This is a genomic window from Actinomadura luzonensis (genome assembly GCF_022664455.2).
Taxonomy (GTDB): domain Bacteria; phylum Actinomycetota; class Actinomycetes; order Streptosporangiales; family Streptosporangiaceae; genus Nonomuraea; species Nonomuraea luzonensis.
In genome coordinates, this window is the sequence record NZ_JAKRKC020000001.1 from 2006673 (window position 1) to 2064343 (window position 57671).

At 65.4% G+C, this 57671-nt stretch carries 48 protein-coding genes and 1 pseudogene (2 of these 49 cut by a window edge); 31 read left to right on the forward strand and 18 right to left on the reverse strand.

The annotated features are described in order from the left end of the window. Together MF672_RS09490 and MF672_RS09495 are read right to left on the reverse strand one after the other, a co-directional pair. Positions 1-449 (reverse strand): annotated as a pseudogene (locus tag MF672_RS09490) (IS5 family transposase); its annotated part reaches 15 nt to the left of the window's first position; the annotation flags it as partial. Positions 450-623: 174 nt separating this feature from the next. Then, complete coding sequence (locus tag MF672_RS09495; protein WP_242373354.1) at positions 624-863, reverse strand: hypothetical protein; 240 nt, start codon at positions 861-863, stop codon at positions 624-626. Positions 864-958: 95 nt separating this feature from the next. Between MF672_RS09495 and MF672_RS09500 the strand changes: the two genes are divergently transcribed. The 9 genes from MF672_RS09500 to MF672_RS09540 all read left to right on the forward strand — a co-directional run bounded on the left by MF672_RS09500 (position 959) and on the right by MF672_RS09540 (position 11795). Beyond that, on the forward strand, positions 959-1336 hold the full coding sequence (locus MF672_RS09500; protein ID WP_242373355.1) for a hypothetical protein: 378 nt from the start codon (positions 959-961) through the stop codon (positions 1334-1336). Between the two features lie 590 nt (positions 1337-1926). After that, on the forward strand, positions 1927-2706 hold the full coding sequence (locus tag MF672_RS09505) for a sigma-70 RNA polymerase sigma factor region 4 domain-containing protein (protein ID WP_242373356.1): 780 nt from the start codon (positions 1927-1929) through the stop codon (positions 2704-2706). A 265-nt stretch (positions 2707-2971) separates the two neighbouring features. Beyond that, on the forward strand, positions 2972-3280 hold the full coding sequence (locus MF672_RS09510; RefSeq protein WP_242373357.1) for a pilin: 309 nt from the start codon (positions 2972-2974) through the stop codon (positions 3278-3280). A 1-nt stretch (position 3281) separates the two neighbouring features. Next, the gene (locus MF672_RS09515) at positions 3282-4868 is read left to right on the forward strand and encodes a TrbL/VirB6 family protein (protein WP_242373358.1); all 1587 of its coding nucleotides are present in this window, start codon (positions 3282-3284) and stop codon (positions 4866-4868) included. Then, positions 4852-5829 carry a PrgI family protein gene (locus MF672_RS09520; RefSeq protein WP_242373359.1) on the forward strand — a complete coding sequence of 326 codons (978 nt, stop codon included), beginning with the start codon at positions 4852-4854 and terminating at the stop codon, positions 5827-5829. The genes MF672_RS09515 and MF672_RS09520 overlap by 17 nt, the downstream gene beginning before the upstream one ends. Further along, entirely contained in the window at positions 5826-7547 is a 1722-nt protein-coding gene (locus MF672_RS09525) for a VirB4 family type IV secretion system protein (protein ID WP_242373360.1), read from the forward strand. The genes MF672_RS09520 and MF672_RS09525 overlap by 4 nt, the downstream gene beginning before the upstream one ends. Positions 7548-7582: 35 nt before the next feature. Beyond that, positions 7583-9898, forward strand: a complete 2316-nt coding sequence (locus MF672_RS09530; RefSeq protein WP_242373361.1) for a type IV secretory system conjugative DNA transfer family protein — start codon at positions 7583-7585, stop codon at positions 9896-9898. Further along, positions 9895-10812 (forward strand): replication-relaxation family protein, encoded by a 918-nt coding sequence (locus MF672_RS09535; protein WP_242373362.1) that lies wholly within the window; start codon positions 9895-9897, stop codon positions 10810-10812. Before MF672_RS09530 ends, MF672_RS09535 begins: the two co-directional genes overlap by 4 nt. Further along, positions 10812-11795 (forward strand): C40 family peptidase, encoded by a 984-nt coding sequence (locus MF672_RS09540; protein WP_242373363.1) that lies wholly within the window; start codon positions 10812-10814, stop codon positions 11793-11795. Before MF672_RS09535 ends, MF672_RS09540 begins: the two co-directional genes overlap by 1 nt. 54 nt (positions 11796-11849) lie before the next feature. Here MF672_RS09540 and MF672_RS09545 read toward each other — a convergent pair whose 3' ends face one another. The 3 genes from MF672_RS09545 to MF672_RS09555 all read right to left on the reverse strand — a co-directional run bounded on the left by MF672_RS09545 (position 11850) and on the right by MF672_RS09555 (position 15191). Further along, on the reverse strand, positions 11850-12188 hold the full coding sequence (locus MF672_RS09545; RefSeq protein ID WP_242373364.1) for a hypothetical protein: 339 nt from the start codon (positions 12186-12188) through the stop codon (positions 11850-11852). A gap of 36 nt (positions 12189-12224) precedes the next feature. Next, a complete protein-coding gene (locus MF672_RS09550) occupies positions 12225-13190 on the reverse strand; it encodes a hypothetical protein (protein ID WP_242373365.1) in 966 nt (321 codons plus the stop codon). 975 nt (positions 13191-14165) lie between these two features. Further along, positions 14166-15191 (reverse strand): AfsR/SARP family transcriptional regulator, encoded by a 1026-nt coding sequence (locus tag MF672_RS09555; RefSeq protein WP_242373366.1) that lies wholly within the window; start codon positions 15189-15191, stop codon positions 14166-14168. A 224-nt stretch (positions 15192-15415) separates the two neighbouring features. Here MF672_RS09555 and MF672_RS09560 point away from each other — a divergent pair, with 224 nt between their 5' ends. After that, on the forward strand, positions 15416-16456 hold the full coding sequence (locus MF672_RS09560) for a helix-turn-helix transcriptional regulator (protein ID WP_242373367.1): 1041 nt from the start codon (positions 15416-15418) through the stop codon (positions 16454-16456). Between the two features lie 16 nt (positions 16457-16472). Next, complete coding sequence (locus MF672_RS09565; RefSeq protein ID WP_242373368.1) at positions 16473-18305, forward strand: alpha/beta hydrolase family protein; 1833 nt, start codon at positions 16473-16475, stop codon at positions 18303-18305. Positions 18306-18460: 155 nt separating this feature from the next. Here MF672_RS09565 and MF672_RS09570 read toward each other — a convergent pair whose 3' ends face one another. Then, entirely contained in the window at positions 18461-18946 is a 486-nt protein-coding gene (locus tag MF672_RS09570) for an ATP-binding protein (RefSeq protein WP_242373369.1), read from the reverse strand. Between the two features lie 341 nt (positions 18947-19287). On the opposite strand from MF672_RS09570, the gene MF672_RS09575 reads away from it, so the two are divergent. Next, positions 19288-20586, forward strand: coding sequence for an NsdA family TPR-like regulatory protein (locus MF672_RS09575; RefSeq protein WP_242373370.1), 1299 nt, complete (start codon positions 19288-19290; stop codon positions 20584-20586). Here MF672_RS09575 and cutA read toward each other — a convergent pair. From cutA to MF672_RS09595, 4 genes are read right to left on the reverse strand one after another with little or no spacing between them, the layout of a single operon-like run. Further along, complete coding sequence (gene cutA, locus MF672_RS09580; protein ID WP_242373371.1) at positions 20549-20884, reverse strand: divalent-cation tolerance protein CutA; 336 nt, start codon at positions 20882-20884, stop codon at positions 20549-20551. The genes MF672_RS09575 and cutA overlap by 38 nt on opposite strands. Further along, positions 20881-21699, reverse strand: a complete 819-nt coding sequence (locus MF672_RS09585) for a WbqC family protein (RefSeq protein ID WP_242373372.1) — start codon at positions 21697-21699, stop codon at positions 20881-20883. Before MF672_RS09585 ends, cutA begins: the two co-directional genes overlap by 4 nt. Further along, positions 21641-22309, reverse strand: coding sequence for a YdcF family protein (locus MF672_RS09590; protein WP_242373373.1), 669 nt, complete (start codon positions 22307-22309; stop codon positions 21641-21643). The genes MF672_RS09585 and MF672_RS09590 overlap by 59 nt, the downstream gene beginning before the upstream one ends. Next, positions 22306-23427 carry a helix-turn-helix domain-containing protein gene (locus tag MF672_RS09595; protein ID WP_242373374.1) on the reverse strand — a complete coding sequence of 374 codons (1122 nt, stop codon included), beginning with the start codon at positions 23425-23427 and terminating at the stop codon, positions 22306-22308. The genes MF672_RS09590 and MF672_RS09595 overlap by 4 nt, the downstream gene beginning before the upstream one ends. Before the next feature lie 157 nt (positions 23428-23584). On the opposite strand from MF672_RS09595, the gene MF672_RS09600 reads away from it, so the two are divergent. The 9 genes from MF672_RS09600 (at position 23585) to MF672_RS09640 (ending at position 31014) form a co-directional block, all read left to right on the forward strand. Next, positions 23585-24040, forward strand: coding sequence for a hypothetical protein (locus MF672_RS09600; RefSeq protein WP_242373375.1), 456 nt, complete (start codon positions 23585-23587; stop codon positions 24038-24040). 635 nt (positions 24041-24675) lie between these two features. Continuing rightward, positions 24676-25185, forward strand: a complete 510-nt coding sequence (locus MF672_RS09605; RefSeq protein WP_242373376.1) for a 6-pyruvoyl trahydropterin synthase family protein — start codon at positions 24676-24678, stop codon at positions 25183-25185. Further along, positions 25182-25919 (forward strand): 7-carboxy-7-deazaguanine synthase QueE, encoded by a 738-nt coding sequence (locus MF672_RS09610; protein WP_242373377.1) that lies wholly within the window; start codon positions 25182-25184, stop codon positions 25917-25919. Before MF672_RS09605 ends, MF672_RS09610 begins: the two co-directional genes overlap by 4 nt. Before the next feature lie 38 nt (positions 25920-25957). After that, entirely contained in the window at positions 25958-26593 is a 636-nt protein-coding gene (gene folE / locus MF672_RS09615; RefSeq protein WP_242373378.1) for a GTP cyclohydrolase I, read from the forward strand. Then, a complete protein-coding gene (locus MF672_RS09620) occupies positions 26593-27411 on the forward strand; it encodes a hypothetical protein (protein WP_242373379.1) in 819 nt (272 codons plus the stop codon). The genes folE and MF672_RS09620 overlap by 1 nt, the downstream gene beginning before the upstream one ends. After that, positions 27408-28493 (forward strand): hypothetical protein, encoded by a 1086-nt coding sequence (locus tag MF672_RS09625; protein ID WP_242373380.1) that lies wholly within the window; start codon positions 27408-27410, stop codon positions 28491-28493. Before MF672_RS09620 ends, MF672_RS09625 begins: the two co-directional genes overlap by 4 nt. Then, positions 28490-29185: a dTMP kinase gene (locus tag MF672_RS09630; RefSeq protein WP_242373381.1), complete on the forward strand. Its 696-nt coding sequence runs from the start codon at positions 28490-28492 to the stop codon at positions 29183-29185. The genes MF672_RS09625 and MF672_RS09630 overlap by 4 nt, the downstream gene beginning before the upstream one ends. Continuing rightward, complete coding sequence (locus tag MF672_RS09635; RefSeq protein WP_242373382.1) at positions 29151-30125, forward strand: DUF2797 domain-containing protein; 975 nt, start codon at positions 29151-29153, stop codon at positions 30123-30125. Before MF672_RS09630 ends, MF672_RS09635 begins: the two co-directional genes overlap by 35 nt. A 52-nt stretch (positions 30126-30177) precedes the next feature. After that, the gene (locus tag MF672_RS09640; RefSeq protein ID WP_242373383.1) at positions 30178-31014 is read left to right on the forward strand and encodes a class I SAM-dependent methyltransferase; all 837 of its coding nucleotides are present in this window, start codon (positions 30178-30180) and stop codon (positions 31012-31014) included. Between the two features lie 106 nt (positions 31015-31120). Here MF672_RS09640 and MF672_RS09645 read toward each other — a convergent pair whose 3' ends face one another. Continuing rightward, entirely contained in the window at positions 31121-31651 is a 531-nt protein-coding gene (locus tag MF672_RS09645) for an NUDIX domain-containing protein (RefSeq protein ID WP_302893183.1), read from the reverse strand. A gap of 411 nt (positions 31652-32062) precedes the next feature. On the opposite strand from MF672_RS09645, the gene MF672_RS09650 reads away from it, so the two are divergent. Together MF672_RS09650 and MF672_RS09655 are read left to right on the forward strand one after the other, a co-directional pair. After that, complete coding sequence (locus MF672_RS09650; RefSeq protein WP_507161375.1) at positions 32063-32578, forward strand: STAS-like domain-containing protein; 516 nt, start codon at positions 32063-32065, stop codon at positions 32576-32578. Between the two features lie 522 nt (positions 32579-33100). After that, complete coding sequence (locus MF672_RS09655) at positions 33101-34756, forward strand: hypothetical protein (protein ID WP_242373385.1); 1656 nt, start codon at positions 33101-33103, stop codon at positions 34754-34756. A gap of 1 nt (position 34757) precedes the next feature. Here the strand turns inward: MF672_RS09655 and MF672_RS09660 are convergent, their stop codons facing one another. From MF672_RS09660 to MF672_RS09690, 7 genes are all read right to left on the reverse strand, one after another. Beyond that, on the reverse strand, positions 34758-36197 hold the full coding sequence (locus tag MF672_RS09660) for a serine/threonine-protein kinase (RefSeq protein WP_242373386.1): 1440 nt from the start codon (positions 36195-36197) through the stop codon (positions 34758-34760). A gap of 15 nt (positions 36198-36212) precedes the next feature. Continuing rightward, positions 36213-38021, reverse strand: a complete 1809-nt coding sequence (locus MF672_RS09665) for an N-6 DNA methylase (RefSeq protein ID WP_242373387.1) — start codon at positions 38019-38021, stop codon at positions 36213-36215. Further along, on the reverse strand, positions 38021-38737 hold the full coding sequence (locus MF672_RS09670) for a M48 family metallopeptidase (RefSeq protein ID WP_242373388.1): 717 nt from the start codon (positions 38735-38737) through the stop codon (positions 38021-38023). The genes MF672_RS09665 and MF672_RS09670 overlap by 1 nt, the downstream gene beginning before the upstream one ends. Before the next feature lie 7 nt (positions 38738-38744). Further along, positions 38745-41900, reverse strand: coding sequence for a type I restriction endonuclease subunit R (locus tag MF672_RS09675; protein ID WP_242373389.1), 3156 nt, complete (start codon positions 41898-41900; stop codon positions 38745-38747). A 91-nt stretch (positions 41901-41991) separates the two neighbouring features. Further along, positions 41992-43215, reverse strand: a complete 1224-nt coding sequence (locus MF672_RS09680; protein WP_242373390.1) for a restriction endonuclease subunit S — start codon at positions 43213-43215, stop codon at positions 41992-41994. Further along, entirely contained in the window at positions 43208-45652 is a 2445-nt protein-coding gene (locus MF672_RS09685) for a type I restriction-modification system subunit M (RefSeq protein ID WP_242373391.1), read from the reverse strand. The genes MF672_RS09680 and MF672_RS09685 overlap by 8 nt, the downstream gene beginning before the upstream one ends. 850 nt (positions 45653-46502) lie before the next feature. Next, the gene (locus MF672_RS09690; RefSeq protein ID WP_242373392.1) at positions 46503-46655 is read right to left on the reverse strand and encodes a hypothetical protein; all 153 of its coding nucleotides are present in this window, start codon (positions 46653-46655) and stop codon (positions 46503-46505) included. Positions 46656-47054: 399 nt separating this feature from the next. Between MF672_RS09690 and MF672_RS51780 the strand changes: the two genes are divergently transcribed. From MF672_RS51780 to MF672_RS09730, 8 genes are all read left to right on the forward strand, one after another. Then, positions 47055-47522: a protein kinase domain-containing protein gene (locus tag MF672_RS51780; RefSeq protein WP_308210472.1), complete on the forward strand. Its 468-nt coding sequence runs from the start codon at positions 47055-47057 to the stop codon at positions 47520-47522. Positions 47523-47584: 62 nt separating this feature from the next. Continuing rightward, positions 47585-48037: an NYN domain-containing protein gene (locus MF672_RS09700; protein WP_242373393.1), complete on the forward strand. Its 453-nt coding sequence runs from the start codon at positions 47585-47587 to the stop codon at positions 48035-48037. Between the two features lie 16 nt (positions 48038-48053). After that, positions 48054-48503: a PASTA domain-containing protein gene (locus MF672_RS09705; protein WP_242373394.1), complete on the forward strand. Its 450-nt coding sequence runs from the start codon at positions 48054-48056 to the stop codon at positions 48501-48503. Continuing rightward, complete coding sequence (locus MF672_RS09710) at positions 48503-48940, forward strand: hypothetical protein (RefSeq protein WP_242373395.1); 438 nt, start codon at positions 48503-48505, stop codon at positions 48938-48940. The genes MF672_RS09705 and MF672_RS09710 overlap by 1 nt, the downstream gene beginning before the upstream one ends. Before the next feature lie 478 nt (positions 48941-49418). Beyond that, the gene (locus MF672_RS09715) at positions 49419-50654 is read left to right on the forward strand and encodes a metallophosphoesterase family protein (protein ID WP_242373396.1); all 1236 of its coding nucleotides are present in this window, start codon (positions 49419-49421) and stop codon (positions 50652-50654) included. Beyond that, the gene (locus tag MF672_RS09720) at positions 50651-54145 is read left to right on the forward strand and encodes an ATP-binding protein (RefSeq protein WP_242373397.1); all 3495 of its coding nucleotides are present in this window, start codon (positions 50651-50653) and stop codon (positions 54143-54145) included. The genes MF672_RS09715 and MF672_RS09720 overlap by 4 nt, the downstream gene beginning before the upstream one ends. Positions 54146-54306: 161 nt before the next feature. Continuing rightward, positions 54307-56172, forward strand: coding sequence for an ATP-dependent nuclease (locus tag MF672_RS09725; RefSeq protein WP_242373398.1), 1866 nt, complete (start codon positions 54307-54309; stop codon positions 56170-56172). Positions 56173-56491: 319 nt separating this feature from the next. Then, positions 56492-57671, forward strand: the 5' portion of a protein-coding gene (locus MF672_RS09730; RefSeq protein WP_242373399.1) for a GmrSD restriction endonuclease domain-containing protein. 674 nt of this gene lie beyond the right edge of the window; the window shows 1180 of its 1854 coding nt (coding positions 1-1180); its start codon is at positions 56492-56494; its stop codon lies off the right edge, out of view.

A 57671-nucleotide genomic window follows, 5' to 3' on the forward strand; every position in this document is an offset into this window, starting at 1 on the left:
GCGGGAGCAAATGAGGGCCGCAGCGATGGCGACGAAGGAGGCGAAGTGATCTGCCCGGCTTCGTAGCGGCGGTGTAGGCGTCCGCAGCCGGCTAGCCAGGAGACCGTCCGCTCAACGACCCAGCGATGGCGGCCCAACCGTTGGCTGGACTCGACCCCTCGGCGTGCGATACGCGGGACGATGCCGCGGCTGCGCAGGAAAGCGCGCAGGTGCGGGTAGTCGTAGCCCTTGTCGCCATGGAGCTTGGCAGGCCGGCGGCGTCGGGGTCCGCGGTGAGAGCGGATCGGCGGGACGCTCCGGATCGGCGGTTCCAACGCCAGGCTGCCGTGCGTGTTGGCGGCACTGATCGCGATGGAGATGGACAGGCCGGTTCGTTCGGCGATGAGGTGGATTTTCGACCCGTTCTTGCCGCGATCGACAGGATTTGAACCTAATGAGTTCCCCCCTTGGCTGCCCGGACGCTGAACCGGCTCCTACCCTGCGCTCGGAAGGACAATTCTGGCGAACATCCCTGGAAGCAGGGTGCGCTCTCGTACCCTTCTTGAGTGAGCTCCGTAGCAGGCCCCACACCGTCATGCCAGGGCGCTTCCGGCAACTGCCGCCTCTTGACCGACCTCCATGAGCTACACCGCGATCGGTGTGAGGAGGCCGGGATCGTCGGAGCCGATGCCATCCTCAACGCCATGGCGGTCGGGTTGGTGATCGAGGTGTGGCGCAACAGTCCCGTCGAGGACATGCATGCCAGCCGACGGGGCCCGGACGATGCTGCGATGTTCGCCGAGTCGACCGCACTCCACGATCGGGCTGTCGCAACTCTGCAGGAAGAGGAGCGAGCGTTCGCTCTCATCGATTTCGAGCGGCACCTGCTGGATCGCACGCGGCCCTGGGCGGGGACACCATCGAGGCAAAGACGCTCAAGGAACTCGGCCACGGTCACCTGGGGGCCTACGCGCGGCATGTGAAGGATCGCACCAATGCGCTGATGGGTCTCGTCCGTCACACGTGTGTGGACGACCCGCTTGAGGCGTACCTGGTGAACCGAGCTCTCGGATTCGGCTTGGAGCACAAGGGTATGCCCGGCTGGCGCGTCATCGTCGAGCGCATCGGGATCCTGCTGGCCGATCCGAGCCATCCAGCGTGGCATGGGAGTGAAAGGAGCGAACGAGCTCTTGCTGAGATGCCGCCGAGCACTCCGCCCGTCGACCACCTCGCCAAGGTCCTCCTATCGGCCCCGTACAAGCTTCCGCTTGAGGTGCTCGATTGGCTGAGCGACCATCTACTCTTCTGTGCCGGGCCACCGTACAGCATCTTCCGGTGGGAACCCCGTGAGAAGTAGCCGGCCACGGCTTCAGATCATGCTGCGAATCTGATGAGCGCGACCACAGGAAAGTGTGACTCCGGCTCCATCGTGTCCGTAATTGTGGATCATCTTGCGGTCTGCAACTGGGTCAGCCTCAACTCGAATTTGATCACGTGTGGGCCACGACCCCCGGCTTCGCCGAACCGGTGCTGGAGACAGTGGGGGTAGATCGGCATGTCGACGAGCAGCACCGTGAACCGGTAGCCCCTCGTAAACCTCTCAGGAAGCTCGGCTTCGGTACAGAGTTGAAAGCCTGGCAGGCCATGGTGCATGGCGAGCGATAGACCGCTCGTTCGCCCGCTCCGTCAAGGGCGCGACGGCTTGACCCGATCTTCCATGAGCCTCCTCAGGAGAGCGGATACCAGCAGGTCAGATACGACTTGGCCAGCTTGGCGAGACCCATGAGCGCATTCTCGATGCCTTGCCATTTCCGCTGTTCAGAAGCCTGATAGGAGCTCCCGCGGCGGTTCATGGTGTCCGCGCTTCTGCTCCTGGCGCTTCGGGTTCTTCCCATCCGGTTGTCGAGACCTGGATCGACCAATCCGACCCAACCCACGGGGGACACCATGACGGTCGATCTGCAGGACACAACAGCCTCGAAGAGCTTCAGTCAGAACGCTCTCAGCGCGGCGGACAGGGCGTTCCGCTTCCTGGTCACCGATCCGAATCCGCTCTCGGTAGATGGCCGTTCCATCGGTCGTGGGCTACCTCGGCGGCCAATCCATCTCGGTGAACTGAAGAACCTTCTGCTCACGCCTCAGGCCGACGACGAGCTGAAGGACGCCGTCTGGGCGCATCTTGTACGGCGTTCACGATCCGACGGTCCGGCGTGGGTCATCGGGTGCGTGGGGATGGCGATGCCAGGGCTGAAGAACCTTGCCGCGAGGACCACGCAGGGCTGCCCTGCCCATGTGGTCGACGACATCGTCTCGGAGATGGTGACGAACTTCGTCGCGCAGCTTTGCCGGATCGATCTCGATCGGCCGAACATACTGCCTCGGCTGCTGATGTGGGCGCGGAAGGGCGCGCTCCAGGTTCGGGCGCGTGAGCTCGCCTCCGTCGAGGTCTGCGCCGAGACGCCCGAGCAGGTGGTCCTGGACACGGAGCCGTTCATGGTGCTCGCCGAGGCTGTCCGGTGTCGTGTCATCACCGCGGACGAAGCGAAGCTGATCAACGCGACACGGTTGGAGGGCCAGGCGTTGCGGGCGTGCGCAGGGCGCTTGGGGGTGCCGGCGGATCGGCTGTACAAGCGGCGGCGAGCAGCGGAGACACGGCTGGCAAGGGCGATCGAGGAGGGTCAAGTCTCGGTCAGCTACGACGGGCAGGGCTCCAATTCCGGGGGCTGAGTCGGTGGTTCATCAATGTCAGCCGTGATCACGGCTCGGGGCGGAGATCTGGGGGGCGGTTGCCCGTTCCCATCGAGTTCATCGTCCCTCGTCCTTTGAAGGAGGACACCCATCCCGGCCCGCTCCGGGCTCGTGATCACGGCTGGCTATCCGTTCAGGACCTCTCGTCTGGGGGAGCCATTTTATGAAGTCGTCTCAGCCATGTCCATTGTTCGTTATCCGGGTTCCAGCAGGTACGAGCTGGATCCGGCGAGGTGCCGCGTCGTTGGTCTGGACAGCCGGTTGCCTGGGCGCCGCGCTGACCGTGCCGGGAGGCGCCGAGGCGATGACCAAGCTGGCCTCCGCCTCGCTCGATCAGGTCATCACCAACCTGCGCAACGTGGTGATCGGCCTGCTCGTCGGCCTGGCCACACTGTTCTTCACCATCGGCGGAGTCCGCTACATCCTGGCCGGCGGAGATCCCGCAGAGGTCGAGGCGGCTAAGAAGACGCTGCGCTACGGGGCGCTCGGGTTCGGGGTGGCGATGCTCGCCCCGGTCATGGTGGAAATCCTTCAGCGGATTGTGGGCTCCTGACGTGGCGGCCCTCACCCGCCTCAGAGCGTTCGGGCTAATCGCCCTGCTGGCGGTCGGCGCGGCACTCAGCTCGGCGCTGCTCAGCGGGCCCGCGGTCGCCGCGCCTCCCACACCCGCGCCGACTCCCACTCCTTCTGCCACGCTCAGCCCGGCGCCTTCTACGGTCAGCCCACCGGAGTCGGACTGCGGCTTCATCGATGTGGCGTGCAAGACGCGTCAGGCGGTGGACGAGTGGTTCACACATCTCGTGGAGTCGGCGACCAAACCGGTGTTCGAGATGCTCGGATCGACCGTGCTGGCGACGCCGGAGCTGGACTCCCCTCAGATGGCGCGAGCCAAGCAGCTCTGGGAGCTGTCGCGGACGATAGCGAACACGTGCTTCGTGCTGCTCGTGACGATCGCGGGCGTGATGCTCATGGTCGGGCAGGCACTGCCTGGTGGGATCTCGGCGCGGGAACTACTGCCACGGCTCGTGTGGGCGTTCCTGGCCGCGAACCTGAGCCTGATCGCGATCAAGTACGCGATCACTCTGGCGAACGGGCTGAGTCAGGCGTTCCTGGCCGACGGGGCCGATCGAATCGATCCGGAGCTCGTGTTCGATGCGATCAAAAAGGCGGTTCTCACGGGGATCATCCTCAAAGGCGTCTTCTTCGCGATCGTGGCGCTCGTGGTGGTCGTCCTGGCGGTAGGTGTGCTGTCCACCTACATCGTCCGCCTCGCGCTCACGATGGTCGTGATCGTGGCCGCGCCCCTTGCGTTGATCTTGCATGCACTGCCGATGACGGAGGGGCTCGCCCGGCTGTGGTGGCGGGCGTTCACGGGACTGCTGGCGATTCAGATGTGCCAGTCGCTCGTGCTGGTCGCCGCGCTGCAACTGATGTTCTCCGCCAACCCGGCTGACGACGACTCGTTCTGGATCCCGAGCACGGCGGACATGACCGATCTGCTCATGGCCATATGCCTGCTGTTCGTCCTGCTCAAGATCCCGGGATGGGTGGCGCGGACCATCTGGCAGGCGAGCAAGCCCCGAACGCTCTCGCGTCTGGTCAAGTCCCTGATCGTCTATCGCGGGCTGGGCATGCTGCTCGGCAAGGGGTTCAGTGCCGCTCGCGCGGCGCGTCGTCCCAAGCCCCCGAAGCCCCCTTCTCCTCCCAACGGCGGCGGAGGTGGGCCCAGTGGTCCCCCTGGTGGGGGTCCGGGTGGTGGTCCCGGTAGGCGGGGGCCGAACGCGGGTGGGCCCCGTACGGGGAGGCCGCGCGCCCCGCGTCGGCCGCCGGGGATGGCCGCCAGCGGCCGCCCTGGCGGCGGTAGCACGGGGGTTCATCGTTCGTCCCCGGGTGGACGCCCAGCGCGTCCCCACGGGCCAGGAAACGGCGTGGGAAACCCCCTGGCCCCCGTCGATCCCCCACAGCCGCAGCCGGTACGGCTTCACCGGCCTGTCGTCCGTCGCGATCGGCCGCCGAACGGTGCCGTCCCGTTCGAGTCGCCCACGGTTCGTCGTTCATCGCGCCGCCCTGCACAAGTCGCGCTGCGGCTCCTAACGCCTCGTTCACAGGGAAAGGCAGCACGTCGTGCGCCACGCAAGTAGAGAACAGCTGGTAGCCAAGATTCCGGCCGATGTGGAGATGCCGGACAAGCTCTTCGCGAATCTGACAGTTCGGCAAGTGGCGATTCTGGCCGGTACCGGGGTGCTGGCTGCCTGGGTGTACCTCATGGCCGGTGACCGGTTGCCCGTCCCGGTGCTCGTCGCGATCGTCCTGCCGATGATCGCCTGCGGATGCGCACTGGCGCTCGGCAGGCGAGACGGGCTCAGTCTCGATCGGCTCGTCTTCCACGCCTTCACCCACCTACGGCGGGATCGCAAGCTCGTCTCAGCAGAGGAAGGGGTTCTCCCGCCTCCGGCCTGGTGCCGAGTTCGAGGTCGGCTGCCGGGTGCGCTACGGCTCCCTGTCCGGGCGATTCGTGAGGACGGAGTCCTGGAACTGGCCGAAGGTGGAACCGCGGCGGTCGTCCGTGCCGGGACCGTGGCGTTCGGGCTGCGGACCAGCGAGGAGCAGGCGGCGTTGGTCGGGGTGTTCGCCGGGTGGCTGAACTCGCTGGACTCGCCCGTGCAGATCCTTTTGCAGGCCCGCCCGGTCGACCTGTCCGCCCTCGCCGGAGTGATCGACGACGAGGCCGGGAATCTGGCCGATCCAGCGCTGGAGCAGGCGGCACGCCGGCACGCCGAGTTCCTCACCGATTTGAGCGCCACCCGAGATCTGCTGACCCGCGATGTCCTGATCGTCGTTCGCCACCAAGACGCCGAGCAACCACCCGGGTGGGCGCGAAGGGCCCGGCGTACGGCTCGTCGGGACAGTTCGGCGGCCATCGTGACTCGCCGCGCGGAGGAGACCGTGCGTTTCCTGCTCGGTCTCGGTGTTCACGCCTCGATCGTGGATGCCGATCAGGCTCGCGACTTGCTCGTGCGGTCGCTGTCGCCTCGTCATCCGGAACCGGTCGGAGTCGCCCGCCCCGAGGAGCCGATCACGCTTGGAGAAGAGACTCGATGAGATTCGCTCGACTCGCCAAGGCAACCGCGGACCTGGCCAAGGCCACCGCCGCTCTGCCCGGTCCGTCATCGTTGAAGATCAATGCCCGCTCGGTCGAGTTTCCCGACGGAGTCTGCGCGTCGTTCGCGATCGCCGGGTACCCCCGCGAGGTCGGCGCGGGCTGGCTCGAACCGCTGATCGGCTATCCAGGTCACCTCGACGTGTCTCTGCACATCGAGCCCGTACCTCCGCTGATCGCGGCTCAGCGTCTGCGCCGCCAGCTCGCACGTCTGGAGTCCGCCTCCGCGGGTGCCCGGACACCGGACTTCGCGGCCGAGGCGGCGGCCGACGACGCCGCAGAGCTGGCCGCATCCCTCGCCCGGGGACACGGGCGTCTGTTCCGGGTCGGCCTCTATCTCACCGTACACGCCGCAGACTCCGAAGAGCTGGACGCGGAGGTCCAGCACGTCAAGGCGCTGGCGGCCTCGCTGCTGCTCGACGCGCACCCGACGACGTTCCGGGCGATGCAGGGCTGGACGGCAACGCTTCCGCTCGGAACCGACACGCTGAAGACGCGCCGGACCTTCGATACATGGGCGCTCGCTGCGGCCTTCCCGTTCGCCTCACCGGATCTGCGACCCCGGCTCGGCGATGCGCCGGTGCTGTTCGGGCTGAACGCCTACTCCTCCGGTGTCGTGCTGTGGGACCGGTTCGCCCACGACAACTACAACTCCGTGACGATCGCCCGGTCGGGGGCGGGCAAGTCGTACTTCACCAAGTTGGAGGTGCTGCGGCTGCTGTTTCACCAGGTCGAGGTATGCGTCGTCGACCCCGAAGACGAATACCGCCGCCTGTCGGAGGCCGTCGGAGGAACCATCCTCGGTCTCGGTACGCCGGGTGTCTGCTTCAACCCCTTCGATCTGCCCGCCTCCGCCGAGGACGACGCGCTCGACCGGCGCGCGATGTTTCTCCAAACCCTTGTCGGAACCATGCTGGGCGAACCACTCACCGCCGCGACGAAGGCCATCCTGGACAAGGCGGTGATCGCCACTTACGCCGCCAACGGCATCACCTCCGACCAGCACACATGGAAGCGTCCTGCGCCACTGCTCGCCGATCTGGCCACGATGCTGGACGCCACCGACGCGCCCGAAGCGTCCGAGTTGGCCGCACGGCTCGCCCCGTACGTGTCCGGTTCCTACCGGAGCTTGTTCGCCGGTCCGACAACCACCCGCCCGGACGGCCACCTGATCGTGTTCTCCCTGCGGGACCTGCCTGAGGAGACCCGACCGGTCGGCATGCTCCTGGCACTCGACGCGATCTGGCGGCGTGTCTCCAATCCCGCTGACCGGCGACGCCGCCTGGTCGTGGTCGACGAGGCATGGACCCTCATGCGCGAGAACGAGGGCGCGAGGTTCCTCTACCGGCTCGCCAAGTCCGCCCGCAAGCACTGGGCTGGCCTCGCCGTCGTCACCCAGGACGCTTCTGACCTGCTCGGCTCCGACCTCGGCAAGGCCGTCGTCTCCAATGCCAGTACGCAGGTCCTGCTGCGGCAGGCTCCGCAGGCCATCGAGGAGATCGCCGAGGCTTTCGATCTCACCGAAGGAGAACGGCGCTTCCTGCTGTCGGCCGGCCAGGGAGAGGGCCTGGTCTGCGGGGGCGTTGGAGATCGTGCCGCCTTCGTCGCTGTCGCCAGTGCGTCTGAGCACGCGCTCGCCACCACGGACCCGGCCGAGTGATTCCCTACCTTCCGGATCCGTCCCTCTGCGGAGCCGTGATCGGTGGTGTCGTCGCTCTCGTCGTGGCCGAAGCCATCGTCTGGCGGTGGCGCAACGCGCGCTTCGCCCGTAACGCTCGGTTGGTCGAGATCGCAGTGCCGCCGCACGTCGAGCCCGGCAGCGCTGCTGCCTGGTGGTCGCAGGTGATGGGGCTGACCGCGCCACGCTGGAAGCGCGTCCTGTTCGGCCAGCCTCACCTCGCCTGGGAGTACGTGGCCGATGCTGCCGGCGTTCGAGTGCAGTTGTGGGTGCCAGGTCTCGTACCGCCTGGGCTGGTGGAGAAGGCAATCCGGTCGGCCTGGCCCGGCGCGGCGGTGACCACCAGCCCCGCCGGACCTCCTACACCGCGAGGTGTCACGACTTCGCGTGGTCGGATGATCCTGGCTCGGCCGGATCACTACCCGCTCACGGCGACGCATGGCAACGACCCGTTGCGTGCGCTTCTCGGGGCTTTGTCGGGGCTGCGCCAAGGTGAGCACGCTGCAGTCCAAATATTGGTCCGTCCTGTGACAGGGCGGCGGCTGTCGGCCGCTCACCGCGCCGCCTCCGCGCTGAGGAACGGCAGGTCCAGCAGCCTTCGCGCCGACTTGTTCGACGTCATCACGCCGGGCGGCCTCAATCGCGCCCGGCCCGGCGAACTGTCCCGCATGTTTCCCGAGCGCGCCGAGGAGATCCACGCCATCCTCGCCAAGGCGAGCCAGTCACGCTTCGCCGTCCAGATCTCCTACATCGTCACGAGTGACCGACCCGACGCCCGGGAGCGTCTACGTGGTCGCGCCCATGAGATCGCAGCCACCTTCGCGCTGTACGCCTCCGGCCACCAATACCTCCGGCGCCTACGTGGACCAGATCTCCCTGGCCGCATGAGACGTCGGCGTATGAACTCCGGTTACCTCCTGGCCGTCGACGAGCTGGCCGCACTCGCTCACCTGCCCTACGACCAAGCCGCTCCAGGCATCGCCCGAGCCGGAGCGCGCCCCATCCCACCAGCGCCCGACATCCCTACGTACGGTCATGATGTCCGGGTCCTGGGCGATGCCGAGACCGGCCATCCGCGCCCGGTAGGGGTCACGGTGGCCTCGGCGCGCCAGCATCTGCATGTCCTCGGCCAGACCGGTGTCGGCAAGTCCACCTTCCTGGCCAATCTCATCCTTTCCGATGCCCACGCCGGCCGAGGAGCCCTCGTCATCGATCCCAAGGGGGATCTGATCGACGACGTCCTCGATCGCCTCCCCGAACGCGCCATCAAGCGGACCGTCCTGTTCGACCCGGCCGAGTCGGGCAAGCCACCGTGCTTCAACGTCTTGGCCGGGCCGGACCCGGCGTTCGCGGTCGACTCGATCGTCACGATCTTCCATCGGTGCTTCGCCTCGTCCTGGGGACCGCGCCTGGACGACCTCATGCGCTCGGCCTGCCTCACACTCGTACGGATTCAGCGTGATCGCGCGACCCTCGCCGACGTGCCCAAGCTCCTCACAGACACCCCGTTCCGCGCCCGGATCGTCGGCCGGCTCGACGACGAGTTGCTGCGAGGTTTCTGGTCCGCGTATGACGAGTTGTCCCCCGCCGCCCGCGCCTCGGTGATCAGTCCCGTCATGAACAAGCTTCGGGCCGTCCTGTTGCGCCCGTTCGTCCGGGACGCGCTCTCCGGAGGAACCTCCACGTTCGACCTGGCCCGCATCCTGGACACCGGCGGATTGATCCTCGCCCGCCTCCCGAAGGGCGTCCTCGGCGAAGATGCCGCCCGTCTCTTCGGCTCGCTTCTTCTCGCCCATACCTGGCAAGCCATCACTCCTCGGGTTCGCCTGCCGGAGCACGAACGCCGAGACGCCGCCGCATACATCGACGAGGCCCAGAACTTCCTCAACATGCCCATCTCGGTCAGCGATCTTCTGGCCGAGGCCCGCGCCTACCGCTTCTCGCTCACCCTCGCCCACCAGCATCTGTCTCAGCTACCCAAGGACCTCCGCGAGGCCGTTTCCGCCGATGCTCGCAACAAGGTCTACTTCACCACGTCTCCGGAAGACGCCCACGACCTCGCCCGCCACGTCGGCCCCGTACTCACGGCACACGACCTGTCCCACCTGGGCGCTTACCAGGCCGCTGGACGAGTCATCACCGGCAGAGGAGGGCCGTCACCGGCGTTCACCTTCCGAACCCGTCCCCTCCCCGATCCCGTGCCCGGTCGTCAAGAAGCCGTCCGGGCCGCTTCGCGTGCGGTGTATGCCCGCTCCGAGACCGCTGCCGCGAGCAAGCCGAAGGTCCGCATCCCGACCGATCCACGTCGAGCCCATGAGGAGGGCACCCAATGACTCGACCCAACGCGCCTCGCCGTCTGCTTCCTTCCCGGCATCACCGCGCCCGAGTTGGTCAGGCTCTGATCGCCGACATCGCCGAACGCCTGACGCCACGGGATGCCGAGATCCTCGACGCCGTCTGGGAGCACCGCGTCCTCACCACCGACCAACTCGCCGCGATCTTCTTCCCAAGCGTCCACCGGGCCCGTCACCGCCTCCTGGACCTCTACGAGCTACGTGCCCTGGACCGCTTCCGTCCCTGGGCCCCTACCGGGAGCCGCCCCTGGCACTGGATTCTCGGCACCACCGGTGCTCATCACTTGGCCGCCCAGCGCGGCATCACTCCGGCTGAGCTCCGCTACCGTCCCGATTCGGCCGGCGCGATCGCCTTCTCATCTCGGCTGACGCACCAGGTAGGCGTGAACGAGTTCTTCGCTCAACTTCACGCCACGGCCCACCGTCGAGCTGACGGATCCGAGGTGGCCGAATGGTGGCCTGAACGCCGATGCGCCGCCCTATGGGGTGATCTCGCCCGTCCGGACGCCTTCGGCCGCTGGAGCGAGTCCAGCCCGACCGGCAAACCGGACACGATCGACTTCTTCCTTGAACACGACACCGGTACCGAGCCGCTGTCCCGCGTCCTGGCCAAGCTCGACGGGTACGCCGCCCTCGCCGAAGCAACCGGAATCACGACGCCCGTTCTCTTCTGGCTTCCGAATCCCACGCGGGAGGCCAACTTCCGTAAGCTCCTGACGGCCTCCAGCGTGCCCGTCGCCACGGCCGTCCACACTCCCGCTACAGCCCCTGACGGCCCCGCTGGACCCGTATGGCTGCCAACCGGCTCAGCCGGTCCCCGCCGCCGTCTGATCGGCCTGCGGAGCGCGTGGGGCCAGGTAGATGCCGCTGACCCCAACTGCGTCATCGCGTAATGCCGGTCATCACCGCCACGGCGATCGGGGCCTTCGCCCTGATCGCCGTGTTTCTCAGCGTGCTCGCGACCGCGCTACCGGGTTATGACGCTCCAAACGCTTCCTGTGGTACGTCCGTGCCCACCGACATCCCGCCCCTCTACCTCGATCTCTACCAGCAGGCCGAAGCTCGCTATGGCATCCCTTGGACCGTCCTGGCAGCGGTCGGCGAGGCCGAATCCGACCACGGCCGAGGCACCGGACCTGGAATCCTCAACGGCACCAACCACGCCGGAGCGGCCGGACCGATGCAGTTCATGCCAACCACCTGGCACTCCTACGGGGTTGACGGTAACGCCGACGGACGCAAGGACATCTACGACCCGGCCGACGCAATCCCGGCCGCAGCCGATCACCTGCGCCGCAATGGCGCCCGAGCCAACCTGGAACAGGCTCTCCTGCGCTACAACCACGATCCTGCTTACGTCGTCAAGGTCCTACGTCTGGCCGAGTCCTACGCCACAGCCACCGCAGACCCTGCCTGCACGCCACTGGCAATCAATGGAACCGGGCACAGCGCGACGGCGATAGCAGCAGCATCCCGGTGGCTCGGCACCCCCTACTCGTACGGCGGCGGTGGCCTCGACGGCCCTACCCGAGGGATCGAGCAGGGCGCGAACATGGTCGGCTTCGATTGCTCCGGCCTCACCCGCTATGCCTGGCACCAGGCCGGAACAGCTCTGCCGCGCACGACGACGGAACAGTGGCATGCTCTCCCCCACGTTCGGCCCGGCGAGCAGCTGCCTGGAGACCTCGTGTTCTTCCAAGGGGCCGACGGGGGCCCCGACCATCCCGGGCACGTCGGCCTCGTGCTGGACGGAGACCGCATGATCGAAGCCCCACGCACCGGCGAGCGCATCCGTGTCAGCAGCTACACCGATCGCCAGGACATCGTCGGTTACGCCCGGCCGATGAGCATCACTAAGTCCGGGCCGTACGGCTAGGAATGAGGGCGGGCGTGTCAGCCGTGGCCGACACGCCCGCCCTCCTGTGCCGTGTCAGATGTCGCCGCCGCGTAGGCGGCACCTGCGCTCGTCCGCCGGATCCAGAAGGATCGCGGGCAGCTTCTCCATCCTTAGGTCGAGGGCACGGTGTATGCGGTGCCAGCCGTCGATCACCAGGCGGTTGCCGGGAGGCAGGGCGCATGGGAGCGGGACGACCAAGAGGGGTTTGGTCAGGTCCACCGTCGCGGCGTGGTCAGGGTCGATGCGGATGAGGTCCTTGACGCCGATCAACGTCCGGATAGCAGCCGGGCGTACTGGGTGGCGTCGGGCCAGACGAGTGGCCAGGTCTACATCCCATGCCCACCCGAGGAGGGTGAACATCTCATCGGACATGGTTTCTCCTCACGTCAGGGCCATAGAGGCCACTCACTAGGCCTCCTGAGACCTGGCCGCACGGAAGCGGTTGGGGCCCTCGCCGACGAGCTCGGCCTCACCGGTGCGGGCGAGGGTGTCGAGGGCGTTGGCGACCGCTCCGGAAGACCGGCCGAGCACCTTCGCGATCTCGTTCGCGGTGAACGCTAGGTCGGGATGCTTCGTCAGATGGGCGACGACGTCCGGGCGCAGCGGCCGAGGGGCGCTGCGGTCGCCGCGCGAGGAGCCCCATGTGCTGGTGGTCTTGGGCTGGCTCGTACGGGCGGCCTTGCGCACGTCTGCGGTGCCGGTGTAGATGGCCTCCAACCCCTTGGTCAATGCCGTTTCGTCGTCGGACAAGAGGGCCGCGTAGGTGGTGGTCACGGCGCTGAGGAGGTCGGTCAGGGCGCGGCGCGTGTCCTCGACCGTGCGGGCCTTGGCCAATGCCTCGGCGGCCTGCTGGCGTCGGGCTTCCTCCTCAGCCTGCGCTTGGGCCAGCTGTGCCTCGGCGAGCGCGCGACGGTCGGCTTCCTGTTCCAGAATGCGCATGGCCTCCTGGAGAGAGATCGTGGGTGTCTGAGCGCTGGTTCGATCTGGGGTGGCCTGAGCCTCCTGAGCGGCTGATTCAGGGGCGTCCGGAACCGCCGACGCCACGGTGCTCTCGTCGGGTGTTGTGGGCGTGTCGGTCGTTGCCGTAACCGTGTCGTTCTGGCTCTTGGCGTGGGCGATGATCGGGGCCCAGGTATCGGGTAGGGCGCGCCCGTCCTCGGAACGCCCGCCCGGCGTGCGGACCGCGTGACCTGCCTCAGCGAACGCCGTAAGGGCTTTGGTGGCGGTCGGCCGAGAGACACAGGCGGCCTCGGCGATCGCTGTGATGGAGGCAGAAGGCGTTGCCTTCAGCGCCGTCCACACCTTGCCCGCCGTACCTTCGGGGTGAAATTCCACCGAGGCGCCACTCGTCTCGGACGTCATGTTCATCGCCATTCTTTCTCCTCCGGCTTGGATTTGCGGCCCCGAATTGATGGGGCCTAATTTGTTCGTACACAACGACTATTTCTCGACCCCAAACGCAAAGCAAGCCGATCCGGCGACGCTTGGGTAAAAACAATGGACTCGCGAACATCGAATCTGGCAATGATCTCTCCGCATTGCTATGCCCCAGCCCATTAACCCCAGCGCAATCAGGGGCCGCCCACGGCAGGCCAGAATGCAGAGCCAAAGAATCCAGGGAAGGGCTCGCACGGGCCAATAGAAGGAGGAATCAATGGAGGCAGTGGCAGCACGGTCGGATCGCTTCTTGCCGAGTTATCGACTCGTAAGGCGAGTCGGGCGGGCCACCGGTACCCTGCACGACCGCACTCACGTGCGCCCGGCCGGTAGCGCGAGGGTACCGATCAAGACGGCAGGACGATCGGCAGAGCGATCGGCGCACCGACCGGCGGGACGATCGACAGCGCGCAAAGGAAGCGCAAGGAAGGTCCGCGCTTCAGGGAAGCAGGTCTTCCTGCGCGTGGGGCGGGTCGTACTCTAAGGGAGTGGGACCAGCCGGATAGCAGCCGGTTGGTCCCACTCTTCGTGGGCGTTCACCAGGCCCGAACTAGCGCATCACCAGGCAGGCATCTCACTGCTGCGCATGACGACAAGCGTGACGACTCCACGGCCTCCTGGCGCTCTCGATGCCAGCGTGGCGGCAACAACACGTGACAGCGAGGGCGCCGGAGCCGACGAGATCACTCACCTCGACGGTCTTGTTGACTCGATCACTGGGCGTCCCGCATCCTCCGATACTTGCACGCCCCTCGCGAGCCTATGGAATTACATCCGTAATAAGCGCATGGCCTGCGAATCCTTTCCTTGCTACGTGCTCACCGTTGCGCGCGGACGCGCTGGTATATCAAGCGTCAACTCGCCGGCTCGCGTCAAGTCGTCAATAATGGCTAGCCGCGCTGATCCAGCTCCTCATTCGCAGGCGGAAATCCTCCTGTAGAGCTGTTCTGTTTGAGGAGACGGCTTCCTTCCTCGATTACGCAGGTGTTCGCGTAGTTCGTCGTAGCAGTAATGGACGGCCTGGAGTCTGCCGAGACGGGCGTAAACCTCCATTCGCCTGCGGTAGAGGTGTTCAGCGACGCCGTCGAGTTCTGTGGCGCGCTCGAGGTAGCTGACCTCGGCTTCGGGCTGTTCCTCCAGATCCGCGAGCTGGGCGAGGGCTTGGACGATGCTGCGGTTGAGAGCGTCCGCTGCCTGCCGAGCCCAGAAATGCGGGACGGTGGAGAGGTAGGAGCCGGTGTAGAGCTCCGTGGCAGCGATCAACGCGGCCGCCCTCTCCGAGCCTCCGGCCCGAGCGGCTGCGATGAGAAGGTCGCGGATCTGCCAGACGTCACAGGTGTAGAGGTCGGGGTTGATGCGATACCCGGTGCCGCCGACGAACTGGATGACGACGCGTCCATAGTTGCCGGGCATCCCGATGGCCTCGCACATCTTGGCGCGCGTTGCCTTCAGCAGGCCGGCGAACCGGTCGTTCGGTGCATCGACGTCGGGCCAGAGCTTGTCGCCAGCGGCGGACTTGGTCAGCAAGGAGGAACGGTGCTCGGCGAGCAGGCCCAGGAGCGCCCATGTGTCGGTTCCCCAGCCACCTGCCGTTCGGCCACGCCCCTCGATGGCGCACTGGCCGATGAGACGGATCACACCGCGCCGATCGGCTCCTGCGCTGTGCAGAACGGCGGTAGATCTGATGGTTGCCAAAGCGGGCTGTGCGGACAGGTATTCCTCATCCGTCCTGACATGCGAAGTCGTCGCTGGCGCCTGCTGCGGGCCCGTATCACCGTGAGGGACTACAGGGGCGAGGACCGTCTGTGCTGTGTCCACACCGTGAAGGCGAGCGTCCGTGGGTGGATGCGCCGAACGGTTGCGCGAGTGGAATGAGCCGAACGCCACCAGGAGTCCGGCCATAGCCTTGATCGCCTTCCTGACGTGCTGCCGCCGCATGCTGCCTCCTTGCCGCTCTTGACCGTGTGGACTGATCGAATCGCGTGCGGCGGCAGATCAGAGGTCCTGAAACTCCTCACGGCGGCTACTGAGCAGGGGCACGGGGTCCAGGATCGCTAGAACGCCTTGCGCTACGGGGTTTCTGGGCCGCTGCGCCCGCTGGTGAAAACCCACCATCGCGTGGAACCACCCACCGCTCGACACGTCCTCAGAGCATCATCACCGTGAGCATCGAACCCACTACCCTCTGTCTGGGGGTGTTAGTGGACGGGCAGAATCAGATCAATGCACAGCGCCTGCTGGCAGGCGTTGTTCCAGACGAGATCTTCGCGTCGTACTCGAAGCTGCTCGCGGAAGACGGCTGTCATGAGAGCGACGCCGCCTCCCTGCTGGGCGGTGATGAGCGGGTGGCGGAGCTGACCGCTTGCGGGATGGCACATCTTCGACCGGACGGTCCGTTGATGCCACCGCGGCTAGTGCCCGCGCCGCCCGAGCTGGCGTTGCAGGGTGTTCTGTCGGATCTCTCACGCCGCCTCGTCAACGATCAGGAACGGCTGCTGGCCGGGCACAAGCGGCTGAGTGAGTTCCACCAGACATCCGCTGCCGCCTCGCCGAGCGCCGGGATGGACCGGCTCGTGCAGATCGTCACCGACCGGGACGAGATCAGCCGCCTGTCGTACGCGCTCATCAACGCGGCCCGGCACGACTGGCTCACGCTGGACAACTACGTCCTGGAAGCGCCCGTCGAAGACTCCACCGGATACGCACCACTACCGGTGTTCGAGGGCCAGGTGCGGTGCCGCGCGATCTACGAGACCCGTTGCGCGGAGCATCCGATCGGCGCGAAGACGATCGAGGCCGCGGTGGCCGCCGGAGAGCAGGCGCGGCTGCTGCCTCGTATTGGAATGAAGATGAAGCTCGCGGACGAAGCGGTCGCGCTCCTTCCGCTCACACCCACGGGGATGGGCGGAGCACTGCTCGTGCGCTCCCCCGTCATCGTCGGTGCCCTGCGGGAGTATTTCGAGCTGCTGTGGGAGAAGGCGATCCCGTTCGGTAGCACCAAGGCCGCCGGGCCGCTCACGCCAGCACAGGCGCAGGTGCTGCAACTGCTTACCCAAGGACTGTCCGACGAGGCGATCGCCCGGCGGATGGACATCAGCGTCAACACCATGCGCAGACACTGGACCGCCATTCGCGATGAGCTGGGTGTGGAGACCCGCTTCGCCGCAGGAGCCGCAGCGGCGCGCCGCGGCTGGATCGACTGACTCGAGAGGCCGTCACATGCTCGGATATCTGGACTTCGTCCCCCAGCAGCGATTCCAGCGCACGCTTGCGCTCTCTCCCAATGGCCGCATGGTCGCCTATTCCAGCCATGCCTCCGGCCACTACGATCTGTGGATCATCCCCGTAGCCGGTGGTGAGCCGCGCCGCGTGGCGGGCTTTGACAACCGGACGGTACGGCAGTTCGCCTGGACACCCTCCGGCGACCAGCTGGTCTTCACCGCCGACGAGAACGGGGACGAGCAGTTCCGCATCTACATGGTCGCTCTGAAGGGCGGCGAACCGACCGAGATCAGCTCCGGGCCGGACTGCCAACGCATCTTGGCCGAATCGCCGTTCGACCCCACCGGTCGTTTCCTGGCCTACACCGCCAACGACCGCGATCCGGCCGCCCAGGACCTCATCGTCCACGATCTCGAGACCGGCGGTCTCCGCCACTTCACGCCTCCTGAGGGTGTCGCGTTCGAAGCCGTCAGCCTCTCCCCCGACGGCCGCTGGCTCCTGTCGACCGGCTTCCGTTCCAACACCGACATCGCGGTCTATCTCACCGATCTGAGTGATCCGGACGCCCAACCTGGTTGCGTGACGTCCGCCCTCGGCGAGGGTGTCTTCGAACCCGGCGCTTGGGCTCCGGACTCCAGCGGCTTCCACCTGCTCACCGATCACTGGAGCGAGTTCACGGCCGCCGCCTTCTACAACCTCAAGACCAAGTCCCTGCACGCCATCGCCAATCCGAACTGGGACGTCGAAGCCCTCGACGTCGCCGACGGAGTCCGGATCTGGTCCGTCAACGAAGCCGGCCGTTCTCGCTTGCACGCCGAACGCGACGGTTCCCCGATCTCTCTTCCCGATATCCCACCCGGAGTCATCTCGGCTCTGTCCCTGGCATCGGACGGTTCCCTCGCGGTCGTCCTGATCGACTCGGCGGCACGGCCGGCGGAACTCGCGATCCTGGACCTGGTCGGCCAGGAGTTCCGCTACCTCACCGACACCCGCCCCACGGCCCTGCGTGTCATCGACCCCATCGTCCCCGAGCTGATCACTTACCCGGCCCGCGACGGACGCGATGTCCACGCCCTGCTCTACCGGCCGAACGGTCCAGGACCTCATCCGGTCCTGCTGTCCATCCACGGCGGCCCGGAAGCCCAGGAACGCCCCATCTACGCCCGCTCTGGTCTCTACCAGCACCTTCTCCACCAGGGAATCGCCATCCTGGCTCCCAACGCCGCCGGATCGACCGGTTACGGCACCGCCCACCAGAAGCTCATCTACCGCGACTGGGGCGGCATCGACCTTGACGATCTTGACCACGGCGTCCGGTACCTGCAGACCCTCGACTGGACCGACACCAGTCGCCTCGCTGTCATGGGGGCTTCGTACGGCGGATTCGCCGCCCTGTCCTGCCTGGCCCGCCTTCCCTACTCGTGGGCCGCAGGCGTCTCCATCTGTGGTCCCAGCAACCTGGTCACCTTGGCGAAGGCGTCACCTCCCACCTGGAAGACGTTTGTCTCCACCGTCCTCGGCGATCCTGATACCTGCGCCGAGCACCTCTTGGAGCGCAGCCCCGTCACTCACGCCGACGGCATCACCGCTCCCCTGTTCGTCATCCAGGGAGCCCACGATCCACGTGTCCCCCAGGCCGAATCCGATCAGATCGTCACCCGCCTGCGCGAACGGGCTGTGGAAGTCCGGTACGACATCTATCCCGATGAAGGCCACGGGTTCACCAACCGCGCCAACGAACTCACCGCGTACGAGGCCATCAGCACCTTCCTTCACGCCCACCTGATCGCCACCGGCGCCAATCACCCCGAACCACTCCAGACGGGATGACGGCCCAGAACTGAGCGGTGCCCACCCGCAGAACGGATGGGCACCGCAGTTCACACCAGTCAGCGCTCAGAGCTCCTCAAGGACTGTTCCGAGTCTGCCTGTGCTCATCGCCTCTCTTCTCCGTGCGTCGGCCTGATAGCAGCAGGCCGACGTTTTCATCCCGCTACGGTGCCCGCGCACTCGACGTCCCGGGCCTTGAGTTCCAGGTAGACCCATACCGTGTGCCCGGTCTCCGGGCTACCGACTCGAGAGAGCTTCATGGAGAGCTCCTTGACGATCGCGAGTCCCAGCCCGCCCACGCTCAGCTCCTGCTCGGCCTGCTGACGCTTGTACTGTGGGATCCCGGCTCCACCGAGATCGCAGACCCCGATGTAGGCCGGGCCTTCGATCGGTAGCTGAACCTCCACCCCGAACCAGCCTCCCGTGTGGCCGGACCGGGTGTGCAGCAAGGTGTTGGTCGCGAGCTCAGACACGATGAGTCCGGCGTCGTTCTCGCGACCCGTTCCGGCGAACAACGCCTCGACCATGCGCCGGGCTTGCCGTACCTGGTCCATTTCCCCGGAGAACACGCACCGCCACGCCATCCGTGCGGGCGCGCGCATCCAGTCCTGTCGTTCCTGCGGGGTCGTCGTTTCGATCATTCGCAGCGTTCCTCCTACGGCCGTGGGCCGTCGCGTCCGGGGCGGATGCGACGGGCCCCCATGGGGACCTGACTCCACATCAGGGGTCAAGTCGTCAGATGGATGCGGGACCTCCTTCCGGAGTTGGTGGGCGGCAGCGCGCCTCTGCGCCCGTTTCCTGACCCGACTCATGGCGCATCAGCGGCTCCTCACCCTCAGGTGAGTAGCGAATTGGTCACCCACAGCGAACACCTGCGAAAACGGGGCTGTCAGGAAGAGACTGGAGGAGATTGCAGGAGGACCTCGGTTACCAGCGCATAGGTGATCCCAGAATGAGCGAAAATGGCGCTAGGCCAGACTGGGTGGAGGACATCCGCGCGAAGCGCCTCCGCCGGTGCTGGACTCAGAACGAACTGGCACGGCAGCTCGAGCTCGCTGCTGACCCGAGGACACGCGCCACTCTGCCGAGCCGAAGCTCGATCATCCGGGAGGTCCGCTTCCATGAGGCAGGCACTCACCAGCCCGGCCCGGTGTACGCCGAGCTCTACCGACGTGTATGGGCTCAGAACCCTGAACCTGAGACGGCATCGCCATCCGATCTGCCCAGCGACCACATGGCCCTGGCTTGGACAGTAGGGAGGCTCAACCTGCGCGTAGATCGCCGGACCATCTTGCAACTGGCGGCGGCCGCCACCGCGGGCGCGGCACTCGACCCTGCCCAACGCCTCATGCGGGCTCTGGGTGGAGACCACCGGCCGGACGATGCGACCATCGCTCATCTTGAAGACCGGACACGTGGCTTCCATCGCATCGAAGAGCACATCCCCGCCAAGTCTCTCTACCCGGCGCTGATCAGCCATTTGAACGAGGTGAGCACCTTGTTGGAAAGTGGCCTTCCGGATGCCCATCGGGATCGCCTGGCGGTAGTGGCCGGGGAGAGCGCCATCCTGGCCGCATGGTTCGCCTGGGAGCTGGGGGACGAGCAAATGACGGCCTCCCACATCCGCCTGGCCAACGCGGCTGCACAACACGCGAAGGATCACTCCATCGCCGCCTGCATGGCCGGGTACCGCTCGTACATGACGAGTGGAGACGGCGCCCGGAGCACCCGACTCGTTCAGTGGGGGCTCGACCGGATCGGCGCGGGTGACCCCGCGACACGAGCATGGTTGCTGGCCCGCCATGCTGAGGAGAGTGCACTTCTTGGGGAACACCGTGACGCGTTGCGCTCGATCCGCGAAGCGGGGGACGTCTACGCGGGCGCGGACATCAACGCCCGTCCATGGACGTGCTTCCTCGACCCGGGGCGCTTCGCGTCCATGACGCTGACCGTCTACTCACGGCTCAGACGACATGAAGATTCCATCGCCGCCATGGACGAGATCGCGCTTCACCTCGGACCAACCACTGAGATCAAGAAGTTGTGCGTCGTCAAAGCCGAGATGGCACTCGCGCATTACCGCCTCGGAGACGTCACCGAGGCGGTCGCCTGCGCGCGATCCGCCCTCGACGCCACCACGGCGATGGGCTTCCCGCTCGGCTGGGAGCGTCTCGACAACGTCGCCGCGGAACTCAAGCCCTCACGGTCTCAGATCGCGACAGAGTTCCGCACCGAGTACGCCGCTACTCGCCCTTCGGGGAAGCAGCCGTCTCCTCTGTGATCCAGTTCAGGTAGCCGGCGAGGCCGCCCTCGATGGGGACGGCTACGATCTCCGGCGTCTCGTAAGAGTGGGCCTCCCTGACAACCACGATGAGATCATCGAGTCGGTCCATCGTGGTCTTCATGAGGATCAAGTACTCGTCATTGCGCTGGATCTCGCCCTTCCACCAGTAGGTGGAAGTGATTGGGCCACTGATCTGGGCGCCTGCTGCCACGCGGCTCACAACCACCGCGTTGACGATGCGCTCAGCCTCTTCACGGCTGTCAGCGGTCACGTGCACTTCGACATGGCGCCTCATGATGTCGAGCGTACGTCCCTGAAACGATCACTGCCGTTGTTCTGAATGCGTCCGCGCAGAACCTCCAGTTCCCGCCTCAGGGCATACGGCCCGACGAGCATCAGGGCGTGTACGGCGCTCACTTCCCTAGCGGATGCCCAAACACCCGAGGTGGGGGCCTGGAAGGGGAGGACCTCGATCGAATGGACACGGAACGCGGTCGGGTCCAGGTATCGCATGCCTCCGGTCCCGCACAGATAGGTCGTCGCGCCGGTCAGCCACGCGAGATCGGCGAGCCTCTGCGATCGTTCACCCCGCGCGAGCAGATCGCTGCTGTGCAGGATTTGCCCCGGCCACTCGACCTCCTCAAGCAGCAGACGCGTGGACAACTCCGTTACGTCCGCCAGCCGGTCCGTTCTCTCGAATTCGGCGAGCAACGGTTCCAGCTGCCTCTTGAACGCCTGCCAGTGAGCGCTGTGCCCATAGTGGTCGGCGAGCAGTTGGGCAACGCGCCGGCGGCAACGGATCGGATCGGCCAACCTCGCTCCACGGATGGAAGTCGAGCGACCGTGCGGCAGGTGGGTGGCGATGGAGAGCCACTGCGGCTCCCGCGAGCCGTCGAACGAGGCGAGACGTGCCCGGTGTTGGTAGTCCCTGCGGGCGAACTGCACGTCGTCCAGGACGATCCAGTAGTCGGCGGTGAACAACTTGGCCAAGGTGGCCAGCCGGGGGAAGAGGTTGGGCTGGTGGATCGCGCACACCTCGCCGTACGGCGATTCAGGACGACAAGAGCCTGCTGTCGAATCCGGCGCGGAGAAGAGCCTGGTAGGCGTCATGTACCTCTCCTGGGACGAGCTGCTCGATGGCGTAACCGAGCTTGGGGTACTCGATCACGCGCTGGAGGTCGCCGACGAGCATGTCGATGACCAGTTTCGGATCGCCGATCGAGCTGACGTAGTCGTCCAGCTCCAGTGGCTCGGAGGCACACACCACCTCGACGTCCGGCCACACCTTCCGCGCCGTGGCGTACGCCCGGCGCTCCATGTACGGCTTGGAGACCAAGAGGACCGAACCGGGTTGGATCCCGGCGTCGGCCAGCACCTGACGGGACAGTGCGATGTTCTGGCCGGTGTTGGTGGCGTTCGATTCCAGAAGGATCGCTTCATCCGGTACGCCGAGTTCGAGCGCGTGCTCACGGTAGTGGACGGCCTCGCCACGAGGGAATCGGGCCGCAGTGGTGGGGCTGGTGGCGCCGGAGAACACCAGCAGTGGGAACCACCCAGCGCGGTACAGCTCGACCGCAGCACGCGCGACCCCGAGGTCGTGGCTGCCCAGACCGATGGCCACATCGCACCGGCGCAGGTCGTGGTGCATCTGGTGGTAGTCCCAGATCGCGCGCGCGTGTCGCCACTGCTCGTCGGTGATGACCTGCTGTTTGACGCTCACTCGGCTGCTCCCTGATCGCCGTGGGAAAGAAGAACGGTGGTTCTCCCCTGGGTGGACCGCTGGATGCCCTCGATGCTGCGCAGTTGGTGCGCGAGCCCATGCTTTGCGGCCTCGCGCGCGGCACGATCGAGGATCACCAGCCCATCATCCACGGTGGCCCGGTCGGAAAGCAGGATGTGCCCGTAAGCCGTCTCCAGCCGTACTCGTTGCATGGGGACGTCGGTGACGGCGGTGGCGCGGGCGAGGTCGATCAGGCGCAGCGCCTCCGATAGGTTCTCGGAGCCACGGTGGGCCAGAGCGAGTTTCTGGTGCGCGACCGACCAGTCCTCGGGCTCACCGAGGCTCTCGAACTCGCAGATGGCGGTCGTCATCAGGCGGGCCGCGTAGTCGTTCTTGTCGTTCTTGCTCAAGGTGGTGCCGACCCACAGCCTGGCTCGTGTCCGGTCGCGTGGGGAGAGCCGGTCGTCTACCGCCAGCGACTCGTACTCCTTGGCGGCCTCGTCCAGCCGGCCCGACATCTCGGCGACGACCGCCAGCGACAGGTCGAGCTGGGCGATGCGGCGGGGGATGTCGAGCTGGCAATAGATCGAGCGCGCGCTGAGGTAGGAACGACGAGCTGACAGAGGGCCGGCCACTGCGCCTTGGTCGCGTTGGAGGTCGCCGAGCAGCGTCGTCGATCGGGCGAACAGGTACAGGCCCTTGTCGTCGAGAGCGTGGGGATCGTAGCGGGTGAGCCATCGGTTCAACAGGTCTCTGGCGTAGCTGAAGCTCTGGCGACTGAGGGCGACCACACTGCGGTCGAGGTCGTCGGTCCACGTCTCGTAATCCCAGGCTCGTGGTCCCACGCGCGTGACTCGGAGACCTTGGTCGGTGTTCTGCGCCAGTTCCAGGAGTTGGGTCTCGAACCGCAGGTGGGCCGCCGAGTCCGCACGGGCGAGCGCGGTGTCCAGGATGGCCTGGGTGTCAGGGCGGGGCCGGGTTGCGGGACCGAGATGGTCCCACTTCGCCACGGTGCGGGGAGCCACTCCGAGGTGCTGGGCGAATACCCGCACGCTCATCCGCAGGGCAAGACGAAGCGCACGGGCTTCGAGGCCGGTCCACTCATGCACGCTCGTCACGTCGCTGCTCCCTTCCACGGCCATGGAAGCACGCAGAGCCATCGAGGGACTACTGAAGTGCAACGCAAGTGCGACAGCAGGTCGTTTCCAGCCGGGTCGGCGCTGACCATGCTCGAAGTGCGGGCCAAGAACCCCGACCACGGTAAGGACGGCTACCTTGTGGACACTCACCGAACAACACGATGTGGATCGCCCGATCGTCTACGGGTACCTGCGCCTACACCGCTCGACTCCCGAGCGACAGGCAGCGCTGACGGTGACCCTCGCCCAATACTGCGACCAGCACGAATTGCGGCTCTGCGGAATCTTCATCGAGCGACGACCCGAGTCGGTGGATGCCCCGGCATTCGCCGGCCTGCTGGACGTCCTTCTCCTGTCGGGCGCCTACGGGGTGGTTCTGCCCTCCGCCCGTCACCTGGGCGGGAAGCAGGTGGCCGCTCGGCGGCGGGAACAGCTCAAGGCGACTGGCGCACGACTGCTGTTCGTACGTGGCCCTCTCCGTACCGCGCTCCGGAGGTCGGACCTGGCCGGCGTCCCCGGAACGGCTGAGCCCGGCGTGGCAGCCGCCACAACACGCGGTCCTGCCACGCCGAGCGCGAGCGGCCCGGTGTAGTCGTCCCCGCCATATCGCGCCTTCGGCGCAGGCCGAGCGGTTGTCTCGGTCGGCCTGCGCCATCAGAACGTCCCTGTCACCAAGGAGGAGCCCGTGCTGACCCGTGAGGCCGAAACCGGCGCTGACGCGACAGCGAGGAGGCAGGTGGCGGATCTTGCGGTGAGGCGGCCCTCCGGTCTGCGCCATCAGCCGGTCCTCAAGGAGATATCGATCTTGGCGCCCGACGCCGACGAAACAGCGTGCAGGGACGTCCCTGGCCAAGGCGATCGTGCACGCGCGGCTGAGCCGACGTTCACGCCAGCCAACCTCAGGTGGGAGGCGTACACGCCCAGAGGCGCTGTCCTCCGCATCAGCTGCACATCCTGCTGTGGGGCCTACGAACTGGCGTCCGAGGGCGGGCAATCGCTTGTACTACGGCCGGACGGAGACGGAGGCCATGAGGAGACAGCGCGCGGCCTCCACCGCCAGGCCCTCCGCGTCTACATCGCTCTCGCCGAAGCACACCGCTCCGAGCATCTGCGCCGCGGCGGACGCCCTTCCCCAAAGAGAAGGGACGACGCGGCTGAGCCACCCAGCCGCCCGCCGGCAGCCTCGACCGACCAATTGCCCATCACGAGCAAGAAGTCTGTCCAGTCGTGATCGCTGTCGCACTGGCGCCCGACATACAGGCCATGCAGCTCGTACAGTCCGGCATCCGCTCAGGGACGCGCGTGTCGGAAATCGACCAAGGAGGGTCCATGGACCGTTCCGTACTGCTCCCGTCCGGGAGGCTCAGCATCGGCAAGGTGTTCGACTTCGAGGCGGGACACCGGCTGCCTGGCCTCCCGCCGGGGCACAAGTGCTCTCAGCAGCACGGTCACAGCTATCAGGTCGAGGTGATCCTCACCGCGCAGGCCCTGTCAGGTCCCGGCTTCGTCACCGATTTCGGAGACCTCTCACCCTTCAAGAAGTTTCTGGATGCCGAGCTCGACCACCACAACCTGCACGAGATCCTGCCCTTCGAGCCGACTTCAGAGCGCCTGGCTCAGTACCTCGCCGGATGGTTCATCCAGAACATCGAGCCGAACATTCCAGGCCAACTCGTCGCCGTCCGGGTCCGCGAGACCCAGCGCAGTTGGGCTCGCTTCGACGCGGAGCAGCGATGACGGGCACCGACGCGGTAGCCCCCGTCAGCGATGCGGCATTCTGGCTGCTCATCGCGGAGTGCTTCGGCGTCTCCGAGCCGACCTTCCAGGGCGAAGGCCGAAGCAGCGGCGTGCCGGCCCTCTTCATCCGGCTATCTCGGTGCAACCTCACGTGCGACTGGTGCGACACCAAGTACACGTGGGACTGGAACCAGTTCGACCCGCGCAAGGAGTCGACGCGGCGAACCGTAGCGGATCTGCTCGCCTGGGCACTCGCGTCGCCGGTCGAGCTGGTCGTCATCACCGGCGGCGAGCCGCTGATCCAACAGCTGGCGCTGATCCCTCTGGTGCGGGGCCTGCTCGCGGGAGGCAAGCAGGTCGAGTTCGAGACGAACGGCACCCTGGTTCCGAACTCGGCGCTGCTGGTCGACGGGGTGCGCTTCAACGTGTCTCCCAAACTCGGCAACTCCGGCGTCGCCGAGCACAAGCGGATCGTGTCCAGCGCGCTGAAGGCGTTCGCGGACAGCGGGCGGGCGACGTTCAAGTTCGTCACACGCACGGTGGCGGAGCTCGATGAGATCAGCGCCATCGTGGACCGGCACGGCCTGGCCCCGGTGTACGTGATGCCGGAGGGGACCACGGCAGAGGGTCTCATCGAGACCATGCGCCTGCTCGCGGACGCCGTCGCGGCCCGCAGATGGCATTTCACCCCACGTCTGCACGTCCTGGCGTTCGCCGAGGCCCGCGGACGATGACCCCCTTTCCCCCAGCCTTCGAAAGTGAGGCGACGTTCGTGACGAACGCCGTGTACAGCCAGAGCATGGTTCTGCCTCCACCGCAGACCAGTCTGCCGGTCCCGGGCCCGATCGATACCGGGCGGGTCGCCGACCTGATCGGCCAACTCCTGGTCGCATTGGGTGAGGACCCCCGGCGGGAGGGCTTGGCGGACACTCCTGCCCGAGTCGCGGCCTGGTGGGGTTCCTTTCTGGCGTCGGACACCTCGGCGTCGGTCATGTGCTTCGCGGAGTCCCGTCTGAGCGAGCAACTGGTTGTGGTCGGCGGCATGAGCGTGTGGTCGCTCTGTGAGCACCACCTGCTGCCCATGCACTTGGAGGTGGCCGCCGGATACGTGCCTGATGGCGAGGTGGTAGGCCTGTCGAAGTTCGGGCGGATCGCACAGCGGCACGCCGGTCGTCTGCAGGTGCAGGAGCGCTTCACCCGGCAGGTCGCCGAGGAGATCTGCGCTGTGATTGGCAGTGGGGATGTCGCTGTCTCTGTCCGCGGCGTGCATCTGTGCATGAGCATGCGGGGGGTGCGGTTGGAGGCTGCCCGCACCACCACCCTGCAGGCACGCGGCCGGTTTCAGGACGATCCCGTGCTCTCCCAGCAGTTCCTCACCCTGGCCACTCATCAGTGGGGGACGGCGTGATGGCCAAGAGCATCGAATTCTCCGTCATCGCCCCGCCCGACTATCTGGAAGCCTTCGTCTCTCACGAGCCGGCCCGCGTGCACCATGTGGCTGCCCAGCGGGTCCTGTCCGATCGCGCCTATCAGGCGTTCTTCCGTCGTGAGGCCGCGCGGGGAGCGGAGATCATCGTCGACAACGGGGTTTTCGACCTCGGCCATGCCCTGCCGACTCCGGACCTGATCGCGGCGGCCCACGCGGTCGACGCCCGCGAGATCATCCTCCCGGATGTCATGCGGGACGGTCCCGCGACGATCAAGGCCAGCGAGCAGGCCACGCACGAGATCCGGGACCTGAGCGACGAGTTCCGGCTGTGCGCCGTGGTACAAGGCGCGAACGACGATGAGTGGCTGCGCTGCTACGACCACTTCGTGTCCAGCGGCTACATCGGCGCGATCGCGCTGCCCGCTTCCCGGCACCCGGCCCCTGAAGAGGAAGTGTGCCGTACCCGATGGACGGCCACCCGTTACCTGGAGGAGCGCGGCCTGGTCGAGCAGCGGATCGTCTACCGCCTACTCGGCCTCGGCAGGACCGGGCACCTGGAACTGGTCGAGCAGCGCGAGCATGAATGGATCGCTTCCGTGGACGGCGCGGCCCCGGTCATCCTCGGCGCGATGGGCATCGCCATGCTGCCCGACGGCCCGTACGAGAAGCCGAAAACCCCGCGCATCGAAGACCTCGGCCCGATCCCCGATACCCGGTTCCGCCTGATCCGCCAGAACATCGCCGTGGTGCGCAAGGCAGCTGGCAGCAACGTTCGGATTGGACAGGTTCGCCCATGAGCCTCATGCCCGGCTCCTTGCTCACCAGGGGCGCCGACGTCGTGCTGCCCGCGGCACCGATCACAGCGGACACTCACACGATGGGCGCGGAAAGTCTGCTGCGCTACCTGGAGATCAAGGTTCACCACCTCATCCAGGAACGGTCCTGGAAGAACATCCACGTCATCGGAAGTTACGATCGCCAGGCCGTCGTCTCCCTTCACGAAAAGACCGGCAAGCTGTTCAACTGGGAGCGGCCCACCGCCGAAGTCCACGACCGCGAGCTGGTGGTCAAGGCGTTCCCCGGCATCCACTACGTCCACCACTACGCCCTGATCATTGCCACCTATCTCGCGATGACCGACCGGAGCTCCGAGACAGTCACCTACCAGCTCCCAGACCCTGCCCTACGCCGCGCGGCGGTCGACCGGCTCCACCTTGCCCTGGAAGGTGACCTCGTCATCGTCGGCTGGGCGCTGGAGCACCTCGCCCCGGACAGCGGAGTCTGGAGGCGCCGCGCGGGCTACGCCTGGCAGCGCGCGACGCTGCACGGCCGCCGGGTGGTCTACCTCGGCTTCCAGCACAGCATCTGGGGAGACGTCGCAGGCCAAGTCGTGGCCCGGCTCGCCGAACTCGGTGCGCGGGATGTCGTGTATGTCGGCAAGGTCGGTGCTCTGGCGCCCGAAGTCAAACCCAACACGTCGCTCGCCACCGGCAATGCGAGCCTCGTCGACAGCTCCCTCATCAAGTGGGACGACTTCTTCGGCGACTTCGCCGCAGCTCAGCCCGGCGTATGCACGGGTGTCCACGTGACCTCGCCGTCGATCCTGCTGGAAGACCGCGAGTGGCTGGCCAAGCACGCCGAACACGCCTTCGTCGACCCGGAGATCGGCCCCATGGGGGCCGCCGCGCACCGAGCGGGGATCGGTTTCGGCTACCTCCACGTCATTTCCAACAATCTCGCCCGCCACTACCCGGCGGACCTGTCCAATGAGCGTCACCACGAGGTCGTACGGCGGCGCGCCATCCTCGTCGGCCGGATCCGCGACATCATCGCGAGCCGTCTGGCCGATCTGAACAGCCACGGAGGACGACGATCATGACGGTCGCAGCACGCCCCACCAATCCCGTTCACGGCCGGGAGATCACCGTCACCGGAATCGACGGAGCAGGCAAAACCACTCTCGCGACGCGCTTGCACCAGTCCCTCGTGGACGCCGGCCACAAGGCGATCCTGGTCGGCAAGCACACTACCGACGTCCCCATGGACGCGGAACTGTCTGCCTACCTCGACCGGCTGAACGAGCTCGTCTACCGCCGCGACGCGCGCGTCGCTCAGGCGTGCGGTGAGCACTACTGGCTGATGGCGCTGGCCGCCTGGTACACGCTTCAGGAGAAGCTCGTGATTCAGCCTGCCCTTGCCGCCGGCACTCACGTTGTCCTCGACAACGCCCACCACAAGATCCTCGCGCGATACGCGGTCAGCCCGAACGTCTCGACCCGACTCGCCGACCAGGTCTTCGCTCACCTCACCGAACCCGATCTTGTGATCTTCCTGCGCCTCGGCGCCCGCGAAGCCCTGCGCCGCAAGGGCGAGTTCACCTCCCTGGAGGCCGGCCACCTTGGCGCCGGTGACGAGGACTTCATCCGCTACCAGGACACCGTCCTCGCCCAGTTGGACGAACATGCGCAGCATGGCGGATGGCTGTCCCTGGACGTCACCGACATGGACCGCGACGACGTGTTCAAGATCGCGGCCGATGCCCTCGTCGATCGCCTACGGCTTTCCCTCTGACCCGCACCCCATCACGAGGAAACGCACCATGCCAGTGCCTCCACCCGACGGCGAGTACGTTTGCCATGGCGTCACCTGGACGACCGGTGATCCCCGGCTGCTGCTCGCCCCGCTGCCCGACGGGCCGCTGATCTACGCCGAGATCATGAACCAACGGCTCGGCTTCCAGGTGATGAGTACCGGCCGATGGTGCACCGGTCGATACCGGTTCGCTGACACGGTCCGCGTTGAGGCCCTCGCCTGCCCTCATCGCGCAAGGGCCACGCAGAGCGGCCAGTGCGCCGCGTGCGCGGATCAGGACGACTTCCGCTTCGCCCACCAGGTCCACCAGGGTGGCCACGCCCCCGATGCCCTTCGCCGGTACATGGCCCAGCCACACTGGCTGTACATGGCCACCTTCGCCGATGGCACCACCAAGGTCGGGACCGCGGCCGAGCCGCGCAAACGCTCCCGCCTGGACGAGCAAGGCGCTCTGTGGGCCACTTACCTATTCAAGAGTCCCGACGGCCGCTCTGTGCGCCACCTCGAGGACACTCTCGCGAGCCGTCTACGGGTCCCTCAAACCGTGCGGGCCGCAGCCAAGCTTCAAGCTCTGGCGGACCTGGCCGACCTGTCCACCGCTCACACCGCCCACCAGCAGACCATCGCCCGCGCGGCCGACGTGCTCGACGCCCCTACGGTGATGGAGGCATGGGCACCACCGGCCGAGGGCGAACGCCTCCGCACGGCCGGCGGCACACGGGTGCTGTACCCACATGACCTGCGTGAGGGCGAGCACAGCTTCACCCCCGTCTCCTTCCTGGGCTCCCAGGTCCTGGCCCTCCTCGAGCAGGGCGACGACATCGGCTATCTGCTCGACCTCGGCAAACTCAAGGGCTGCCGCATCATCCTGGGCCCGTTCACCTCTCCCAACACCGCGGTCCAGGCTTCCCTGTTCTGACCCAGCTCTTGGCTACAGCGTTCGATCGCTCAATCCTGAAGTGAGGCAAGCATTGGCACCCCCTGACGCCGTCCTCGGTTGGGACGAGGACACCACGGCCGAGGCATACGCCGCCTTCACCCGCGACTTCCCCATGTACGGCACCACCAGCCGAGATCTCGCCCGTCGCGCCACTCTCGCCGCCAGCCGCCTGGTAGTCGATCTGTGTGGCGGAGCGGGCGCAACAGCCGAAGCTATTCTCGCCCTGGCCCCGCGCCAGGCCCGAGTCATCTCCTTGGACACCGCCGCAGCCATGCAACGCGTCGGCCGCCGTACGCTGACCGACCCGCGCCTGTGCTGGGTCAACGCCCCAGCCGAGGATCTGGCTGACCACGTCTCAGGTCCGGCCGACGCTGTGGTGTGCAACTCCGCGATCTGGAAGACCGACGTCCCTGCCGTGTTCGCAGCGGTCCACCGTGTCTTGCGGCTCAGTGGTCGCTTCGTGTTCAACATCGGCGGAGGCTTCGCCGGGGTTACTCACCCCGATAAGAAGGCCGTATGCAACCGTCCCTCGCTCAACAGGCTAATTCAGCAGATCGCCGCCCGTGACTACGGCTACTCCCCGCCTCCTGTCACCGACACCGCCAAGTTGCCACTGGATACCGTCCTTATGTACCTGGCCGCAGCCGGGCTGACCGTGGTGGACACCGAAATCACCGCCCAGCACAGCACCATGGAGGAGCAGAAGGCGTGGCTGTCCATCCCGGTGTTCGCGCGGCCCGACGGTGACTTCACCTATGAACAGCGTATGGAAATCCTGGACAAGGCATACGCCCTGACCACGCCCGGCACTCGGACCGTGACGAGCTGGCTCGTCGTGGTAGCCCAACGGCCCGGCGAGGCACCGTGATCACCCTGCCCCACACCACTCCTGGTAAGAAGCGATGCGACCACACCAGCGTCGCGCTCGCCCAGATCGACCGAGTGATCTAACCGTGCCGCAGTGTCGTAGGAACTCAGCGCGCCCTGATCGGATCCTCGGCCGCCAGCCAGCGCACGTACGTCTGGATACGGTCGTGATCCTCAGGGAAGACGGACTCGCACTCTTCATCGAGACCGAACCACCGCGCCGGCTGCCCGTGCTCCCCGCCCAGCGGCACGTCGCGGTCTACGATCGCGACGTACGACAGGCTCAGCGTCGGCGACCAATCGGCACGATAGGACCTGACGCAGGCGGCCGCAGGCACAGGCAGCAGCTCAGCTCGCAGTCCGGTCTCCTCGGCGAGCTCACGCGCCGCAGCGGCGCGCGGCGTTTCTCCCGGCTCCACCTTGCCGCCTGGCGACACCCATCCACGCCAGCGGTGCTTGACCAGCAGGACATGCCGGAAGGCCGGATCGGTCACCCAGACCTCGGCGGCCAACGGCTCCATCGGCTGCCGGCGGGCTCGCTCCAGCCAGGCTCGCGCGTCATCGAATTCGAGAACCGCCAGCTCGACGTCGGCGACCACCGCCTCCAAGATCGCCTTGCCAGGCTCACCATGGATCACCCGCACACCCTATGCCGACCTACGTATCGATCGCCGCGATCATAGGAGGGCCAACCAAGCACGCTGAAGCTGCCACACACCGGGCTTGGATCGTCCTGGGAGGAATTCACTTGCTCAACCAGACTGCGGCCCGGTGTGTGCACGACCCATCGTCCTGGTTGGGGTCGCCCCACAGGAGGTCAGCGTCCCGAGCACAACTGTGATGGTGCGGTGGGGTGCGCTCGGGGACTGCCCGACCAGCGCCCTGACCGCTGCCGGGACGACGCTCGCGAACCGCCAGTTCGTTCCTGGCAGCACCCTGTTCCCTGACTCCATCGCTGGCCCCGCCCTGCGCGCGATGGTCGGCGACACCTGGCGTTCCTCGCGTCACGCGCCAACGGCGCGACCACACGTTCGCGTCTTGAGGGACGCCTGGATCCCAGCGGAGAGACTCGGCACCTCGTCATCGATTTTCGCAAGATCGAGGCGATGACCAACAGCTTCGCTGACGAGTTGATCGGCAAGCTCTACACGTCCCTGGCTGCCAGCGACGTCACCTCCGGAGGCGTACAGCTCCTCGGGATGAACGAAGAGACCAGGGATGCGGTAACCGTGTGCCTAGAACGACGCAAGCTCGTGGCAGTCGCCGGTGACGAACAGCGACTGCTCGCCAGCGACGAACTGCTGCAGGCGACCTACGCCGTCGCGCGGCACCTCAACCAATTCCGCGCCGCTGACTTGGCATCTGAGCTGGCGATTTCCCTGCCCAACGCGAACAACAGGCTCAAACGCCTCCTCGAGGCAGGAGCGCTGTGCCGGCAACCTGATCCGGAACGTGAACGCGGTGGTAAACAGTTCACCTATCAGTTGCCGTTCGGCGCCAGCACCACGCGCGGGGATGTGTTGACGGGGCCACTGTGGAGTCGATTCCCCGGCTCGGGCCTATAGGTACGCTGCCCTGGTAGTCCACCCCCTCGCCTTCGGGCGGGGGTCTTTTGCTATTTCTGGGGCTGGCGGATTCGCCAGCCGGGGTACGCCTCGCCGTGCTCCCCGCGCACGCGGGGATGGTCCCGGGTCCGCTCACCCACCACGCGAACGGGCCTGGCCGCGATCACCTCCGTCCACGACGAAGGACACGCGCGTCAGGGGCGGTCGATCCGACGGCCTCATTCAGAGATCGATTCAACCGCGAGCATCTTTTCGATGTAGCTTTCTTCCCAGAAACCCCTACCTGGGAGGGCAAGTGTCGGTGGGGCAGGAGATCCTCTTCCATCGGTACGCCATTCCCCTCGGCCACGGCGGCATGGGGTCGGCGATCTACGACACGGGTGTCCACGTTCGTATCCGGGAACGCAAGGGTTCTGAAGTTGGAGACCTCCGGCTTCCGGGACAGCTGAACATTTGCGCAGGCTGGGGCGAACACCCTAGCCCTCAGCCTTTTCCAGACGCGACGAGCGGTTCAAGAAGCATATGGACCTAGATCGCCGCCGCGTGCAGACTGCCGTTCTCGGCAGTCCCGAGTCGGACCATCCCCTGTCGCTGCCTACCGACCGCGTGGAGGCCTTCGCATACCTCTCGCGTTACCGTGGCCAGGAGTTCTACTGCGGTCAGCTGCTCGGCGGCTGCGGCTGGCGACTCATGGACAAGCTGTACAAGGACCGGGTCTGCCATTTCGCGCATTACCCCGATCCGCATGGGCATGCACCGGAGTGCGAGCGCCGCTACGCCGGCGCCGACAGCGCCGATCACCTCTATATCCACCGTGGCCTCACCACGAGGTTCGGCCAGCTCGGAAAGAAACAGCGGTTCAACGGCCGGATGGAGGGTGGCGAGTGCATCGATCTGCTGGTTACTCCTCGACGTGCCCGCAGCGCTATCAAGGTGCAGTTCGTGAACCTCTCCGCCAAGGAGTGGGCTGACGAGGATGAGGATCTTCGCAGGCGGCTCGGCCGCGTCGACTGGGTGGTGGGTCCGCGAGCCTCGACAACGGCGGGCTACCTGATCGACCGCGATGGTTACGCACTGCACGTCCGCTGCATCCCCCGCGAACGAAACCGGATCGTGGAGATCGGCACGGAGACCCGCGACGGCGATCTGGCATGGGCGTCGGTCGATGACTGCGAGATCACAGAGAGGGGAATCGTCACCCCGCTGCTGCGTAAGACTCGTTCAAGCAACCCGCGCGGGGAAAGCTCTCCGCAACCTGTGAGTGAGCCGTCGAAACCGGCCATGGATCCACGTCGGCTGGCGATCTATCAGGAAGTCCGTGCCGGGTGCGTGAAGCTGGTCCAGGACATCGAAGAGGCGAAGGGCGCGGGCGATCTGGCCACGGCACGACTCTACGTGCGCGAGTTTCGACTGACCCTGGTGCGGGTGTCGCTGTTCAACCCGGACTTCGCCCAGGAGGTCCGGCAGCTCAAGAGCTACGAGGCGTGGGTGGCGCACGAGCAGAACGCGCGCAAGGTTGCCAAATACCAGGAGCAACGGACTCAAACGCTAGGGCTCACCCAGCAGCGCAGAGCGCGGTTGCGGGACATCGTCAAACTGCTGCGAGGCGCACAAGCTGCAGGGGACAGAGCCCTGGGCAGGGAACTGGAGGCCGAAGGCAGGGAACTGCTCAAGATGCTGAAGACGAGGAAAACGTACAAGGAAGATCGGAAAGTACTTGACCGGGCTGCCCGATGGCTCGACGTCAGCGCTGCACCGTTCAAGCCAGAGACGCCACCACCCGCCCCTCAGCCACAGGTCGGAGGCGCCGAAGGGCTTGGCGAACGGATACTGGCCAAGCTGAAGGCGGTCGCCGCGGACCAGAAGACCATTGACTGGCAGCAACTCCTCGGCAAGGAGTGGGAGTGGACCAGCTCGAAGAAGCGCTTGGAAGCTCTCGTCTGGGTGGACGACGTAGATGACAAGTCGCGGCCGCTGCTGTCCGCCCTGGTCACCCAGCCTCAGGGGCGGCTTGATCCGGAATTTCGCCAGATACTCGCCGCTTTGGGCTTTGCCGTGCCTCAGACAGACCAGGCCCTTGAACTGATCTGGCGGCGAGAGGTGGACCGTGCGCATGCCTGTTTCGCCAAGCAACCCCGGCCGATCCCCGACCGGCTCGTCCCCCGTGCCGATCAATAGATCATCGTGTTGCTGTGAGCAACTGCCGCACGCGCCCCGTCGCTGCATGCTCAGTGCCATAGATCCGCTCAAGATCAGATAGCAATGCGGTGAGGGTGCGCCGAGCCCGTTCCAAGAAGCCGGAGCTCAGCTCCAGCTCGCCGATCTGGCGCCTGAGCTCCAGAGCCTGCGGGTCATCTTCTGGAACGTCGGCCACCAGCGCCGTCAAGAGGTGCAGTGCCAGGTCAACGTCGCCCAGCTGAGCGTGACATGTGGCCTCCTGGAGCCGGTAGTGGAACGCCTGACCCGGCTCGCTCGACGCCGCCAACTCCCTGAATCCCTGCGCTGCTCGTCGGTAGTCACCCGCGCCCATATAGGCCTCGGCCAGTTGCTCCCGCAGTCCGGGCGCGTCGGGTGTACGAGCAAGGGCCTCCTCCAGCATCGAGGTGGCTTCGGTATACCGGGACTCCCTGATCAGGGTTTGGGCATTGCGGCGGGCACGACGGGCGTCCCCGTGGCTGAAATCGTCTCGGGCAGCTCGGCGTTCTGTCGCCGGCAGTTCAGGGCCGGTCATGGTGGTGCGGCTCAGGGCGCGGGCGTAGAGCGTCAAGGGGCTCGGGAGGGCATCGGTCATGTCGCCCAGCGGCGCGGTGCCGGAGAGGTACGGCATGAGCCGCTCGTACACTTCGCGAACGCTGCCAGGCCTGTCCGCCGGGTCCTTCTCCACCATCGCCATCAGCAGCTCGTCCAGCCCACGTGGAATGTCAGCCCTGTGCCGTCCGGCCGGTACCGGGGACGTGGTGACGTGCTGGGTCTTCACGCTGTAATCGTTGGGCCCAGTGAACAGTGGGTGGCCGGTGGCCGCCTCGTAGAGTACGCATCCCAAGGAGTAGATGTCGGTGTGCTTCGTACTCCGCTTACCTTCGACCTGCTCGGGAGACATGTACGCGGCAGTCCCGAGCTGCTGTCCGGTCTGGGTGAGCATGGTCATGTCCGCGTCATGGATAAACGCCAGGCCGAAGTCCAGGACCCGAATCGAACCGTCTCGGCAAAGCATGAGATTGGACGGTTTCAGGTCCCGGTGCAGGATGCCTTGCTCATGAGCAGCCTCCAAGACCGTCGCTATCTGGGCGCCGATGGACGCCACCCAGCCGATGGAGAGCGGTGCGTGCTCAGCAATGACGTCATGGAGACCATTCCCGTCGATGAACTGCATGACCATGTAGTGGCGGCCGTCAACCGTTCCGAAGTCGTACAGAGCAGGAACACCCGGGTGAGCGAGGCTGGACAGCGCCTTGGCCTCCCGGGTGAACCTCTGATGCAGCTCCTCATCGGGGAGAAGGACGAACTTGATCGCGACCCGTCGGTCGAGCACGATGTCGTCGGCGCCCCACACCTCGCCCATTCCACCGCAGCCGAGCCTGAGCGGGTCGAGCCGATAGCGACCGAGAAAGTGGGACACCAAGCCTCCCGGGGGTTACTCCGGGGTCAGGCTCCCGTCGAGAAGCCCATCGATCCCGGCGACAACAAGATTATCGCTGATCTCCCGCAACGCTCTTACTGTGTCCTCAAGCGCGAGAAGTTGAGCGAACGACTCTCCGTACCGGCGCTGTTCCTCGATCGGAAGTCTGGGTAGCGACGCCCGCCGTGGATCCCTCCTGACGGCCGAGCTGTGACGGCTCCCCGTGGTGCCTTCAGCACGTAGGCAGCCGGCCAGAAAATGGGGATCAAGGCGTTCCGGATCGGTTCGGAAAAGCAAAAGCTGCGAGCCGAGTACAGCACCCGCTTGGGTCATCACCCGTGGCAACGCGCCACTGGAAAGGAGCAGGGAGGCGATCACGTCGCCCTTCTGGACGCGGACAAGACCTGGAGTGTCCTGAGTACGGCCGCTGGGCTCTCGGTTGAGCAAGAGATCCTTCGCCGTGAGCAGGGGAAGGTCACCGCCCTCCGGAAGCTTGAGCGGGCCCTGCATGATGGTGACGACTCCCGCCCGAGCCAGCTCACCGAGATTGGTCATGACAAGATCCCGGCGGGGTTTCGCCGCGATCCGCGGAAGCCTGAGTTCCTTCACCACGGATGAGAGGCGGTCACTCATCGCTGGGTACCCGGAAGTGGGCTCCTGCGTCACTACTCGATGGCTCGTGGTCAGATCGACCTCTTCATCGAGAAGATCGATGATGCGTACCACCCGGCTGTTCTCCGGCAGCTCCGCCTTCTGGCAGTAGGCCCGCCATGCCGTCTCGGCCAGAGACAGGTCCTCGCCCGCGTTGACCATCAATACGTCCGACGGCGGCTCACCTCCCTCGACAGGCTTGCGGAGCACCCACAGGTCGGGTGGGCCGCTGGACGCGGGAGCGGCGCCGGGAAAGAGGCTGATGATGGCTCGCAAGGTTCCAGCTCTCAGCAGATTTCCTCGGATTCGCCGGCCGGGACGGCGATTGGCAGCCACACTCGGCATCATGATCACGACGAGCCCGCCTGGCTTCACATGCGCCAGGCAGTGTTGCATCCAGGCAAGTTCGGACTCACCGCGCGGTGGCAGTCCGAATTCCCAACGTGGATCGCTGGTCAGCTCCTCGTATCCCCAGCCGCGCTCGTTGAACGGCGGATTGCACACCACGGCGTCGAACTGAACGCCGGCAAAGGCATCGGCGCGCAGCGAGTCACCGGCTTCGACCTGCGCCTCATAGCCATGAAGTCGGAGCCGGACGCTGGTCAGTCTTGCGGCGTTCTCATTCAGCTCCTGGCCCGCTACCTGGCTGCCACGGGTTTCCAGCAATATCGTGCCGATTCCACAGGCCGGGTCGAGTACCGTGCCGCCCTCCGTACCACCGATCGTGGTCATCAGCCTTGCCACTGCTGGCGGAGTGGCCAGCAGGCGACGGGAATGGAGATCGACGTAGCGTTCGCAGATCCCGTCGAACGCGGCGACCGCGCCCTCCGCCTGCCCGATTTCGCGGGCCTCCCTGGCCAGGGCATCGTCAAGCTCGGCGCTCTCCCCCAGCAGAACCGCACCGACCTCGGCCACTACCTCACCTAGACGCAGATCGTCAGTGCTGCTGCGCAATCGCTGCCAGAACCGTTCCAGCGGCGACACTTCGACATAGCGATCATGATCACGGAGCCACTGTTCCACCTCGCTCAGCGAGAAGGCAGGACTTGAGGCAGTGCCGCCCACAGGTTGGGGAAAGTCGTCGAACCGCTTGCGCCAGTTACTCACTGCGGCCCGGCCGACGTCGGCCATCCGTGCGATGTCAACGGCATTGACCAGGACGTCATCTTGCATCAGAGCCCCTCCTCCGGCAACCAAAGCTCATTTCCGGCACGGCGGAGCCGCTCGCGATAATCCTCATGCCCTGGCAGCGCCCGCTCTACGGCGCTCCAGAACTCGGACCCGTGATCAGGCCTCTGAATATGCGCAAGCTCGTGAACAAGCACGTAGTCAATCAGGCTTGGAGGCAATTGCATGGTGGCCCAGTGGATGTTGACGTGCCCGTCCCGCGAACACGATCCCCATCTGTAACCGAGCGGTCGGACGCGCAATCCGCTCACCTCGACACCGAGCCGCGTCGCCCAGGGACGCATCCGTTTCGACAGCCAGGGGTGACCGACGCGGCGATACCAGCCGACGAGTTCCTTCGCGCTGCCTCCTCTGGGCAACTCCAGACGCCCCCGGATGAGCCGTACCTCGTCGGCGTCCACCAGGCGCAGCCGATAGGAACGGCCCAGATAGCGGAATCCCTCGCCTGTGACGAACTCTTTGGCAGGTGGGGCGTCGCCCAGCTCCCGCTTCTCCGCGAGCTTGCCGTACAGCCAGGGTCTCTTGGCCTCCACCACCTTGGTCAGCTCGGACTTCGACAGTTGGGGTGGGACGACCGCGGTAATCGAGGCGTCCCGTTCGACGGTCAGGCGCACGCTCTTGCGCCGATCGCTCACCGAGACGGCGACCTCCAGGTCGCCGACTCGCAGGACTCCCGGTATTTCACTCACGGTCACCAGCATGCCAGGGTCAGGCTTTGGGGATCGTCGCGTGGTTGTTCTTGACGGCGTCCCGGGCCTTGTCCGCCACCTTCTCCAGCTGATGGACATCGCCGAGGTCAGCGGTCACGAGAATCTCGAAGATCTCGTCGCGGAAGTCGGCGACGTCGGGACGCTTGTCCCAAAAGCCGTGCCGGTGGATGGTCCGGCCGGCCAGCCGGATGATGTCCCGAGTGGCCTTGACGAACCGCTGGTCTTCCAGGTCCGCGTCGGAGGTCGCCAGCTCCTGAAGCAGGACGCCGTAGAGAGCGAATTCGGCGGGGCTGAACTCGTGGGGGTTGTCCCGCCGGTCCTCCACCACGTCGGACATCAGGTCCTTGAACGCCAGCAACTGGGCGTCCCAGTCGTCCTTGAGCTCGGTCAGGATCTGTTCCAGTCGCTCGCTCAGCAACTGGTAGCGGGCCGGGTCCTGGCCGGCGTTGACGGTGATGTGATGCCGAATGGCGTTCTCCATCTCCGACGCCTTGGCCCGTGAACCGCCGGTCATCGCCTCGACCCTTTCAGCGAAGTTGGTCGCGGTCAGTGCGATGGGCGGCAGCTGCTGCTCGATGTCGAGCGCGGTGATGTGCTCGTCGATGAGCACCTTGATCTTCTGTCCGTACGCGCCGGGGTCGAACTCGCCGCCGTCGACGCGGTAACGCCGGTTCGCGGTGAGCCTGATTACCGCGAAGTGCTTGGCGTCGGCCAGATACGGTGTTGCCGCAGGGTCGGGCAGCACCGTGTTGATCGTCCGGGAGAAGCGGGCCAGCTCGACGCCGAACCGGTCACGCAGTTGCGGATCCGCCAGCTCTTGCACGCAGCCTTCGACGTCGGTGTAGTCGCGGAACATCATCCGGAGCCGCTGCCGGCGCGGCTCCAGCTTGCCGATCTCCGTCTTCAGGTCGCGCAGTGCGCCCGAGACGTCGCGGCTCTCGTCGGTCTCGAATTCCTCGTCGGCGTAGATACGCAGCGCCTCTACCAGGTTCTGGGCCACGCCGCGGTAGTCCACGACGTACCCGAAGGGCTTGTTGCCGGCCGTACGGTTCACCCGCGCCACGGCCTGGAGCAGGTCGTGCATCTCCAGCTTCCGGTCGAGGTACATCACCTGCTCGATCGGCGCGTCGAATCCCGTGAGCAGCATCGACTTCACGATGACGAAGGCGATGTCGTTCTCCCCGAAGGGCCGGGTGAAGCTTTCGATCCGGGTCTTCTGCTTGGCCTCGTCGGTCCACTCGGCGTAGCGGTCCTCGTGTTCGGTGTCTCCCTTGGAGATCACCGGCACGAAGTCCATCCGCTTCAACAGGTCGAGCTGCTTGTGGGCCTTCACGAGCTGGGCCTGGCGCGGCTTCAGTTCTTCGATGGTCCGGGTGAGCAGGTGCGGCGGGAGCTTCTCGATGTCGCGGACCAGCTCGTCGCGGGCCTCCATGAGCGCTTCCCGGTACCGTACGGTCGTCTCCCGGTCGTAGGCGACCACCTGCGCCTTGAAGCCCTCGGGCAGCACCTTGTCCACGTAGTGCCGGAGCATGTGCTTGGCCTTGACGTCCACCAGCTTCCGCGCCGCCGACACGTTTCCCTTGGTCGCCCAGCGGGACTGCAGCTGCTGACGCTCTTCGTCTGTCAGCTCCTCGAACTCCTCCTCGAAGAGCTCGTCCATGTCCTGGCCGTTCTGCAGTGCGCCCTTGACCTTGATGCCCTCGTAGAGGATCGGCACGATCACGCCGTCCTCTTCGGCTTCCCGGAGGCGGTAGGTGTCGATGAACGGTCCGAACAGCTCCACGCTGGTCTTCCGCTGTCCCCGCTTCTTCATGATCGGGGTTCCTGTGAAGCCGATCCTGGCGGCGTTAGGCATGGCCTGGCGAAGGTTGGCGCCGAGTGCGGCGGTGTGCGAGCGGTGCACCTCGTCGATCAGTACGACGATCGACTCATCGGTGTTGATCTCGCCCAGCTCCATGCGGTCCTTGGGCTGACCGCTCTGGTTCTTCTGGATCATCACGAAGACCAGCCCGGGACCCTTGCGGCCGAGCAGAGTTCTCGCCCGTGCCGTGTTTTTGGCGACGTCCACCTTCTCGTTGCTCAGCGCCATCGTCTCAGTGAGCTGATCCTGCAACTGGGTACGGTCGGTGACCACCACGACCTTGTAGTGCGCCAGCCCGTCCAGCGACCGCAGCCGCCGTACCAGGAAGGTCATGGTGAGGCTCTTGCCCGACCCCTGGGTGTGCCAGATGATGCCACCGCGATGTCCCGGCTCGCCCGTCAACAGCCGCTCGACCGCGCGCTCGACCGCCCGGAACTGCTGGTACCTGGGGGCGACCTTGATGGTGACACCCTCGTCGGTGGTCATGAAGGTGACGAAGTTGTGCACGATGTTCAGCAGGTTGTCCGGCTCCAGCACGCCGGCGACCAGGACCTCCTGCTTTCTCAGCTGCTCTTCTTCCTTGCCCAGCCGGTCGGCGAGCTGCTTCTTCGTCATCGGGTACGGGTCACGCCACGGGACGTAGTGTTCGAGCTTGGCGGTTAACGTGCCGAGCCTGGCGTCCTCACCGCTCGTCGCGACCGTCAGCTGCACCGGCCGGAATAGTCCGGTACGGCTGTCGCGGTAGCGACGAAGCTGGGTCACGGCCTTGTCCAGATTGCTCTCGGTGGTCTTCTTGCACTCGATGACGACCAGAGGGATGCCGTTCACGAAGAGGACGACGTCCGGGACAATCTGCTTGTGGCCGCCGGTACCCGGGATGTCCACCCGGAACTGGTTGATCACTGTGAACTCGTTGCTGCCCGGACGGTTCTTCCAGTCGATGTAGTGCACTGTCCGGGATTTGCCGGTCGCCAGATCTTCGATCGGGATTCCGTTGATCAACAGGTCGGTGATCTGCTTGTTGGCTTCCAGCAGGTTAGTCGCGGGAATCCGGGTGATGGCGTTGACCGCTTGGCTCACCTTGCGCTCGTCCAGCCAGGTGCCGTTGATGCGCTCGATGGCGTCACGCAACTTGTCTTCGAGGATCGTCTCGTCGAAGCTGCCCCGGTCCGACATCCTCGGAGAGAGCGGAATCACCGCCCCATGTTCAGCTCCCGCCTTGTGTTCCCAGCCCATGTCCTTGAGCTGTTCGATGAGCGGCTTCTCGACGAGCAAGTATTCGTAGTCAGTCACCGTCCGACTCCCCTCGCTAGCTCCGCTAGCAACGTCTTCACTCAGGTAAACCGCCTACTGCCGGAGCGGCTCACCACCGCCGCAGTTGAGCTCAAAGTTTTTCCAGTACGGCTTCCGCAGTGGCGGCCCGCACCCGCCCCGTCAGCAGGTCTTCCATGAGACCTTGCTTGAGCATGCGAAGGCGCGCTTCCTCTTCTCGCCATCGCTCGATGGTTTGTTCGCATTCGACTAGTGCGGCATCGATCTTTCGCTGATGCTCTAGCTCTACCGGCAGCTCGATAAACGTTTTCCGAAGATTAGTGGGATTAATGTTCACTTGATGCACACCAGGAGTGGCAAAGCGCCTGATGCGCTGCTGAATTGCAGGACGATTGAGCCAGCGCACCAGATATTCTGGCACAAGGCGACCCAGGTCTGGATTAAGACGCACCAGATAGGAGGCAAATGACGTGGGCCGTTCGATCTCACTTCGCCAGATTGATGTGCGACCGACATGATCGATGCTATTCGTACGATTGAAAAGCACGTCACGGTCACGCAGAAAGAGGTGCGCGGGCGCGCCAAGGGATGAATACTTCACTTCACCGAGCTCAATTTTCCCGTTGGCTAGATTATTCATCCTAAGAATAGGAGTGCCTGAATCATCCTCATCAAGTGAAGTGGAAATTCCGTACTCAACGCTGGGAACCACCTCGGCAAGTCGAACACACGACCATCCTTCGCCGAGATCCGAGGGATCGCTACGAACCGGGATCAGAGCGTCAGAGATGGCTGCCCGAAGAGCGATGACCTTTTTGGCGCCCTCAAGTGTGAAGCGAATCTGAGCATCGAGAGTGTCGAGGATTTCCGCGATCCGTCGCTGCTGACCTATTGAAGGTAGAGCGATTTTAAGATTCGCGACATCCGACTCGTTAACTGCAGGATAATTCGAACCGACCGCCATAGCGTCAGTCTGGCGGAGGGCTGAAAGGCCTAGCATCCAATGGAAAATGAATCGCGGATGCGCGATGCCAGCCTTGGCTCGGAGTACTGCGAACCCCGTGGACGCGACGAGTGCTTCACCAGCGTCTTCTATATACCCGTGAGACTGCTGCAGCGGCCTCACTGTGCCCAGTAGGCAGTCATGCGGACGCACAAGGCGCTGAGCCCGTGAAGGTGCAGAAGCCCGCAAATGAGTATCCAAGCTGTTCCAGAAGATTTGCCCGCGACTTACCGCAGATAGATCAATATAGCGAAAGCGGAATGATCCTGGCGTACCTATCGTGAGTGCTTCTGGATTGATGTCAACCGCGTCTGAAAGACGAGCTTCACGCATATCCCAGCTCCTTCAGGTAAGCAGTAAACCGAGCAGCAGCAGCTTCGCGCTGATCCTCGAGTTCGCGTAGGGTCACCGCATACTTGTCCGCCCACATGCGGAACGCATCCTCAAACAGCCGACGGGCAGCCGCCGTTCGAGAATCCAAGCGGGACGAAACCTGTAGCCGGAGCACGTCGAGGACGAGGGCGCGGCGGCCAGAGGCGTCCAGGGCACCGGCGGCCATGCGGAGGCGGGGGAGGAAGTGGTCTTCCAGCGCACCAACCTTTTTCCTGGCGGCCGCCGTACGGGACTTGAGTGCTTTGAGCTCGGCCTCGGAGAGTTGGCCCTCGGCGGGCTCGTCGGCTTCCTCCTCGTCCTCCGAGGGCTTGGCGGTGGCGGCCTTGAGTTGGGCGTTCAGCTCGGCGTAGGCGGTCTCGGCCTTTTCGAGTTCGGCCAGGTAGTCGGGAATCAGCGCGGGGACGACGCGGTGGTCGCGGGCCTTGCGTTTCTCGGTGGCGATCTTCTGCTTGTCCCAGTACTCGACGTCCTCCTCGTCCAGCGCGAAGGCCGACTCGATGGTGGTGAGCCAGCCTTCGACCACGCCCTCGAACCCGTTCAGGCCGAGGGTCTTGATGTCGTACTGGGCCTCGCCCCACCATGCCGCCACGACGCCGGCCAGTTCGAACCGGTCGAGCATGTCCAGGGGCAGCAGCTCGGTCACGAAGGAGTCGAGCAGATCTGCGCGTACCTCCATTACCTTGTGCGTGCTGGGCAGTTCGATCAGGTGCTTGCTGTGGCGGCTCCACCACTCGTCGAAAGCCTCGCGCAACCGGATCACAGCAGGTTCGGCGAGGGTGGGGAGGCGGGCGGCGGTGGCCTGCCAGCCCTCGGGGAGGAAGTCGAAGTAGTCGGCGTCGCGCTCGGTGAACAGCGTCACTGGGTCGATGCCGAACGCCCGGAACAGCCCCGCCTTGGCCTCGACCTCGGACTTGGGTACGCCGCCGTGCAGGTGGGCGCGTACATCCTGCGGCTCGGGCGGAGGCGTGTTGTCGACGTAGCGGCGGATGTTGAGGTTGAAGTCATTCTCGCGGAGCTCTTCGACGTCGACGACTCGCGCGAACCCAGGGATGTCCTCATAGGCCTCGTACGCTGCGACGATCTTCTCGGCGTGCTGGGGGTCGAGGTAGTTCTGGGCGCGGCCGGCGGTGAACTCGCGGTCGGCGTTGATGAAGAGCACCTTGCCGCGCCGTTCGGCCGGGCGCGGGTCGGTGCCGCGCAGGACGAGGACGCAGGCGGGGATGCCGGTGCCGTAAAAGAGGTTGGGGGCCAGGCCGATGACCGCCTCCAGACGGTCATCCTCGATGATGCCCTCGCGGATGTCCTTCTCCTTGCCGCCACGGAACAGCACGCCGTGGGGCATGACGGTGGCCCCGATGCCGTCGGGGGTCAGCACCGCCAGGACGTGTTGGGCGAACATGAGGTCCGCCTTCTTCCCGGTCTCGGGCGCGTAGCCGTACTTGAAGCGTTCCTTGTGCTTCATGTCGACTGAGGAGTAGTTGAGGGAGAAGGGCGGATTGGTGAGCACCCGGTCGAAGCGCATCAGCTCGCCGCCCTTGAGGTGCCGGGGCTCGGCGAGGGTATCGTCGTTCTCCAGCTGAGCGTTGAGGACGCCATGGAGGATCATGTTCATCTTCGACACCGCCCAGGTGCCGCCGTTGTACTCCTGACCGGCCAGGGTCAGGTCACGCGAGTCGAGGCCGTGCTCGTCGATGTACTCCTTGGCGTGGATGAGCATGCCGCCCGAGCCAGCGCACGGGTCGTAGACGGCCATGCCCGGCCTGGGCTTGACCAGGCGGACCATCATGCGGACGACACCACGCGGCGTGTAGAACTCGCCGCCCTTCTTACCGGCGGAGTCGGCGAACTGGGCGATCAGGTATTCGTAGGCCGCGCCGAGCAGGTCGGGAAACTCGAAGTCCTCGTTGCGGAGCCGTACGCGGGAGAAGTGGTCGACGAGCTGCTGCAGCCGCTTGTCGGGGATCGTGGACTGGCCGACCTTACGGGTGAAGTCGATGTGCTCCAGAACGCCTTCGAGGGCGGCGACGTTCTCTTCCTCCAGGGCGCCGAGCGCCTTGTTGAGCATGTCGCCGACGTTCTTCTTGCGCGACTCGTTCCTGATATGGCTCCAGCGGGCTTCCGGGGGCACGTAGAACTTGTCACCACGGTAGAAGCCGCGCGCCTCGGCCATCCGTTCGGCTTCCTCGCGGCTCTTGCCTTCGGCCATCCGCTTCTCGACGACCTCGCCGCGGACCACCTCGAACTGGTCGGAGGCCCGCTTCAGGAAGAGCATCCCGAAGATGTACTCCTTGAACTCCGAGGCGTCCATCTTGCCTCGGAGGATGTCGGCCGCGCCGAACAGGTGCCGCTCAAGCTGCGGCAACGTCAACTTCGCCACGTGGTGGCCTTTCTCAATCGATCGATCTGCGCTGCCTCGATATGGCTCCGCCTCGACGGAGGCTCTCTAGTCTTTCAACAGCCCGCCGGGTCTCCAGGAACAGCACCATCGCGTTGTCAAGACTCTAGCCAGAAGCCATAGAACCGTCAATAACACTAGATAGAGATGTGTACTCGGATCACAGTTTAGTGAGCATGTCGTCGAGAAGTGCAGAGCCCAAGCACTCCAGTTTGGCCAAAAGAGCTCGCTGGACCTTTACCTGAGCATCAATCGCGGTGGCCACCCTCACCGTCGACAGTTGCCGCTGCAGAGAGGGCAAGGCCACCACCTGACGTCGCAGCGTTCCCGCGTGAGCCCAGAGGACAGTCCCTGGAGGAGCCTGGCCCACGAGATCAGCCAGGACGGAAGGGCGAGAGAGGAACAGCGCCAGGAATGCAGGCAGTACCTGATCAGACCTTGGCCTAAGGCGCAGGCACGACGAACTGTAGAGCCATCCGGAGTGCTCTCGCCCAATCACCGCGACTCTTCCGAGTGCTCCTTGACGAACAAAGAGCACATCGTCCTGGCGTAGAGCAAATCGAGAGAGCCGAACTGCGTCCTTAGCGGGGAGGCGTCGCAGGCCGTCCGTCTCTACCTCACGAAAGGGAGTGAGGTCAGATGGCGTGAGAACAGGCACGCCGTCATCTCCCTCATGAAGGTTCTCCAGTAGTGACCCCGAGGGCCCCACAGTCACCTCGCAGAGCTCTCCAAGGAGGACTTGTTTGAGCTCGGCCACGTTCCTCGTTCCTTCCTGGCTTCATTGATGTAGGGGCCCAGGCTAGGCGTTGTTCAGCCTGGGCCCCTACAAGGCTTAGGCCGTACGTTCCCTGCTCGGGAGGATGGCCCGCATCGCCGCCTGTGCGCACACACCCACCACAGCCGCCGACGCCGCCAGCATCATCTCCGTGGTGCGCAACACCAGAGACGCGCCCACCACAATCAGCGCGAGGACCATGATGACCACGTGGATAATTCTCCTGGTGCGCGACCGGCGCGAGGGCCCATCATGGACCTTGCTACACCTCATTTAGACTGTCCCTCCATGCCCCGAACGGGGCTGCCGAGCCGCACCGCCCTCGCGGGCCGCAAACCAAGCAGGGCGGTGCGGCAGGTTGTCCGGGATTGCATGTCGGAGTAGCGACGCTCGGATCGATGATTCCCACCAACCACCCCATCGCCACCCGATAATCCCCATCTCTCAGCACACACTAACTATGCGTATGGAGATACGCAATCCCTAACGAAGAGGTGATGGCACCTCGAACCTCCCCGCGCCAGAAAGGTCGCGAATTACGACAAGGCCATCCGGGCAGGTCGCACTACTCCGGCAGCCTCTCCCGGTGTCCGACTGCCCAGCGTCTCAATGCTGCCGAAGGGCGGGAGGCCGGCGGTTCGCAACCGCGTGGTGATCAACGCCGGCGTCCACGACGGCAGGCCGTACATCGTCAGCGAGTACGTTCAGGGGCCCTCGCTCGACCAGCTCGTCCGTCGCGAGGGCCCGCGTTCTCCTGACAGCCTGGTTCGGCTCGCCATCGCCACAGCCGCTGCCCTCAACGGGATCCACCAGGCTGGCATCGTCCACCGGGACTTCAAGCCAGCCAACGTCCTGCTCGCTCCCGACGGCCCGCGGGCTCGACGATGTACTTCGCGGCGACCGGCCTCCCGGCCTTCGACGGCCCATCCGTCTGGGCCGTCGAGAACCAGTTCATCAACTCCGACCCGGACCTTCGCATGGTTCCCCCGCCTCTTCGCGAGCTCGTCCAGCAGACCATGCGCAAGGCCGCATGAACGCCCACCGGCATTACAACTACTCCTACTGCTGTCACGATAGAAGTGCTTGCATACTGAGTTCACAGGCTCTATTCTTCTTGAACGAGGTGCAAGGGAGCTGTGATGCGTACTCTGCGAGCAGGACGAGCCATCCACTTACTGGACATCGAGAACCTGGCTGCATCGCCGTCGCCCACCGCGACGGAGATCGCCGACACCATGTCGGATTACCTGTGCCGGGTGCCGGTCGGCGCCCTGGACCAGTTCGTCGTCGGGGTCAACCCGCGATCGCTGGCCGAGGTGGGCCGAGTGATCCACGGCGCTCAGATCCTCACCCGGTCCGGACGGGACGGCGCCGACAGCGTGCTCGCCGAGATGGCCGTCAACGACCGGATCGACCTCCGGTTCGAGCGGGTGGTCATCGGCTCCGGCGACGGCTACTTCGCAGACCTCGCCGCCTGGCTGACCGCTCACAACGTGCGGGTCACAGTGGTTTCCCGCACCGGCCTGCTCAGCTGGCGCCTCTACGTCGCGGTCCGCGACATCACTTACCTTGACGCGGCGCTGGCCGCCTGATTCCAGGGGAAGCCCCATGACCCACCAGCCCCCCATGCCACCTCCTGCGCGTCGCGGGTTCTCCGGCCCCGCGGTCGCACTGATCGCCGTTCTCGCCTTGGGCGCGGGTTGTGTCGGTGGCGTGGCCGTAGGAAGTGTCGGCAACACGCCGACTACGACCACGTCCCCCACCAAGACCGCCGCCGCGGAGGCACTGCAGGACACTTCTCTTCCTCCCGCCGAAGAAGAGAAGGGCCGACTGGTGAAGCTGCCCGACTTCAAGGGGCAGAACGCCGCGATCGCCCGTCAGTGGCTGGTGGACCGGGGATGGAACGAGTTCAGCGACATCAAGCTCGGCTCGCAGGATCAATACGACACGATGGTTCTCCTGCCGGAGAACTGGACGGTGACCAAGCAGTCCCACAAGGCCGGCACCAAGGTCAAGATCGGCACCACCATCGTGCTCACCTGTACGAAGGCGTCCTGATGGCCGCGCTCATCCTCAACCGACAAAGGCTCCTCGCCAGTCGGGATGCCCTCGACTGGGCGGCCGCCGGCCTGCCGTACATCGGCGCACTACTGGTCGAGCTGGAAGACGAGTCCTGGTACGTCCAGGTAGCGAAGATTGCCGGGGCAGAGCACTACTTGATGGAGCATCGAGCGGGAGAGGCCAGGCGGCACGTATGGGCCATCGCCCACTCTCGCGCTGACCTGGTCCGTGCGCTGCTCGGCTTCGCACAACGCGATGAGACATGGATGACCGGATTCCAGTGGGAGGCGCTGGAGTTCGATGAACAGACGCGCTATGTACGGCTACCGCCGCATCATCCCATGTCATCCAGGTCTGGGCTGATCATCGACGGTTTCGACGGCCCGTCCACAGTGTCGGACGACGAGCACGACGCTCTGCGCAACGAATTCTGATGCGAACATCCGTCCTTGGACGGCACGCGCACCACGTTGCGGCTGCCGCGCTCGTGTGGGCCATCGCAATTCACGGGCACGCTGTCGCACAGGCCGGGTGACGATGCGTCAGCTGGACACTACGCCGGCCCGGTAACACCCAAGCGGTCAGAGCCGGACTGCGAGATCGGGATCGATGAGATCCGTCGCGGCCAACCCTGTTGGCAGCACCACCCGGGAATCGGCATCTACCGCCTGATCGCCGACCGGGGACACGTCGGCCTTCATCGACCTATCCGACGGACAGGGGATTCTCCGTCAGGTCGAGGGCCGCGACTCGCGCCTGGTGGCCATCACCACGGCAGGACCAGGACCTCATATTTCAGGTAGTCACGCCTCATTGGAACGTAACCATCAATATCCCCTATCGCCCCACCACCACCTTACGCACACGTCATCATCAATCATCAAAGGATCAACCGGTTCCAGAGGAGAACGCGTGAAACTGATCCACGCCGCCGACCTTCACATCGACAGCCCGCTTCGCGGCCTGTCGATGTATGAGGGCGCACCGGCCGAGGAACTGCGCACCGCCTCTCGGCGGGCGTTGGAGAACCTCGTCCAGCTTGCGATCTCGGAGTCGGTCGACGCTGTCCTCCTCGCCGGCGACATCTATGACGGCGACTGGCCTGACTTCCAGACCGGGCTGTTCTTCGGCAAGCAGATGTCACTGCTGCGTGCGCAGGGCATCGCCGTCTACCTCGTTTCAGGGAACCACGACGCGCAGAACAAGATGACCCGGCGGTTGCCGCTGCCGGACAACGTGCGCATGCTCGACGTCGAAGAGCCGGAGACCGTACGCGACGAGAAGGTCGGGCTGGCGGTGCACGGGCAGGGTTTCCCTCGTTGGGACATCACCGACAACCTCGCCCTCGGTTACCCCCCTCCTTGCCGGGACCTCTTCAACGTCGGGCTCCTGCACACCGCGCTGAATGGTCGCGACGGCCACAACAAGTACGCCCCCTGCACAGTGGATCACCTCATGGGGAAGGGATACGACTACTGGGCGCTTGGCCACGTACACAACCGGGAAGTCGTCCAGGAGGACCCGTGGATCGTCTTCCCCGGTAACATCCAGGGCCGCCACGCCCGCGAGACGGGCCCGAAGGGGTGCACCCTGGTCACGGTGGGCGACGACCTCCGCGTCCGCTCGGCCGTCCATCATGACCTGGACGTGGCGCGCTGGGAGCATCTGCGCATCGACGTCTCCAGGGCCGGAGACCTCGATGCCGTCGCGGATCTGGTGCAGGTCCGACTCAAAAGCTTGCCCTCCGGCAAGCTCCAAGCCGTACGGGTCAGTCTTGTCGGCCGCAGCAGCGCTCACCTCCGGCTGTGGAACGGACGGCACCAGTTCGTCAACGAGGTCCGTTCGATCGCCAACGACCTCGGCGATCTGTGGGTGGAAAAGGTGCGCATCGAGACCCGGCTGCCAGAGACGCCCGGCGAAGGCACCATAGGACTGCTCGCCGATCTCCGGCGTACGGCGGCGGCGCTCCGCTCAGACACCGCCGCGCTGCACCGGCTGGTCACCGAAGACCCTCTCTACCCTCAGCTGCCTCTGGATGTGCACAACGAGGACCGAATCCGTCCCGATGACCCGGACTGGCTGCAGCGCCTCGGCGACGACGCCATCGATCTGCTGGAATCCATGCTCACGGAGGGACGGACCCGATGAGAGTCGACCGGCTGGACCTGATCGCGTTCGGCCCCTTCAGCGGGATGGTGCTGGATCTGTCGGCACCTGGCATCCACGTGATCGCCGGACCGAACGAGGCCGGCAAGTCGACCGCGTTGCACGCGCTCGACCAGCTCTTCTACGGGATCGATGAACGATCGCGCTACGACTTCGTCCATGACAAGGCCGCGCTACGGCTCGGCGCGCTGGTGCGAGGCGCAGAGGGCCACGCGTTGGAGTTCATCAGAGTCAAGGCGCGCAAGACGCCGCTCCGCCGCATCGACGGAGAGCCGCTGGACCAGTCGGTGCTGAACACCATGCTGGGAGGCATCGATCGGTCGACCTTCACGTCAGTGTTCGCCCTGGGTAGTGGCGAACTGCGGCGGGGAGGCGAGGCGCTGGCCAGCGGAGGCGGAGACTTCAAACAGGCACTGGCCGCCACTCGGTCGGGAGGCCGCCTGTCCGACGCGCTGCGTACGATCGAGGAACGTCTGGGCGATCTGTACAAGCGGCGGGGCCATAACCCCCGGATCAACGTGCTCCTCACCGAGTTGAAGGAGGCGCAGAGCCGCGTCCGTGCGGCGACGCTCCGCCCGCAGGAGTACCTCGACAGGCAGCAGGAGGTCAAGGACGCCGAGCAGGCCCTCATGACGCTCACCAGGGAACTGGAGCAGTTCAGGAGCGAGCGATCCCGTGTGGAGCGGCTTGTCCAGGCGGTCCCAGCACTCAACCGACGAGCCACCCTGCTGGCCGACCTCATGACTCTGGAAGCCGGCGGGACGATCGCCCCGCCGGAGGTCGCCGTACGCCTTCCCCAGTTGCGAGAGGACCTGCGGCTGGCGGAGAGCAAGCTGGCTGACGCGCAGCGGCGCCTCGACGACGTCGTGGGCGAGCTGAACCAACTGGTGGTCGACGACGACCTCCTCGCAGCGCAAGATTCCATCGACATCCTCTACCAGGACCGCAAGGCGGTTCTGGCTGCAGCCGAACGGCTCACGAGCTCCTCCGACACTGTCAAAGACCTCCGCGACCAGGCGCTCTCCACCCTCACCCAGGTCCATGTGGACGCGACGCTGGACGACACCAGCCTCTACAAGGTGCCCAAGTCGATGCAGAAGCGCATCCAGGACCTGCACGACCAGCGCACCGCCATCGAAGCGGCTCTGACGCGAGATCGTAAGGCGGTGGACCAGCGCCGGCGTAGCCTGGAGACGGTGGAGAAGCGGCTCAGCAAGCTCGCCAGGCTCGAGGAAACGAAGCCTCTCCACGCCGCGCTCAACGCCGTCCCCCACGACCTGCTCACCCGCCTGGCCACTGCCGACGAAGACGTCCGACGCCTGGACGGCACCATAGAGCGGCTCCTACTGGAGCTGCGGATCCCGGCACAGCAGGTCGACGGGATGGCCGTGCCCACCCGGACCGAGATCGACGAGCACGTCGAGGCCCGCAAGGACTTGAAGCGGGAGGGACGCGAGCTGGCCAAGCAGCGGAAGGCGCTGATCACCGGCCTGGAGGAAAAGCGTCTCAACCTGGCAACCCTGCTGAGCGGTGACCCGCCCCCCACGGAGGCAGAGCTCGGGGAGGCCAGGAGCGTCCGGCACGAGCTCTGGCTCGTGATCCGCGACGGGCAGCACGACCGGGCTGGGGATTTCGAGCTGGCCATCGAGCGCGCCGATCATCTCGCCGACCGGATGCGCCGAGACGCGTCTCGCATCGCCGACCGCTACCGGTTGGAGCTCGAGATCGGCAATGACGAGAAGGCGCTCATCGCGCTTGACGAGGAGCAGGCTTCCCAGGACGACCGGGCTGACCACTTGGACGCGGAGTGGGACCGCCTGTGGGAAAGGTTCCCTTGCCCTGGCCCTGCCCCCAAGTCCGGCGCTGCCATGTCCATATTGGACAGTGTCGACAGACTCCAAGGGAGCCTCGGGGAGCTGGGTGACGCCCGAGCCCGTCTCTCCTCCTTGCGGGAGCAGGCCGCCCTGCACATCACACGGCTCCGTGACATCCTGCGATCGCCGGAAGAAGTTCCGTCCCTGGGCGCTGAGAATGCCTTGGCAGAGCTTCCAGAACTGCGCGAGGTTGCCGAGCAGCGGCTGGCCCAGCAGGACGAGCTGGCACGTACGCACGATACATGTGAAGCTCAGCTTCTTGCGGCGCGCGAGGAGCTGGCTGCCGCTGAAGCCGAAGTCACCGAACACGAACGGAACCTGGCCGGCTGGGAGACCACCTGGCACAAGCTGCTCGAACAGGCGAAACTACCCACAGGTCGGGACACTGCCACCGCCCTCACCGATCTGGAGCGGCTCGGGCAAGTCGCCACATGGGTGTCGGAGGCGGCCAAGAACGAGCGTGACTCCGAGAAGGCCGCCACCACACTTGAGCAGTTCCACTCACTGCTGGCCACCACCGCCGCCGCCTGCGGTCGTGCGATGCCAGCTGACGAGATCGAACGCCACCAGTTTGTCGGGATTCTTTACCGGGAGGCCGAGAAGAACCGTTCCGCTGCGGAGCGGCGAGTCGTTCTTCTCAGCGATCAGGCCGACCTGAGTGCAACGGCCCGTGACCTTGAAGAGGCTCTTCGGGACCTGCGTACCGAACTCGCGCAGCTCTGCGAAAGGGCAGGGGTGGACGATATCGACGCCCTGAGGGAAGCCGTACGGCGGAGTGAGTCCCACACGAGGCTCAAGGGGGCACTCGCGGAGGTCACGGCGGCGCTTCCCGCCGACGCGGAAACGCTCGTGGCGGAGATTCCCGAGACCGACGAGGACCTGCTCAAGGCTCGGCTTCTCACCCTCACCGAACGCGTCATCGACCTCGATGACCAACGGACCCACCAGTCACAACTTCTCGGCGAGAAGAAGACGGAGTTCGCCCGCTTCGATGGTTCCTCCGCCGCCACACGGGCAGCCGCGAGTGTGGAGACCACCGCGGCCGCGCTTCTGGAGGAAAGTGAGGAGTACCTTCGCCTGCAGGTTGCGCGGAACATCATCTTGACCTGCATGGAAGAGTATCGGCAGGCGCAGCAGGACCCGGTGCTTGCGCGGGCGAGCGACCTGTTCGGGCATCTGACGCTCGGCGGCTACGGTGGGCTGGAGCTCGACGAGGACGGGGATTCACCGATTGTGCTGGCGCGGCGCGGCGCCGAGCGGCTGCCCGCCGACCGGCTCAGCGAGGGCACCCGCGACCAGCTCTACCTGGCGCTGCGGCTCGCGTCCTTGGAGCGCTACGCCGAGGAGGATCGCACACTTCCGTTCGTCGTCGACGACATCTTTATGACCTTCGACGACCAGCGAACCCGTGCTGCGTTGGGAGTGTTAGACGAGATGTCCGACCGGTTCCAGACGATCGTCTTCACCCACCACAACCACCTGGCCGAGCTCGCCCAGACAGAACTTCCCAGCGGCCGCGTACACGTGCACCGGCTACCACGGTTCGCGTCCGCCCAGGAGGAGAGTTCCCCTCCAGCCGTAAGCCCCGATGTGAACTGACCATGTAAGCCGAAGATCACTGGGGAAGGCTCCAGCCGAGAGTCGCAAAGACGTCGGCCCGCTGACGAACAGCAACGGGAATTGTCGGCAGTGGAGCGTAGCCTGGTGTGCTGCTGGGCCGGGGAGCATTGTCGTTATTATTCTGCAGGAAGAGACCTTCGATGCGTTTGTTGTCTGCTCACATCACCAAATTCAAGAGTGTCAACGACTCCACAGAATTCACCGTTACCGACGATGTCACCGCCTTGGTCGGGAAGAACGAGTCGGGTAAGACCGCCGCACTCGAGGCGCTGTACCGCGTAAACCCCCTGCCCAGCGGACACCCCACCGATTTCGACGAGCTGCGGGACTACCCGCGCCGATACCGGGCCCGGGACAAGGCCACCATCTCGACCGTTCAGCCTGTGCAGGTGACCTTCCAGCTTGAGCAGGCTGACATCGACGCAGTAACCAAGGAGTTCGGGCCTGACGCTCTCAAGAGCAACACCCTCGTCGTCAACCGCCACTACAACGACAACACCGTGTGGTACCAGGGCCACCGAACCACCAACGCCTTGGCCGCAGGGCGCCATTTGGTCGCCAAAGCCGGGCTCGAGATCGGTCGGTTCGACGACATCACAAGCATCAACGAGTTGATCGTAGCTCTACGAGCCGACGAGGATGCTGAGGCAGCGGTCCAGCTGGCGAACAATCTGGAAGAACGCGATCTCGACGCAGAGATCAGGAAGATCCTGCACCGGCGACTGCCTAAGTTCCAGTACTTCGACGAATACAACGTCCTGCCCGGAAGCGTGTCGATCGAGCGACTGCAGGAGGTCGATGAGGACGAGCTCGCGCCCGAGGAAAGAACAGCGCTGTCGTTGCTCCGGCTGGCCGGCGTGGAGTCGGAGGAGTTCACCGAGGACTCCTATGAGAGCCGCAAGGCTGCACTGGAAGCCGCCGCAAACGAACTGACGGACCAGCTCTTCGAGTATTGGACACAGAACCCCGATCTGTCGGTGGAACTCGACATCGAGTTCAAGCCCAAGCCCACTCCACAAGCCCCGCAGCACACCGAGCCGTGGCTGCACATCCGGATCAAGAATCAGCGGCACCGTGTCACGCTTGGGATGTCCGGCCGGTCAAAGGGATTCATCTGGTTCTTCTCGTTCCTGGCGGCTTTCTCCGAATACACCGGAACCACGAGGCGGATCATCCTGCTCGACGAACCAGGGCTGAACCTGCATGCCAAGGCACAGGGCGACCTGTTGCGCTACATCGAGGAACGACTCGCCCCCCATCATCAAGTCATCTACACCACGCACTCGCTGTTCATGATCCAGCCGAACAAACTGGAACGCTGCCGCACGGTCGAGGATGTCGACAACGACGGCACCAAGATCAGCCACGACATATGGAAGGCCCGCCCGGACACGGTCTTCCCACTGCTCGGAGCTCTCGGCGTGGACATGACTCAGACGCTGGTCATCGGCCCGAATCAACTGCTGGTCGAAGGCCCTTCAGACGTGGTGTATCTGACCGTCATGAGCGAAGTGATCCGCCAGGGTGGGGGCGTCCCGCTCGACCCACGCTGGACCATCACCCCAGTCGGCGGACTCGACAAGGTGCCCGCGTTCGTGTCCCTCCTCGGCGGCAGCGACCTCAGCATCGCTGTCCTGATGGACGTTGCCGCGGGCGGGAACCAGCGCATCGCCCAGCTGGCAGCCCGCGGCCTACTCGACGGCAACCGGTTGGTCTACCTCACCGAGATCACCGGCAGCGCCGAGGCAGACATCGAAGATCTTTTCGACGTCGGTTGGTACCTGAAGCTGCTGGCCGATTCCAAGGTAGGCAAGTTCTCCAAATCGAAGCTCAACGGTGGTGGCCGCATCGTCAAGCAGGTCGAAGCCCTGCACGGTGGCCGGTTCGACCACTATCAGCCAGCCAACCACCTCATGCGGTCACCCGGCAGGCTGCTCGACGAGGTCGACGAGGACACTCGCAAGAGATTCCAGAATCTTTTTAACCGACTCAACGCTCTGCTTTGATTACAGCCAGAGCTGCAGTGCAGAAGCGGTGAGCCGTACGCCGCCCCGATAAGAGGGGTTTTTTGCCAGCGAATGTTCCAGTATGCACACGGGCCAGCGCCGCACCAGTTCAAGGGCAGCACCAGGCGGATGGGGCTGAACGGTGCGTCTGGCCACCACCAACTCGCGGGCTGACTTGATAACACTATGGTCGGCCGGGCAGCCCCTGACACAGTAGGGCCCTCGGGAGAGCTGATTATGTACCTCATATAGATCTGACGCTCTGTTACTTTGCCATTACCATATAGTCAGCCTTCGACATCAACGAGGACGAGTGCGTATGGGCTTCCAGACCCCCCTCTACGAGTTGGCCGAGTACCTGAAGTGGACCACTAGCGGCCGGATCCAGCTCCCCGACTTTCAGCGCGGCTACAAATGGGAAGATGAGCGTATTCGCCAGCTCCTCGTGACGATCGTGCGCGGCCATCCGCTCGGTGTCGTCATGATGCTGAAGACGGGCAACGATCAGATCCGGTTCAAGCCCCGCTCAGTCGAAGGAGTGGCTCTTCCGGCGAATACCGAACCCGAACTGCTACTCCTCGACGGCCAGCAGCGACTCACCTCGCTTACTCAGGCTCTGACCGGCAGCGGGGTCGTCCACACCAAGGACAGCCGGGGCAAGCTCATGGATCGCCGCTACTACGTACATATGGCAACCGCGCTGCTGGGCGAAGACCGAATTGACGAGGCGATCCTTTCCATGCCGGGAGACGGGGTCCTGCGCAGCAACTTCGGCAAGGACATCGAACTCGACCTATCCACGCCTGAACTCGAACGCACGCACGGCTACTTCCCTGTCCGCCTCCTCTTCGGCGGGGCAGATACCGTTACATGGCTCTTCGCCTGCGAGGACAAGGACCAAGCAAGCAAGTTCCACGCCGAGGTCATCCAGCCCTGCTCGACCTACAACATCCCCGCCATCGAGCTGGACAAGACGACCAGCAAAGCCGCTGTCGCCACTGTGTTCGAGAAGGTAAACACCGGCGGCCTACCACTGAACGTCTTCGAGCTCCTCACCGCCACCTTCGCCGGCGACAAGAAATACTTCGACACCCACGGCACGGACTTCCGACTCAACGATGACTGGCAGGCGACCCAAAAGGGCTTCGCCGCACATCCAGTCCTGGCGGCTGTCGAGAACACCGACTTCCTCCAAGCGGTCAGTCTGCTCGCGACCCTAAAACGAGCTAAGGAGGACACCTCTGGCCGACCACCCGCCGTGTCTGCTCGGAAGGAGGACCTGCTCAAACTCGCGCTGGACGACTATCTGGAGTGGGTGCAGCCTGTCCGTGACGCTTTCGCGTGGACGGCGACCTTCCTCGCCGATCATCACATCTTCGACGTGAAGTTCCTCCCATATCCGAAGCAACTCGTCCCGCTCGCCGCAATCAAGGTTGTCCTCGGTAACGATGCCGACCTCCACGGGGCGCGTACCAAACTCGCTCAGTGGTTCTGGTGCG

Coding starts and splice junctions, on each gene's coding strand:
- MF672_RS09505 (WP_242373356.1), top strand. CDS start 1,927: ATGACGGTCGATCTGCAGGACACAACAGCCTCGAAGAGCTTCAGTCAG.
- MF672_RS09525 (WP_242373360.1), top strand. CDS start 5,826: ATGAGATTCGCTCGACTCGCCAAGGCAACCGCGGACCTGGCCAAGGCC.
- MF672_RS09535 (WP_242373362.1), top strand. CDS start 9,895: ATGACTCGACCCAACGCGCCTCGCCGTCTGCTTCCTTCCCGGCATCAC.
- MF672_RS09540 (WP_242373363.1), top strand. CDS start 10,812: ATGCCGGTCATCACCGCCACGGCGATCGGGGCCTTCGCCCTGATCGCC.
- MF672_RS09545 (WP_242373364.1), bottom strand. CDS start 12,188: ATGTCCGATGAGATGTTCACCCTCCTCGGGTGGGCATGGGATGTAGAC.
- MF672_RS09550 (WP_242373365.1), bottom strand. CDS start 13,190: ATGGCGATGAACATGACGTCCGAGACGAGTGGCGCCTCGGTGGAATTT.
- MF672_RS09555 (WP_242373366.1), bottom strand. CDS start 15,191: ATGCGGCGGCAGCACGTCAGGAAGGCGATCAAGGCTATGGCCGGACTC.
- MF672_RS09565 (WP_242373368.1), top strand. CDS start 16,473: ATGCTCGGATATCTGGACTTCGTCCCCCAGCAGCGATTCCAGCGCACG.
- MF672_RS09570 (WP_242373369.1), bottom strand. CDS start 18,946: ATGATCGAAACGACGACCCCGCAGGAACGACAGGACTGGATGCGCGCG.
- cutA (WP_242373371.1), bottom strand. CDS start 20,884: ATGAGGCGCCATGTCGAAGTGCACGTGACCGCTGACAGCCGTGAAGAG.
- MF672_RS09585 (WP_242373372.1), bottom strand. CDS start 21,699: ATGACGCCTACCAGGCTCTTCTCCGCGCCGGATTCGACAGCAGGCTCT.
- MF672_RS09610 (WP_242373377.1), top strand. CDS start 25,182: ATGACGGGCACCGACGCGGTAGCCCCCGTCAGCGATGCGGCATTCTGG.
- MF672_RS09620 (WP_242373379.1), top strand. CDS start 26,593: ATGGCCAAGAGCATCGAATTCTCCGTCATCGCCCCGCCCGACTATCTG.
- MF672_RS09625 (WP_242373380.1), top strand. CDS start 27,408: ATGAGCCTCATGCCCGGCTCCTTGCTCACCAGGGGCGCCGACGTCGTG.
- MF672_RS09630 (WP_242373381.1), top strand. CDS start 28,490: ATGACGGTCGCAGCACGCCCCACCAATCCCGTTCACGGCCGGGAGATC.
- MF672_RS09635 (WP_242373382.1), top strand. CDS start 29,151: ATGCCCTCGTCGATCGCCTACGGCTTTCCCTCTGACCCGCACCCCATC.
- MF672_RS09655 (WP_242373385.1), top strand. CDS start 33,101: ATGGACCTAGATCGCCGCCGCGTGCAGACTGCCGTTCTCGGCAGTCCC.
- MF672_RS09665 (WP_242373387.1), bottom strand. CDS start 38,021: ATGCAAGATGACGTCCTGGTCAATGCCGTTGACATCGCACGGATGGCC.
- MF672_RS09670 (WP_242373388.1), bottom strand. CDS start 38,737: ATGCTGGTGACCGTGAGTGAAATACCGGGAGTCCTGCGAGTCGGCGAC.
- MF672_RS09680 (WP_242373390.1), bottom strand. CDS start 43,215: ATGCGTGAAGCTCGTCTTTCAGACGCGGTTGACATCAATCCAGAAGCA.
- MF672_RS51780 (WP_308210472.1), top strand. CDS start 47,055: ATGCTGCCGAAGGGCGGGAGGCCGGCGGTTCGCAACCGCGTGGTGATC.
- MF672_RS09700 (WP_242373393.1), top strand. CDS start 47,585: ATGCGTACTCTGCGAGCAGGACGAGCCATCCACTTACTGGACATCGAG.
- MF672_RS09705 (WP_242373394.1), top strand. CDS start 48,054: ATGACCCACCAGCCCCCCATGCCACCTCCTGCGCGTCGCGGGTTCTCC.
- MF672_RS09710 (WP_242373395.1), top strand. CDS start 48,503: ATGGCCGCGCTCATCCTCAACCGACAAAGGCTCCTCGCCAGTCGGGAT.
- MF672_RS09720 (WP_242373397.1), top strand. CDS start 50,651: ATGAGAGTCGACCGGCTGGACCTGATCGCGTTCGGCCCCTTCAGCGGG.
- MF672_RS09725 (WP_242373398.1), top strand. CDS start 54,307: ATGCGTTTGTTGTCTGCTCACATCACCAAATTCAAGAGTGTCAACGAC.